40 protein-coding genes and 1 riboswitch (2 of these 41 running past the window's edge) are annotated in these 57,671 nt (G+C 71.1%); of the genes, 8 read left to right on the forward strand and 32 right to left on the reverse strand.

What is annotated here, in order from left to right:
* The 4 genes from DSM112329_RS24375 to DSM112329_RS24390 all read right to left on the reverse strand — a co-directional run.
* A protein-coding gene (locus DSM112329_RS24375) for a hypothetical protein (protein WP_354699163.1) crosses the window boundary here: on the reverse strand, positions 1 to 1,776 show its 5' portion. Its footprint begins 114 nt before the window's first position; 1,776 of the gene's 1,890 nt are visible here — the first part of the coding sequence; it begins with the start codon at positions 1,774 to 1,776; its stop codon lies beyond the left edge, outside the window.
* A 108-nt stretch (positions 1,777 to 1,884) separates the two neighbouring features.
* Positions 1,885 to 2,637, reverse strand: a complete 753-nt coding sequence (locus DSM112329_RS24380) for a MerR family transcriptional regulator (protein WP_354699164.1) — start codon at positions 2,635 to 2,637, stop codon at positions 1,885 to 1,887.
* Positions 2,638 to 2,676: 39 nt separating this feature from the next.
* Positions 2,677 to 2,979: a hypothetical protein gene (locus tag DSM112329_RS24385; RefSeq protein WP_354699165.1), complete on the reverse strand. Its 303-nt coding sequence runs from the start codon at positions 2,977 to 2,979 to the stop codon at positions 2,677 to 2,679.
* A gap of 77 nt (positions 2,980 to 3,056) precedes the next feature.
* The gene (locus DSM112329_RS24390) at positions 3,057 to 3,542 is read right to left on the reverse strand and encodes a hypothetical protein (protein ID WP_354699166.1); all 486 of its coding nucleotides are present in this window, start codon (positions 3,540 to 3,542) and stop codon (positions 3,057 to 3,059) included.
* Positions 3,543 to 3,698: 156 nt separating this feature from the next.
* On the opposite strand from DSM112329_RS24390, the gene DSM112329_RS24395 reads away from it, so the two are divergent.
* The gene (locus DSM112329_RS24395) at positions 3,699 to 4,133 is read left to right on the forward strand and encodes an organic hydroperoxide resistance protein (RefSeq protein WP_354699167.1); all 435 of its coding nucleotides are present in this window, start codon (positions 3,699 to 3,701) and stop codon (positions 4,131 to 4,133) included.
* 65 nt (positions 4,134 to 4,198) lie between these two features.
* Here the strand turns inward: DSM112329_RS24395 and DSM112329_RS24400 are convergent, their stop codons facing one another.
* Both DSM112329_RS24400 and DSM112329_RS24405 read right to left on the reverse strand, forming a co-directional pair.
* Positions 4,199 to 5,056: a sigma-70 family RNA polymerase sigma factor gene (locus tag DSM112329_RS24400; protein ID WP_354699168.1), complete on the reverse strand. Its 858-nt coding sequence runs from the start codon at positions 5,054 to 5,056 to the stop codon at positions 4,199 to 4,201.
* Between the two features lie 186 nt (positions 5,057 to 5,242).
* The gene (locus DSM112329_RS24405) at positions 5,243 to 6,460 is read right to left on the reverse strand and encodes a helix-turn-helix domain-containing protein (protein WP_354699169.1); all 1,218 of its coding nucleotides are present in this window, start codon (positions 6,458 to 6,460) and stop codon (positions 5,243 to 5,245) included.
* 84 nt (positions 6,461 to 6,544) lie between these two features.
* On the opposite strand from DSM112329_RS24405, the gene DSM112329_RS24410 reads away from it, so the two are divergent.
* Both DSM112329_RS24410 and DSM112329_RS24415 read left to right on the forward strand, forming a co-directional pair.
* The gene (locus DSM112329_RS24410) at positions 6,545 to 7,471 is read left to right on the forward strand and encodes an acyl-CoA desaturase (RefSeq protein WP_354699170.1); all 927 of its coding nucleotides are present in this window, start codon (positions 6,545 to 6,547) and stop codon (positions 7,469 to 7,471) included.
* 154 nt (positions 7,472 to 7,625) lie between these two features.
* Entirely contained in the window at positions 7,626 to 10,106 is a 2,481-nt protein-coding gene (locus DSM112329_RS24415) for a hypothetical protein (RefSeq protein WP_354699171.1), read from the forward strand.
* 38 nt (positions 10,107 to 10,144) lie between these two features.
* Here DSM112329_RS24415 and DSM112329_RS24420 read toward each other — a convergent pair whose 3' ends face one another.
* Together DSM112329_RS24420 and DSM112329_RS24425 are read right to left on the reverse strand one after the other, a co-directional pair.
* Entirely contained in the window at positions 10,145 to 10,525 is a 381-nt protein-coding gene (locus tag DSM112329_RS24420) for a hypothetical protein (RefSeq protein ID WP_354699172.1), read from the reverse strand.
* Positions 10,526 to 10,631: 106 nt separating this feature from the next.
* On the reverse strand, positions 10,632 to 11,321 hold the full coding sequence (locus tag DSM112329_RS24425; protein ID WP_354699173.1) for a transglycosylase family protein: 690 nt from the start codon (positions 11,319 to 11,321) through the stop codon (positions 10,632 to 10,634).
* A 7-nt stretch (positions 11,322 to 11,328) separates the two neighbouring features.
* Positions 11,329 to 11,487, reverse strand: a riboswitch (cyclic di-AMP (ydaO/yuaA leader).
* Between the two features lie 149 nt (positions 11,488 to 11,636).
* Here DSM112329_RS24425 and lon point away from each other — a divergent pair.
* Positions 11,637 to 13,982 carry an endopeptidase La gene (gene lon / locus DSM112329_RS24430; RefSeq protein WP_354699174.1) on the forward strand — a complete coding sequence of 782 codons (2,346 nt, stop codon included), beginning with the start codon at positions 11,637 to 11,639 and terminating at the stop codon, positions 13,980 to 13,982.
* A gap of 541 nt (positions 13,983 to 14,523) precedes the next feature.
* On the opposite strand, the gene DSM112329_RS24435 is transcribed toward lon, so the two are convergent.
* From DSM112329_RS24435 to DSM112329_RS24445, 3 genes are all read right to left on the reverse strand, one after another.
* Positions 14,524 to 15,465: a COX15/CtaA family protein gene (locus DSM112329_RS24435; protein WP_354699175.1), complete on the reverse strand. Its 942-nt coding sequence runs from the start codon at positions 15,463 to 15,465 to the stop codon at positions 14,524 to 14,526.
* Positions 15,466 to 15,588: 123 nt separating this feature from the next.
* Complete coding sequence (locus tag DSM112329_RS24440) at positions 15,589 to 16,974, reverse strand: sigma-70 family RNA polymerase sigma factor (RefSeq protein WP_354699176.1); 1,386 nt, start codon at positions 16,972 to 16,974, stop codon at positions 15,589 to 15,591.
* A 161-nt stretch (positions 16,975 to 17,135) separates the two neighbouring features.
* Complete coding sequence (locus tag DSM112329_RS24445; protein WP_354699177.1) at positions 17,136 to 19,406, reverse strand: hypothetical protein; 2,271 nt, start codon at positions 19,404 to 19,406, stop codon at positions 17,136 to 17,138.
* 241 nt (positions 19,407 to 19,647) lie between these two features.
* Between DSM112329_RS24445 and DSM112329_RS24450 the strand changes: the two genes are divergently transcribed.
* Positions 19,648 to 22,080, forward strand: coding sequence for a glycosyltransferase (locus tag DSM112329_RS24450; protein ID WP_354699178.1), 2,433 nt, complete (start codon positions 19,648 to 19,650; stop codon positions 22,078 to 22,080).
* Here DSM112329_RS24450 and DSM112329_RS24455 read toward each other — a convergent pair.
* Positions 22,077 to 23,735 (reverse strand): hypothetical protein, encoded by a 1,659-nt coding sequence (locus DSM112329_RS24455; RefSeq protein WP_354699179.1) that lies wholly within the window; start codon positions 23,733 to 23,735, stop codon positions 22,077 to 22,079. The two genes, DSM112329_RS24450 and DSM112329_RS24455, sit on opposite strands and share 4 nt — an antisense overlap.
* A 183-nt stretch (positions 23,736 to 23,918) precedes the next feature.
* Here DSM112329_RS24455 and DSM112329_RS24460 point away from each other — a divergent pair, with 183 nt between their 5' ends.
* Complete coding sequence (locus DSM112329_RS24460) at positions 23,919 to 24,962, forward strand: lysylphosphatidylglycerol synthase transmembrane domain-containing protein (protein ID WP_354699180.1); 1,044 nt, start codon at positions 23,919 to 23,921, stop codon at positions 24,960 to 24,962.
* A gap of 4 nt (positions 24,963 to 24,966) precedes the next feature.
* Positions 24,967 to 26,790, forward strand: a complete 1,824-nt coding sequence (locus DSM112329_RS24465; RefSeq protein WP_354699181.1) for a hypothetical protein — start codon at positions 24,967 to 24,969, stop codon at positions 26,788 to 26,790.
* Here the strand turns inward: DSM112329_RS24465 and DSM112329_RS24470 are convergent.
* The 20 genes from DSM112329_RS24470 to DSM112329_RS24565 form a co-directional block, all read right to left on the reverse strand.
* On the reverse strand, positions 26,787 to 27,677 hold the full coding sequence (locus DSM112329_RS24470) for a glycosyltransferase family 2 protein (RefSeq protein ID WP_354699182.1): 891 nt from the start codon (positions 27,675 to 27,677) through the stop codon (positions 26,787 to 26,789). The two genes, DSM112329_RS24465 and DSM112329_RS24470, sit on opposite strands and share 4 nt — an antisense overlap.
* Positions 27,653 to 28,729 (reverse strand): NAD-dependent epimerase/dehydratase family protein, encoded by a 1,077-nt coding sequence (locus DSM112329_RS24475; RefSeq protein ID WP_354699183.1) that lies wholly within the window; start codon positions 28,727 to 28,729, stop codon positions 27,653 to 27,655. The genes DSM112329_RS24470 and DSM112329_RS24475 overlap by 25 nt, the downstream gene beginning before the upstream one ends.
* Positions 28,730 to 28,756: 27 nt before the next feature.
* On the reverse strand, positions 28,757 to 29,800 hold the full coding sequence (locus DSM112329_RS24480) for an NAD-dependent epimerase/dehydratase family protein (protein WP_354699184.1): 1,044 nt from the start codon (positions 29,798 to 29,800) through the stop codon (positions 28,757 to 28,759).
* Between the two features lie 38 nt (positions 29,801 to 29,838).
* Entirely contained in the window at positions 29,839 to 31,503 is a 1,665-nt protein-coding gene (locus tag DSM112329_RS24485; protein ID WP_354699185.1) for a hypothetical protein, read from the reverse strand.
* Between the two features lie 175 nt (positions 31,504 to 31,678).
* A complete protein-coding gene (locus tag DSM112329_RS24490; RefSeq protein WP_354699186.1) occupies positions 31,679 to 33,073 on the reverse strand; it encodes a hypothetical protein in 1,395 nt (464 codons plus the stop codon).
* A 146-nt stretch (positions 33,074 to 33,219) separates the two neighbouring features.
* Positions 33,220 to 34,620: a hypothetical protein gene (locus tag DSM112329_RS24495; RefSeq protein WP_354699187.1), complete on the reverse strand. Its 1,401-nt coding sequence runs from the start codon at positions 34,618 to 34,620 to the stop codon at positions 33,220 to 33,222.
* Between the two features lie 170 nt (positions 34,621 to 34,790).
* The gene (locus DSM112329_RS24500; RefSeq protein ID WP_354699188.1) at positions 34,791 to 36,197 is read right to left on the reverse strand and encodes a hypothetical protein; all 1,407 of its coding nucleotides are present in this window, start codon (positions 36,195 to 36,197) and stop codon (positions 34,791 to 34,793) included.
* 96 nt (positions 36,198 to 36,293) lie between these two features.
* The gene (locus tag DSM112329_RS24505) at positions 36,294 to 37,709 is read right to left on the reverse strand and encodes a hypothetical protein (protein ID WP_354699189.1); all 1,416 of its coding nucleotides are present in this window, start codon (positions 37,707 to 37,709) and stop codon (positions 36,294 to 36,296) included.
* Between the two features lie 154 nt (positions 37,710 to 37,863).
* Positions 37,864 to 39,279 carry a hypothetical protein gene (locus tag DSM112329_RS24510; RefSeq protein ID WP_354699190.1) on the reverse strand — a complete coding sequence of 472 codons (1,416 nt, stop codon included), beginning with the start codon at positions 39,277 to 39,279 and terminating at the stop codon, positions 37,864 to 37,866.
* A gap of 137 nt (positions 39,280 to 39,416) precedes the next feature.
* Positions 39,417 to 40,820: a hypothetical protein gene (locus DSM112329_RS24515; RefSeq protein WP_354699191.1), complete on the reverse strand. Its 1,404-nt coding sequence runs from the start codon at positions 40,818 to 40,820 to the stop codon at positions 39,417 to 39,419.
* Between the two features lie 158 nt (positions 40,821 to 40,978).
* A complete protein-coding gene (locus tag DSM112329_RS24520; protein WP_354699192.1) occupies positions 40,979 to 42,394 on the reverse strand; it encodes a hypothetical protein in 1,416 nt (471 codons plus the stop codon).
* Positions 42,395 to 42,543: 149 nt separating this feature from the next.
* On the reverse strand, positions 42,544 to 43,956 hold the full coding sequence (locus tag DSM112329_RS24525) for a hypothetical protein (protein ID WP_354699193.1): 1,413 nt from the start codon (positions 43,954 to 43,956) through the stop codon (positions 42,544 to 42,546).
* A 166-nt stretch (positions 43,957 to 44,122) separates the two neighbouring features.
* Entirely contained in the window at positions 44,123 to 45,532 is a 1,410-nt protein-coding gene (locus DSM112329_RS24530; RefSeq protein WP_354699194.1) for a hypothetical protein, read from the reverse strand.
* A gap of 169 nt (positions 45,533 to 45,701) precedes the next feature.
* Complete coding sequence (locus DSM112329_RS24535) at positions 45,702 to 47,117, reverse strand: hypothetical protein (RefSeq protein WP_354699195.1); 1,416 nt, start codon at positions 47,115 to 47,117, stop codon at positions 45,702 to 45,704.
* A gap of 177 nt (positions 47,118 to 47,294) precedes the next feature.
* A complete protein-coding gene (locus DSM112329_RS24540; RefSeq protein WP_354699196.1) occupies positions 47,295 to 48,701 on the reverse strand; it encodes a hypothetical protein in 1,407 nt (468 codons plus the stop codon).
* Between the two features lie 144 nt (positions 48,702 to 48,845).
* A complete protein-coding gene (locus DSM112329_RS24545) occupies positions 48,846 to 50,252 on the reverse strand; it encodes a hypothetical protein (protein ID WP_354699197.1) in 1,407 nt (468 codons plus the stop codon).
* Between the two features lie 166 nt (positions 50,253 to 50,418).
* Positions 50,419 to 51,831: a hypothetical protein gene (locus DSM112329_RS24550; RefSeq protein ID WP_354699198.1), complete on the reverse strand. Its 1,413-nt coding sequence runs from the start codon at positions 51,829 to 51,831 to the stop codon at positions 50,419 to 50,421.
* 194 nt (positions 51,832 to 52,025) lie between these two features.
* Entirely contained in the window at positions 52,026 to 53,438 is a 1,413-nt protein-coding gene (locus tag DSM112329_RS24555; protein WP_354699199.1) for a hypothetical protein, read from the reverse strand.
* Between the two features lie 127 nt (positions 53,439 to 53,565).
* Positions 53,566 to 53,940, reverse strand: a complete 375-nt coding sequence (locus tag DSM112329_RS24560) for a hypothetical protein (RefSeq protein ID WP_354699200.1) — start codon at positions 53,938 to 53,940, stop codon at positions 53,566 to 53,568.
* A 150-nt stretch (positions 53,941 to 54,090) separates the two neighbouring features.
* Entirely contained in the window at positions 54,091 to 55,506 is a 1,416-nt protein-coding gene (locus DSM112329_RS24565) for a hypothetical protein (protein ID WP_354699201.1), read from the reverse strand.
* A gap of 496 nt (positions 55,507 to 56,002) precedes the next feature.
* On the opposite strand from DSM112329_RS24565, the gene DSM112329_RS24570 reads away from it, so the two are divergent.
* Positions 56,003 to 57,671 carry the 5' portion of a delta-60 repeat domain-containing protein gene (locus DSM112329_RS24570; protein WP_354699202.1) on the forward strand. 128 nt of this gene lie beyond the right edge of the window, so only the first 1,669 of its 1,797 coding nucleotides appear in the window; its start codon is at positions 56,003 to 56,005; the stop codon falls past the right edge of the window.

Below are 57,671 nucleotides of genomic sequence, written 5' to 3' on the forward strand. Positions count from 1 at the left end.
CCAGCCCAGCAGACCGAGGATCGCGGCGACGAAGGCGAGCACGATCAGCCCGCTGAGCCCCCACAGCCACCCGGGCGTGTCGGTCTTGCGCTCGCGCTGGAGGATCGACCGCTCGCTCTGCAGCGGCCGGGTGAACTGCGGCGTGGCGCTGATCTCGGGCGTCGGGATCGCCGCGTCCGCCGGCAGGTACACGGGGATCGACGCCATCACGGTCCCGCGGTGCAGCCGCAGCGATGACTTCCAGCCCCCGCTGACCGGCAGCGCCTCGGTCGTCCGGTAGACGCCGTCGGCGATCCGCTTCATCGGTGCCTGGACAAGCTTGTCGTCGCCCTGCCAGGCCATGCCGTCGAGCCAGTCCGCGTCGTCGGCAACATCGGCCGGGGTGAAGCGCACGGTCGCGTTCGCGTACCGGACGCCGTCCTTAACGAAGGCCTGCTCGAGCGTCACCGCACCGCGGCCGTCGGGGACGGTGGTATGCGCGAGCGCCCCGATCGTCGCCGCCAGCACGAGGATCGACGCCACCGCCGCGCCCCACTGCCGCGGCGCGCCGACGACGTCGTTGCGCAGCCGCAGCCCGCCGCCGATGAACGCGCCGAGCGTCCCGCCCGTCAGTCCGCCGATCAGGCCGACCAGGATGGCTCCAGGCAGCACGTGGGTCGGCCAGGCGATCGGCATCGCGATCTGCGACCAGCCCGCCTCCGCGAGCATGCCCACGGTGCCGATCAGCGCACCGGCCAGCGCGCCGAAGGCGTACGGCTTGCGGCTCGGCGAAACGGCGAACGCCGCCGCCTCGACGACGAGCGCCTCGGCGACGTAGAGCGGCATGTGCGTCGCGGAGTGCCCGGTGATCGGGCCGACCCAGATCGCCAGCAGTCCCCGGACCACGAAGAAGAACGCGACGGCGCCGAGCGCGGCACCGCGGCCGGCGACCGTCCGCGCGGCGACCATCGTCAGCGCAGCCGCCGCGGCGATCAGCAGCGGCTCGTACAGCAGCCGGAACTGGGGCACGCCGTAGTCGAACTCGCCCTGGAAGATCGACAGGCCGATCAACAGCCCGCCGAACGCGCTGACCTGCCGCAGCGCGCGCATCCGCGCCGCCGTCATGAACGCCAGCGGACCCGCGACCACGTCCGAACCGGATTCCCCGGGGGACAGGCGCGCCTCCGACAGCAGCACGAGGATCGCGACGAGCGTCAGCGCCGCGCCGCCGAGCATCATCAGGTGGGTCGGGCCCCACAGCGTCACGTCCTGGCCGAACAGCCGGTGGCTGACGTCGTCCAGCGGGAAGCCGATGAGCGCGAAGAACGCGCACGCGATCAGCAGGACGCCGCCGACCGGCGCGTGCCAGTCGCGGGTGATGCGGATCGCGGCCGGACCGGGCTTCTCCTCGGGCAGGACGACGGCCAGCCAGCCCGCTGCCGCGATGCCGAACAGCCCGGCGAGGATGAAGTAGTGCGACGGGTTTGCGAGCGGACCGGGGTCGCGGCCGTTGTCGATGTGGATCGAGACGTCCCAGTAGAAGCCGAACGCGGCGACGATCAGGGAGCCGGCGGCGAACCCGGCGGGCAGAGCCGCCCAGCGGGGCAGGCCGCTGATCTTCGCGGCCCAGCCGGCGAACTGCCCGAGGACCTTGACCCGTCCCTGTCGGTGACCGAGACCGAGGACGAGGAGCGCGAGGGTGAGGACACCGCCGACAAGGCTCGCGCCGATGACCTGGGCGAGCTCGGCGCCGCCGGCGGGCGGCGCAGCTTCAGCTGCCGCGAGGAGGGTGGACATGCCGCGAATGTAACATCGGTCGATGTCACATACAACGGTGGTTCGCCGGGTGTGATCGCCCTCACACGCGCACGCCACAGACTGTCCCGCAGCGACCCGCAGCCGGCCTCAGCGGCGCCGTTTTCCGCCCTTGTGCGTCATGCGCTCGAGCTCCCGGCCGAGCTCGCGCTCGACGACTTCGGTCATGGCGATCTGGAAGGTCGCTAGGAGCGACTGCGACGCCAGCGGGCGCAGTCGCTCGAGCGCGGCGGAGACCTCGCCCCAGTGCTCGTCCGGCGTGCCGTCCTCGGCGAACGGTTGCCACACGGCCTCGATGAACAGCTGGGCGAACGTCTTCGCGACGCTGTCCGCGTGGCGGCGCATCTTGGTGAGCAGCTCCATCGCGCGCTCGGCGGGAATGCCGAGCTCGACGAGGTCGCCGCCTGCCGCGGCAAGGATCGGGCTGATCTCCTCGAAGCGACCCTCGTCGTCCAGCCGACGCAGCAGGCCGAGCTCCGTCGCCCGCTGCAGCAGCTTTGGGTCGGTGCTCTGGAAGCGCTCCGCGAGCTCCTCCTTGGTGACGATCCGCGGCTCCTCCTCGACGAACGGCGTGCGGATGGTGCGGGTGAACCGCAGCACCGCGCCGGACTGTCCCGCCGCGCCCTCGAGCAGCTTGCGGATCAGGTCCAGGTTGTACCCGTCCCCCTGCAGTTCGCGGATCAGCTCGATCCGCGTGAGGTGGTCGGCGCCGTAGAACCCGGTCCGTCCGCGGACCTCGGGCGGCGGCAGCAGCCCCCGCGCCTGGTGCGCGCGGATGTTGCGGACCGTCATGCCCGTCTGCTGCGCGAGCTGGTCGATCGTCAGCTGCTCCTCGTCGGCCATCCACCGCGCACACTATCGGCGCGGCCCGCACGGCCTGGGTCAAACCCAGGACTCAGGGGCTTCCTCGAAGGCCTGGTGCAGGCGCTCGTCCTGCTCGCCGTGCCAGACGGTCCAGCGGACCCGCCCCGACCGCAGCACGCGTTCCATGATGAAGATGCGGGCGTCCGGGACGGTGGACCGCAGCGTGCGGGCCTGGTCGCGGGCGGCGCGCTCGGTGCCGAAGGCGCACGCGGCGACCACGACCTCGCCGTCCGCGCAGCGCGCGAGGGCGCAGTACGCCGGCGAGCCTGCGTCGTCGAGCAGCGATCGTGCACCGGCGATCAGCTCGTCGGCGCCTTCCATGGCAATGCTCGTGGGGTGCAGCACGCCCCGGTCATCGGCCGGGGCGTGCTGCGGTTGAGCCCCGAGCGGCGGCCGGGCTACGGGGCGGTCGGCGCGGTGGCGTCGCAGGCGGCGAGCGCCTGCTCGCGTGCGGAGCCGGACGGCACGTTGGCCTCGACGATCTTGGTGCAGACCTCCTTGGTGGCCTTCTGCACGGCGGCGGAGTCACCGGTCGCGGCGGCCTCGGCGGCCTTGTCGCAGACCTTCTTCAGGTCGGTCTTCAGGCTGGCGTCGAGCGTCGGCTGTGCATCGATGCTGGACTTGCAGGACTCCACGGCGGCCTTGACGGCGGCCTCGGCCTCCTTCGGGATCTCGGTCGTCCCGGTGGCGGTGGTCGGGGTGCTGGTCGTCTCGGCGGGCGTGCTGGTCGCGGTGGTCGGCGTGGTCTCGGTGCTCGCCGTGGTGGCGACGCTGGCCGCCGGCGTCGAGGTGGAGCCCGAGCCGTTGTCGTCGTCGCCACAACCGGCGGCGACGAGGCTCGTGGCCAGCAGTGCGGCGACGAAGATGGAGCGTGCGTTCTTCATGGGGTGGTGCCCTCCCGGGGCGTCAGTTCTATGACCGTTGGATCGAATGCCCGCCTAGCGTAAACGCGCCCAGCCGCGACGACGGTCTCGTTTGAGTGTCATGAGCCAGATGACGCATCCAGGCCACGACGGGGCGCGCCGTTCTAGGGTGGCCGCATGAACGTCCTCTACACCGCAAAGGCCCGGGCGACGGGCGGTCGCGACGGCCGCGCCACAAGCCTCAGCGGCCACCCCGACCTGGCACTGAAGCCGCCGGCCGCCATGGGCGGGCCTGCCGACCAGGGCGAGGCGACGAACCCGGAGGAGCTGTTCGCCCTTGGGTACGGCGCGTGCTTCCTGAGCGCGCTGTCGCTGATCGCGCGCCAGCAGAAGATCTCCGCCAAGCACTTCGCGATCGACACCGCAGTGTCGATCGGCAGCGACGACAAGGGCGGCTTCGGGCTCGCGGTCGAGCTCCACGGCGACATGCCGGACGTCGAGCGCGAGAAGGCCGCCGAGCTGATGCGCACCGCGCACACGGTCTGTCCCTACTCGAAGGCGACGCAGGGCAACATCGAGGTCCGCCTGTTCCTGGACGGCGAGGAGCTTTAAAAGACGAAGGGCCCGCAACCTGCCGGGCCCCTCGCACTGCTTTCACTTCGACGTCTCAGACGCTGCTACGCGACCTCGCGGAGGGCAGCCAGCTGCGGCAGGACCGACAGCTTGGCCAGCGCGCGATCCTCGATCGACGCTGCCTGTCGCGGCGTGACGCCGAGGCGTCGTGCCGTCTGGGCGGGCGTCTGCGGGGGCTCGCCGGCGGTGCCGTAGCGCAGGTTGATGACCTTGCGCTCCTCGTCGGGCAGCGTGTCGATGGCACGCTGCACCTCGATCGACGCCAGGGCCGTGTGCACCTCCTCCTCGGGCGCGGGGCCCTCGGCGGAGATGAAGTGGCCCAGCTCGCCACCGTCGGACTCATCGCCGACGGGGCTGTTGAGGCTGGCGGGGGTGCGGTCGACCTCGCGGATCTGCTCGACCTCGTCGAACGTCAGGCCGGTGGCCATGGCGATCTCCTCGAGGGTCGGCTCGCGTTCGAGCTGAACGGCGAGGTCACCGGCGGCACGCGCGACCTTGCGGGCACGCTGCGCCACGTTCGCGGGGAGGCGAACGGTACGGGCACTGTTGTCCAGCCCACGCTGGATGCTCTGACGGATCCAGAGCGTCGCGTAGGTGGAGAAACGGAAGCCCTTGCGCCAATCGAACTTCTCCGCGGCCCGGATGAGCCCGATCATTCCCTCCTGCACCAGGTCGGTCATGGGGAGACCGTGTCCGATGTAGCGACGCGCGATGGACACCACGAGGCGCAGGTTGGAGTTGATGAGCATCTCCTTGGCCTGGAGGTCGCCACGCTCGATGCGCTTGGCGAGCTCGAGCTCCTGGGCGGGCTTGAGCAGCTCGTAGCTGCCCGCGTCCCGGAGGAGGAGGTCAAGGGAGTCCGAGGTCAGTTCGGGCGTGATGGGGGTGGGCTTGCGGGGCAATGCGCTCCTTACGGGAGATAACCAACTCTTGCTGTAGGGATTCTACGCCGTTGTCGTTGACTTTGCAACTACCTGCTCCGGCTACCGTTGGGTGGACGGCTTTCGGGGCTGGCTGACAGCGGGTTCGAGTCCTTGGCGGTAGGTCGGTGGTGTGTGCCCTTCTATGACGGCTGCGAACCACACGTGTTACGGGATCACCGCTGGCGTGCCGGGCTGCTCCGACGTGACTCGCAAGGCGAGGGCGAGTTCGAATCTGTGGTCGGGATCATCCAGGCCCTCCCCGAAGCGCTCATAAAGACGGGCGACGCGGTAGCGCACGGTCTGCGGGTGGACCTCGAGGAGCTGGGCGATCTGCTGGATCCGGCCCGGGTTGTCGAGCCATGCCCGCAGCGTCTGGACGGTCCGCCCGCGGGCCGCGCCGGTGAGTCCCTCGAGGGGACGCAGGACGCGTGCGGCCAGGTCGGTCGCGAGGGACGCGTCCCCGCCGCCGTGCAGCAACAGCGTGAGCAGGTGGTCGTCGGCCCGGACTGGAAGCGGTGCGACGACGCGGCCTTCGAGCACCAGCCGCAGGGTTGCGTGCGCACGGGCGCTCGAGTGGCGTGCCCGTCCGGGCGGGACCTCGGGGCCGAGCGCCGCCGCGGCCCCCGGCGGTAGGTTCGCGGCCAGCTGGGTGAGGCGGCCGGGCGCTTCGGGGTCGGGGACGAACGCGAGCACACGGCCGCCGTCAGCCTCGGCGATGACGTCCAGGCCGAGGCGCGAGGCGAGGCGGTCGGCGTCGTGCTCGCCGTCGATCACCAGTGCGGCCAGGCCGGCCGGGACGGTCCAGTCGGCGTCCCGGGCCAGGTCGACGAGCGCGTCGGGGTCGACCTCGTCGCGGTCCAGCGCGCGTACGAGCGCCCGCCGCCGGCGCGCCCGCTCGGAGGCGCTGCGGGCCTGCTCCTGGCTGAAGCCGTCGACCGACTCGGCGCTGATCGCGTCGATGTAGCTGAAGATCTCGCCCGCGAGCGCGTAGAGGTGCCGCGGCTCCTCGCCGGCCGCCTCGGCGACCCGGACGAAGCGCTCCCACGCCAGGCGCGCCCCGAGCCGGTACGCGCTGAGCAAGGCGTCGAGGCTGCGGCCGGCTTGCTGCTCGCCGCGACCGAGCTCGACGTAGATGGTCGCGCGCGGGTCACGGTCAGCGCGGCTGTCCACGCCCCCGGCCTCGATCAGGTCGACGAACCGCTCGAGCGCACGCTGCACCCCGCGGTTGAGCGCCTTGCCGAACGGCCCCTCGAGGGGACGGGCGTACTCGGGGATCTCCTCGCCGATGGCGCGGATCGTGTCCTCGGCCAGGCCGGGCAGCGCCGGCCGCAGCGTCAGCGCAAGCCGCGCCGGCAGCGCGTCAGTGCCAGCTCCGGGACTCATTTGTCACCAAGCTCTAAATATCGCGCGCACACCCCCATACCTTTGCACGAAACGCCCGTCCCGTTTGCGGGCAGACTTCCAGTCATGACTCGCGCTCAACGCATCACGAACATCGTGGCGGTCGTCCTGCCGTTCGCCGCCTTCGCCGTCGCCGTCGTCGTCTTCTGGAACGAGGCCATCGGCTGGCGGGACATCGGCATCATGGTGTCGATCTACGTGGTCGCCGCGCTCGGCATCACGATCGGCTACCACCGGATGCTCACGCACCGCGCCTTCCAGACGAAGCCGTGGCTCGCGTATACGTTCGCCGTGATGGGCTCGATGGGCGTCCAGGGCCCGGTCATCAACTGGGTCGCCGACCACCGCAAGCATCACGCCCACACCGACGAGGAGGGCGACCCGCACTCCCCGCACGTCGGTCCCGCGACCGAGGGCGTCCTCGGTCCCATCAAGGGCCTGTACCACGCACACATCGGCTGGCTGTTCACCGAGCAGGGCCGCGCGAATCGCCGCAAGTACGCCCCGGACCTGATGGAGGACATGGGGATGCGCTGGATCAGCCGCAACTTCCACTGGATCGCGCTCGGCTCGCTCGCCCTCCCCGCGGTGCTCGGCTTCGTGCTGAGCGGCTTCACGCTCAAGGGCGCGCTCACCGCGTTCCTGTGGGGCGGCCTCGTGCGCGTCTTCTTCCTGCACCACGTCACCTGGTCGATCAACTCGATCTGCCACTTCTTCGGAACGCGCCGCTTCGCGACCGAGGACCACTCGACCAACGTCATGCCGCTCGCGCTGCTGTCGATGGGCGAGGCGTTCCACCACAACCACCACGCCTTCCCGCGGTCGGCCCAGGCCGGCCTGAGCCGGACCGAGAAGCTGATGGACCCGTCGATGTGGGTCATCAACACCCTCGAGCGCCTCGGCCTCGTGTGGAACGTCGTGCGCATCACGCCGGAGCGCCAGGCGCAGAAGCAGGCCGAGGCTGCGGCCGAGCGCGTCGCGCAGCCCGCCTGACGGACGGACGGACGGCGGCGGCGGACGGACGGACGGACGGACGGACGACCGTCCAGGTCGGCGGGTGCCGGCTCAAGCGGATCTGGGGTAGGCCGATCAGCGGGGTAGTACGGAGGGCTCCCTCGGCCCTCCGCCACCCCAAAGGACCCACCCCATGCCCAGCCGTTCTCCCCGGCAGGTCGCAGCCGCTGCGACCGCCGTGATCGTCCTCGGCGGCACGCTGAGCGCCACCAGCATGGCCGCGCAGGCGGCCGCCGCGCAGCCCCCGGCCGCCCCCGAGCGCAGCGTCGTGCACCGCGGTCTCCTCGATCCGCTGCTGGACCTGCTGCTGACGCCGATCCTGAACTCGCTGCTGACGTCCACGACGTTGGAGATCCAGGCCCTGGTCGCGCCGCTGACGGCGTCCGAGACCGGATCGCTCCTCACCGCCGCCAACTCCGCGCAGCTGCCGCCGCTGCTCGCCGCGCTCAGCGGCAGCCAGCTCACCGGGGCCCTGGGAACCCTTCCCGCCGCGGACGTCGGGGACTTGCTCGCACCGGCGACCGGCTCGCAGCTCACCGCGCTGCTCGGCGGCCTGACCGGCGCGGTCACCGCACCCCTCGCCACCCTGACTTCCGCGGAGCTCGGCGGGCTCCTCGGCGTGGCCGACGCCGCGCAGTTCACGGCTCTCCTGGGCGGGCTCGACGGCGGCCAGCTCACGGCGGCCTTCCCGCTGATGGCCGCCGGCGACCTCGGCGACCTGCTCGCCTTCGCGGACACGGGCCAGCTCACGACCCTCCTGGGCAGCCTGACCGGCGGACAGCTCACCGGCGCGCTCGGCACCCTGACCGCGGGGGAGACCGGCGACCTGCTGGGCATCGCGAGCGCCGGCCAGCTCACGACACTGCTCGGGACCCTCACTGGCGGCCAGCTCACCGGGGCGCTCGGCACGCTCAGCTCTGGCGAGATCGGCGGCCTCTTGTCCACGGCCACCGGCACACCGCTGGCGACCCTCCTGGGCAGCCTCAGCACCGGCCAGCTCACCGGCGCCGCCGGAACGCTGCCGGCCGCGAACGTCGGCAGCCTCCTGACCTCGGTCAGCTCCGCGCAGCGCTCGTCGCTCTTCAGCGGGCTGACCAGCGGCCAGCTCACGGCCGCGCTCGCCACGCTGTCGCCGTCCGGCCTCGCCGGCTTGCTCGACCTTGCGGACACGGGACAGCTGACCGTCCTGCTCGGCACGCTGACCGGCGGCCAGCTCACGGGCGCCCTCGGTGCCCTGCCCGCCGCCGATCTCGGCGACCTGCTCACCCTCGCCGGCACCAGCCAGCTCACCGTCCTCCTCGGCACCCTCACCAGCGGCCAGCTCACCGACGCGCTCGCCAGCCTGCCGTCCACCGGTCTCGGCGACCTGCTCGCCGACGCCGGCACCAGCCAGCTCACCGTCCTCCTCGGCACCCTCACGAGCGGTCAGCTCACCGGGGCACTCGGCACCCTGCCCGCCGCCGACCTCGGCGACCTGCTCACCCTCGCCGGCACCAGCCAGCTCACCACGCTGCTCGGCACGCTCTCCACCGGCCAGCTCACGGGCGCGCTCGGCGCCCTGCCGGCCGCCGGATTGGCAGGCCTGCTGACCGGCGCCGAGTCCGGGCAGCGCAGCAGCCTCCTCGCGGCAGCGACAGGCGGCCAGCTGGCGGGCGCCCTGGCCACACTGCCCGCCGGCGACATCACGACCCTCGTCGGCCAGCTCACCCCGGTGCAGGTCTCGAGCCTGCTCGGCGGCAGCGGCGGCACCGGCAGCGTCATCACTGGCCTGCTGGGCGGGGCCACGGGGATCGCCGGTTCGTCCACGCCGTCCGCGTCCGCCATCGACGGCCTGCTCGGCAAGCTGACCGCGCTGTTGAACGGCGGCCTCCCGGGCGACGCCGGCCAGGTCACCGGGCTCGCCTCCCTGCTGGAGGCGGTCAACGGCCTGCTGGCGATCACCGGGCTGGACCTGGGCGTCCTCGACGGCCTGCTCACCGCCGCATCCGGCGTCCTGGTGAGCACCCCCGCGACCAGCCCGGTCGGGGCCCCGCTGCAGCAGCTCGTCACCAGGACACAGGTGATCCTGGGTCGGTCCGTCACACCCGGCACCACCACCCCGGGCACGACGACCCCGGGCACCACGATCCCCGGCACCACGACGCCAGGGACGACAAAGCCGACCACGACCACCCCCGGCACCACCAAGCCGGTCACCACCGGCACCGTCAAGCCCGGCACCGGCACCACCGCGGGCATCGTCGGCGGCGTCCTGAAGCCCGGCACTTCCGCCGGCGGCCCAGCCGCGCAGACCAAGGCCTACCGGGCCACCATCCAGTCCGCCACCCTGGCCAAGCAGCGAAAGACCGCGAAGCTCAAGCTGCGCTGCGCTGCAAACGCGCCCACCAGCTGCCTGATCCAGATCACCGGGAGGCTCGCCGGCCAGAAGGCGACGACGACGCGCGTCATCATGATCCCGCGCGGCATCACCAACACGATCACCGTGAAGCTGACCAGCGCGGCCACGAAGCGGCTGAAGGCGAAGGGCGGGTCGATCCGCTTCTCGGTCGCCACCGCGCAGTCGTCCCTGGGCGCCGTGTCGAAGACCGTCAAGGCGAAGCGCGGGACGCGGTAGGCGAGCGCCAGGCCCGAACCGGCTCCTGCCCGGCAGCTTCAGCATCCGCTGCCGGGACCTTCCTCGATCGCCTCCACGAGCCCGCGGAACTCCTCCAGCACGCGGCGGACGAGCGGCAGCGACGGCCGCCACTCGATCCGCTGCAGGCACGCGTCGACGGCGTCCAGATCGAGGATGCCCTGCTCGTACGCCCGCGCGAACATCCCGCGCAGCTCGTCGGGGGTGGCATCCTCCGCACAGTCGACGAGCGTCCGCGCCACCGAGGTGACGGGGATCCCGCGGTGCACGGTGACGTCGTCCGGGTGGAACTCCGGGACGTAGTGGAAGACCACCCCCGGGGGCGGCTCGCGACGATCGCGCGGATCGTGCGAGCTGCCGGGAATCGAGACGTGGATGAGCTCGGTGCGTTCGTCGTACATGGCCTCCATGCTCGCCCCGCCCACTGCGACGCGGCAACGACGCTCCTGTCACGACTTTGCGCCGGGATCGCTCTGGCCCCGGCGCAGACCAACGAACGTGTCCGGCTCAGCCGGCGCCGACCTTCTTCGAGCACGCCGGCCACGCCGACGGGCCGCGCTCGGCCATGAGGCGCTCGGCGCGCCGGTCCTGCTCGTCCTCCGGGGCCGCGGCCGGATCGCCCTTGCCGCCGACCGACTTCCACGTCGCGCGGTCGAACTGGTACTTGCCGCGGTAACGGCCGGACTTCGAGACGAGCGTCGGGTCGCCGCCCGACTCGCACAGCGCAATCGCCTCGAGCAGCGACGAGGCGTCCTGCGAGATCGCCGCCTTGCTCGCGGACGCCTTCACCGCCTTCTTCGCGCTGCGCGCGTCGATGCCGAGCGCGGCCAGCGTCTGCGGTCCGATCACCCCGTCGACCGTCAGCCCCTCCTTACGCTGGAAGGAGCGCACGGCCTTGCGCGTCACCGGGCCCATCACGCCGTCAGCCGGGATGCCGAGCGCCGACTGCACGGCGGCGACCGTCGACTTCGCGACCGCGGCGGGCTTGCGCGGCGAGCCGGTGTCCGCGGACGCGCCGACGGCCAGGAGCGACGCAGTCAGCAGCGCGCACGTGAGCGAACGCCGGCCACGGCCGGTCCGACGGCGGCGGACGGCGGCGGCAGCGCGACGCGCGCGTGAAGCGCGCAGCGAACGCCGATACGGCGTGGGGTCATGGGCCGCAAAAGGCGGCACGGGTACGTCGAACTCGTTGGGCACGGTGGGGTCCTCCGTCGTCTCGGCGCCTACGGGGTTAGCTGACGGGCTCGCGCTGAAACTGCGCTACGCCGTCGTGATGACGGCGATTCGCCCCCGGACCGATGCTCGATCCACTGGGTCCCCCGCTCGCCGTCCCTAGTGGACGACGACTCGGCGTGGTTGTGCAGGGGCGCATGTTATGGCAACGGCACCCGGAAGGCGACACGACCCGCTGCCGTCCCCCCACTCCAGAAGAAGATCTATGCTTGACGGACTGAGATCAGTTGCTACTGTTGCATCCGCAACGGTTGAAGTCGACAAAGGAACTGCACCATCATGCCTGTCACGTACCTCCTGATCCCGCTCGACGACACCGTCGTGCTCCCCACGATGGACATCACCCTCCCGGTCGATGTCGGCGACGCCGAGCGCGTCGTGCTCGTCCCCCGCCACGAGGGCGAGTACGCCTCCGTCGGCACCATCGCCACCGTCATCGAGTCCGTCCGCCTGCCCGGCGGCGGCCGCGGCGCGTCCCTGTCCGGCGAGTCGCGCGGCCTCATCGGCGCCGCCCAGACCGGTGCGGACGGCAAGCTGCACGTGCAGGTCACCGAGGCGCCCGACGAGGTCCCGGTCGACGGCCGCACGCGCGAGCTCGAGCGCGAGTACCGCGGCGTGGTCGAGGAGCTCCTCGAGCTGCGCGGCGACGACGGCCGCGTCGCCGGCTGGGTCCGCGCCATCCGCGAGCCCGGCGCCCTCGCCGACACCACCGGCTACGCGCCGGACCTGACCTTCGAGCAGAAGGTCCGCATCCTGGAGACGGTCGACGTGACCGAGCGCCTCGCGCTCGCCGTCGAGATGCAGAAGGAGCGCCTCACCGCGCTGCAGATCCGGCGCAAGATCCGCGACGACGTCGAGTCCGGCGCCAACAAGCAGCAGCGCGAGTACCTGCTGCGCCAGCAGCTCGCCTCGATCCGGCGCGAGCTCGGCGAGGACAACGACTCCGCCGGCGAGGACTACCGCACGAAGATCGCCGAGGCCGACATGCCCGAGGCCGTCCGCGAGCAGGCCGAGCGCGAGCTCGAGCGTCTGGAGCGGTCCGGCGAGGGCGGCCAGGAGGGGCAGATGATCCGCACCTACCTGGACTGGCTCGTCTCGGTCCCGTGGGGCGTCACCTCCGACGAGACCCTCGACCCCGTCAAGACGCGCGAGGTGCTGGACGCCGACCACGCCGGCCTGGACGACGTCAAGGATCGGATCGTCGAGTACGTCGCGGTCAAGAAGCTGCGCAGCGAGCGCGGCCTCGGCGACGGTGAGGACGCGCGCAAGGCCGGCGCGATCCTGACGCTGATCGGTCCCCCCGGTACCGGCAAGACGTCGATCGGCGAGTCGATCGCCCGCGCGATGGACCGCGAGTTCGTCCGCATCTCCCTCGGCGGCATTCGCGACGAGGCCGAGATCCGCGGCCACCGCCGCACCTACATCGGCGCCCTCCCGGGCCGGCTGGTGCGCGCGCTCCGCGACGCGAAGACGATGAACCCGGTGATCCTGCTCGACGAGGTCGACAAGGTCGGCGCCGACTGGCGCGGCGACCCGTCGTCCGCGCTCCTGGAGGTCCTGGACCCCGCGCAGAACTCGACGTTCCGCGACCACTACCTGGACGTGGAGCTCGACCTGTCCGACGTCGTCTTCATCGCGACCGCCAACCAGTACGACACGATCCCCGGCCCGCTGCTGGACCGCATGGAGGTCATCTCCTTCGACGGCTACACCGTCGCGGAGAAGGTCGCCATCGCCCGCGACTACCTGTTCCCGCGGCAGCGCCAGCGCAACGGCCTGCTCGAGGACGAGGTGACCGTGGACGACGGCATCCTGCGCACCATCGTCACCGAGTACACGCGTGAGGCGGGCGTCCGCTCGCTGGAGCGCCAGCTCGGGACCGTCCTGCGCAAGACCGCGACGAAGGTCGCCTCACGGCCCGCCCCGGCTGACCCGGTCGCCGACGGGGAGGACGCTGTGGCGCCGGAGGCCGTGGTCATCGACCTCGACCTGGTCCGCGAGGCCCTCGGGCGCCAGAAGGTCTACCAGGAGGCGGCGGCCCGCACCGCGGTGCCCGGCGTCGCCACCGGTCTGGCCGTCACGGGGACGGGCGGCGACGTCCTGTTCGTCGAGGCGACCGCGATGGACGGCAAGGGCACCGGCGGGCTGACCCTCACCGGCCAGCTCGGCGACGTGATGAAGGAGTCCGCGCAGATCGCCCTGACGTACGTGCGGGCGCACCGGGAGCAGCTCGGCATCCCCGCCGACGCGTTCCAGGACCGTGAGTTCCACGTCCACGTCCCCGCGGGCGCGATCCCGAAGGATGGCCCCAGTGCCGGCGTCACGATGATCACGGCGCTCGCGTCGCTGCTGTCCGGGCGGCCGGTGAAGCACACCGTCGGCATGACGGGCGAGGTCACGCTGCAGGGCCGGGTCCTGCCGATCGGCGGCCTGAAGCAGAAGGTGCTCGCGGCGCACGCGGCCGGACTGACCGACGTGGTCATGCCCGAGCGCAACCGCGGCGACCTGGACGACGTCCCGCAGGAGGTGCGCGACGTCATGACGTTCCACCCCGCGATGACGATCGCCGAGGTCCTGGACGTGGCCCTCGAGCCCGTCCGCAAGGCAGACCCTGTGACCGCCTGACGGGTGGTCCGCTACGGCCGGTGCGATCACGCACCGGCCGTAGGTTTTTCTCCGTGATTGCGGGGTAGGGACGGAGGTTTTCCCTTTCCGTCCGACGGTGCTCCTAGTGTCGGCGATCACAAGGTGTCCCCGCGGTCGACCTCCATCTACGCCAGTTCCCTGACTCGCCGTGACAAGCGGTGGCGGGCACGCCACAAGCGGTGCTTCGTCGTCGGGTCGGTCAGCCGCGCTGGGGTCTGCCTCGCCGGGTTCGTCGTGGTGGCCGCGGCGCTCGCTGAGCGCCTGGTCCTATAGCCGCCTCGCGGATCGTGGGTGACTCGGGGCGATTCCGCGGAATCGCTCTGCGGGCGGCAGGTCAAGCCGCTGCCGGGTCAGCTGGTACCCGAACGCGCGATTCCTCGGAATCGCTGCGGGGCGTCGTCGACTATGGGCGAGTCGATCAGCGGGCGATTCCGAAGATCGTGGCGAGGGACGCGGACGCGCTGCGCCGGGCCGCTCCGCCGGTGGTCGGGCGATTCCGCGGAATCGCGGCCGCGGGTGTTCAGCCCGCGGTCGCGGGCGCGGGATGCGCTTCGTCGCGGGGACGCAGCGGTCCGGCTGCCGCCCTGAGGTGGACGAAGCCGACCCATGTCAGCGTCGCGAGGGCGACGTGGAGCCAGACCATCTCGGCGGGGAGCTCGAGCTGGTACTGCGCGATGCCGAGCACACCCTGGGAGGCGAGCAGGGCCAGGACAAGCACGAGCGTGCGCGTCAGCTCGGCGTTGTCCGTCTTGCGCACGCGCCACCACGCATAGAGCGTGCCAAGGCCGAGCGCGGTCACCACGTAGCCGTGGATGTGGATGATGCGGCTGAGGGTGTCCAGGCCCCAGAAGTCGAAGCGGCCGACGAACTCGCCCGTGCCCGACGCGCCGGCGTGCGGTCCGGCGGCGGTGGAGATCGTCCCCAGCACGATCGCGACGCCGGCCAGGACCATCAGGCCTCGGATCAGGTACACGGTCGAGCGGTCGGAGCGGACCACGTGCGCGGCGCCGACCGGCTGCTTGGACCGCCACCAGAGGTCGAACGCCCAGATCAGCAGGATCGAGGAGACGATGTAGTGCGACATGACCCAGCCGGGCGCGAGCTGGAAGCGGACCGAGAGGCCGCCGATGATCGCCTGCACCAGGACCCCGAACGGCAGCGACCAGCCCAGGTAGCGCAGGTCGCGGCGCTGCGGGACGACCAGGTACGCGCCGAGCGCTGCCGCGATCACGCCGGCCGACACGAGGAACGTGAGGACCCGGTTGCCGAACTCGATCACGCCGTGGGTGGTCAGCGAGGAGTGGACCGAGGTCTCGGTGCACTTCGGCCACGTCGGGCAGCCGAGGCCCGACCCGGTGAGCCGGACCGCCGCGCCCGTGAACACGATGAAGATCAGCAGCGCGAGCGCGATCTTGGTGAACTGCTCGTAGCGCTCGGGGGTGATGGGGTAGCGGTCGCGCATGTCTGCCGCCGAAGGATGCCGGACTCGGCCCGTCGACGACGCGCCCAGACCCGGGAGGGCGAGAAACGGTTCCGGGGCAACCGTTTCGTTCGCCGGGTCGCAGCGGAGCGGAGAAGCCGCGTCTCAGGGGCCGAACTCGCGCTTGGTCTGCGCCACCGCCCCGCCGGACTCGCTGGTGCCACCTCCCCCGGCCGAGGGCGCGAACTCGCGCTTCGTGATCGTGGTCTGCGCGGGGACGGCCGGCGGGGCCATGAACTCGCGGGCCTGCGGCGCGGCCGCCGCCGGGGCGGAACGGGGCGCGAACTCACCGGTGGTGGCCGGCTGTCGCGTGCCGAACTCGCCGCCGGCTGCCGCACGGCGACGCGCGGCCGCAGCGGCCTCGCGCTTGCGGGCCGCCGCCGCCTTGGCCTTTGCGACCTGGGCGCGCCGTGCCCGGGCGGCGTCGGCGGCGACCGCGCGACGCTGCGCCCGTTCCGCGCCACCCATGCTGCGGAGCGTGGCGGCGTTCAGCGAGACCGGCACCGTCTGAACGACTGGCGCCGGGGACGACACCGGCGCCGTCTTGCGGGTTTCCACGCGGCGTTTGCCGGCGTCGCTGTCGTCCTGCTTGGCGTGGTGGCCGAACGGGCGCGTCAGCGGCTCGGGCACGCCGTCGACCGCGCAGTAGATCCCGCCACCGCCGGTGCAAGCCGCGGCCACGATCGCGACCGTCTTCGTCGCCGAGCCGCCGACGGGCGTCGGGTCGCCCACACGGATGATCACGGCGCGCGTCCAGTCGGCCACGGTCTCGAGCGCGGTGTGCGCCCGCGTGAGCAGCCGGGATGGGTCGCCCTCGGCCACGGTCACCAACGGAATCGGCGAGATCATCGCGAGGCCGTGGCTGGCCGCGGCGAGGTGGCGGATCGTCTCGCTGCACTCGGTGCAGGTCTCCGCGTGAGCGGTCGCCATGACCGAGCTGTCGAAACCGGAGCCGCCGGCGGCAGCGAGCAGCGCCGAGGCGTGGTCGGCGCAGGGCCGCGTCCCCGCTCGCTCGGCGACGGCGGCCACGAAGGCGGCGACCGCGGGGCGCTTGCGCCGGTAGAGCGTCGGACGCGAGATGCCGAGTCGTGCCGCGAGCTGCTTTTGGTCGGTGCGGGCGAGCTCGGCCCGGACGAGCTCGAGCTCCAGCGGCTCGAGGTCCTCGATGACCGCGTTCACCGACCGGATCATCACCAGCACGTCGGCCATCTCGGCGCGCTGCTCGAAGCGGTCGGCGACGTCCCCGCCGATCGGCCCGAGCTGGATCAGCGTCGTCTCCTCGACGGTCGCCTCGCGGTTCGCGCGGTCGTAGTTGCGGATCGCCAGGTTCACCACGCACTTCTTCGCGTAGGTGAACGGGTCGTCGATCGGGTTGCCGTCGTCGATGCGCTTGGTCACCGCGAGCAGGACGTCGTGGACGACGTCGTCCGCCAGGCCGCGGTCCCGCAGCGTCGCGAACTGCGGGGCGCGGGCGACCAGCGTCGTGAGCATGGCGTGGAGCTCGAGGACGAACTCCTCCGTCACTTCTGTGGTCGGCCCCGCGGGCCGCTCGCCGGCGTACGTCGCCGTCCCCGGGCGTGGTCCACGACGCGCCGAGGCGACCGCGTGGGGACGCGGTCGCCTCGACTGCTCCTGGTCTCGCCAGGACGGCACTACGGCCGGACCCGCACGTCGAGATGCCGGCTGAAGCCCGACGCGTACGTGGTCCGGTTGCGCGGCAGCACGAGGACGCGGAAGCGATAGGTCGTCGGCCGTGTCGTCTTCGTGAACCGGTGGACGGCACTGAACCGGCCACCCCGTGCCCGGGAGGTGGCGGGCTTCGCAAACGTGTACCACGACCGCCCGAGCCGGACCTGGATGCGGACGGTGACGCCGCTCGTAGGGATCGTCCCGAGCACGCGGCCGGTGAACCGCAGCCGCCCGCCGTTGCGCAGCCGCCGCGCGGAGACCTGGAACGTCGCGTCCTGCCGGACCCGGAGCGCAAGCACGTTGCTGCCCCGGTTGGCGTTACTGCCGCCGTGCGGGAAGTAGACGACCCGGATGTCCCGGTTGCGTCCGCCGGCGGCGATCGGAAGCGTGAAGCCACCGTCCGCCCCCGTGACCGCCGAGCGGTCGAGCTTCCATGCCGAGCTCGACGCGCCGAGCGGGCGCTGGACCAGGTAGACGCGCGCCGTCCCGATCCCGCGACCGGCCGGTGTCTGCAGCGTGCCCCGGAGTCGCAGCTTCTGGGAGTACGCGGCGACCGCGCGGGTGCTTGAGCGTGCCGTGGTGCCCGTGCCGATGACGAACTTGACGGCGAGCAGCGCGTCGTCGCTGACCGGGACGCCGTTTCCGATGGCGGCCGAGATGGGGTTCCGGAGGGACCCGATGCTGTTGAGGTCCGTCGGGACGAGCGCCCCGGCACCGTTGCCGGATCCGCCGCTGCCGCCGTTCGCGCCGCCCGCCCCGTTACCACCGGCCCCGCCGCTGCCACTACCCCCGCCGGCGCCGTCGCCGCCGGTCCCTGCGGTGGTGCCGCCGGTTGTCGTCGAGGTCGTCGTGGTTGTCGTCGTGGGTGTGGTCGGCGTCGTGGGGGTGGTCGGGGTTGTCGGCGTGGTGGGTGTCGTCGGGGTGGTCGGCGTCGTGGGAGTCGTCGGTGTCGTCGGGTCAGTCGGAGTCGTCGGCGTCGTGGGGTCCGTCGGCGTGGTCGGCGTGCGCGGACCGACGGTCGCGCCGTCGGCGAACGGACCGGCCGTGAAGCTCGAGTCGCGGATCGTAGTGCCGCCACCATCCACGGCCGTGAACCGACAGATCAGTTTTTTGCCCTGGTCGGCCGCCGTAATGAGGTACGTCGCCGCGGTCGCGCCGCTGATGACCTCCTGCCCGGAGCCGTCCGCGTTCGCGCGGACCCAGGCGAAGCTCGTGGAGGCCGGGCTCCCGGCCACCGTCGCGGCGCAGGTGAGCGTCTCGCCCTCGCGGGCCGTGCCGGTGACATTGACGGCGGAGACGTCGGGGCCGGTGTTGTCGACCTTGATCGTCCAGGACTGCTCGACCTTGTTCGAGTCGGTGGCGTCCCGAACTTCCAGACGAACCTGGTGGTTTCCGTCCGGGAGCGTCGCGGTGTCGAGCGTGATGGTCCCTGTCGCGCCGGTGAGCTTGCAGGGGACCGCGTCGTAGAACGGCGCGGCGCAGGTTCCGCTGTTGGCGTCGACCACGCCCTCCTTCACGAGGGTGCCCGCGACGTAGAGGTAGTGCTTGTAGACGCCGCCCCCGCCATCTGCAGCGGTGTACGTGAGCGACCGCTCAGGGGCCAGAGTGTCGGTGCTCGTAAGGCTGCCGGTGGGTTGAGCGGTGAAGGTCGGCGGGACGCTGTCGTCGAGGGTGGTTGTGACCTCTCGCAGGCGGTACGTCGTGTCGCCTCCGGCGGGACACACGTCCGCGGTGTCGCAGTACGCGCCGAACCGAATGAGATTGACCCCACCGAAGGTGAGCGAGATTGGCTCCTCAGCGCGCACCCGGCAACCACCCGACGCCTGGCAGATGTCGCGGGGGTTGCTGTCGGCCATCAACTGCGCGGCAGCGTTGCCGAAATAGAAGGGGCCGGCCTCCGCCGCGCGCCTAGCGCTGAGCCTCGTGATGGTGGTGTCGTTCGGGGCCTTGAACTCGAAGACCGCGTAGTCACCGCGCAGATGTTGTCCGTCACCGAGCGTGCCGCCGAAGGTGGCTCCGGAAGCGCAGTTGATCGCGGTTCTGGCCCCGTCCCCGAAGTAGTCAGATTTCCAGTTGTTGATCGATGGTCGCGCCGTGTCCCAGCACGCCCGCACCCCGTATGGCGCGGCCTCCGCAGGCGCCACCGCGACCTGCGGCAGCACGATCGCCGCCACCAGGACCAACCCCACCCGTGCGCCCGAGCCCCAGCGCGCCGTCCGCTCCTTGCGAGTCACCGCTCCATCCCCCTTGCCGTGTGTGAACGTTCTTCCGTTCCATCCGCCAGCAGGAAATGTGTGTCAGCCGGTCCTTCCCCACCCATCCCGGCCCCGCAGCCCCCGCCGCCATGCCCGTCGCCCAGCGCCTGTCCGATGACAAACCTAGACTCGCCGGCCCTTTCCGCGCAAGTCCCCGACGAGACCTGACGCGAACCCGCGCGCCGGCCTGCGCAAGCCCCCTGGACTACCCTTCAGTCCAATGGCGCTCACGGTTCTCAGCGGCGGACAACGGCTCGACGGGCCGGACGGCTCGGTCGCCGTCGTCATCCCGCTGTACAACCAGCACGAGCTGTTCACGCAGTGCCTCACGAGCGTGCTCGCGCACACGCCGGCCGACGTCGCGATCCTCGTCGCCGACGACGCCTCCCCGGACACCGCGAGCCAGACCTGGGTCCAGGAGCTCGCCGACGGCGGACACCTGCATCACGACGTCTACTGGCTGCGCGCGGAGACGAACTCGGGCTTCGTCGGCAACTGCAACAGCGCCTTCGCCGCCACCGGCCGGGCCGACGTCATCCTCCTCAACAGCGACTGCGTTGTCGCCGCGGGCTGGGTCGAGGGACTGCGCGGCGCCCTCGCCAGCGACGGCTCGCTCGCGACCGCGACGGCCCTCACCAACCACGGGTCGATCGTCTCCGTCCCCGTCCGCAACACCCCCGTGGCCGCGCTGCCGCAGCACATCCCGTTCGACAAGGCCGCCCGCGAGGTCATGGACCAGTCGCGCCGGCTGTACCCGCGCCTGCCCACCGCGATCGGGCACTGCGTCCTGGTGCGGCGATCGGCGCTCGATCTCGTCGGCCCGTTCGACGAGGCGTTCGCCCCCGGCTATGGCGAGGAGGTCGACTTCAGCCAGCGCTGCATCGCCGCCGGCCTGCAGCACGTACTGGCGGACGACGTCCTCGTCCTGCACCAGGGCGGCGGGACGTTCGGCGCGGGCGGCGCATCGAAGGAGCGCACGGCCACGCAGATCGCGCACGAGAAGCTCATCAACATCCGCTACCCGGCCTACCGGGACGCCGTCCGCGAGGCCGAGTCCGGTGTCGCCAACCCGCTCGCCCGCTCGCTGGCGATCGCGAGCGCGGCGATCCTCGGGCCGCGCGTCACCGTCGACGTCCGCTGCCTCGGGCCGTACCTCACCGGGACGCAGGTCCACGCGCTGGAGCTCGTCCACGCCCTCTGGCGGACGCAGGGCATCCAGCTGCGGCTGTTCCTCCCGGACGAGGTCGGCGCCTACGCGCAGCCGGTCATCGACTCGATGGTCGGCATCGAGACGCTGCGCGAGAGCGACGTCGGCGACGGGACGCGCAAGGACCCGATCGTCCACCGCCCGTTCCAGCTGAGCTCGTTGCGAGACCTGAGCCTGCTGGACTCGCTCGGCGAGCGGCTCGTCGTCACCCATCAGGACCTGATCGCCTACCGCAACCCGCAGTACTTCGACAGCCCCGCGCACTGGGAGCACTACCGCGCGCTGACGGCCGAGGCGCTTGCGACCGCGACGATGACGCTGTTCTTCAGCCAGCACGCGGCGGACGACGCCGAGGCGGAGAACCTCGTCCCGGCGAACCGCATCCGCGTCGCGCACCTGGGCGTCGACCATCAGCTCGACGGGCTGCAGATCGCCCCGCGCACGCCGCCGTTCGCCGATCGCCTGGCCGATGCCCCGTTCCTGCTCTGCGTGGGGACGAGCTTCAAGCACAAGAACCGCGTGTTCGCGATCAAGCTGCTCGAGGCGCTGCGCGAGAAGCACGGCTGGAACGGGCGCCTGGTCTTCTGCGGCGCGCACGTGGTCCGCGGATCCTCCGCTGGCCTGGAGGCGGAGTACCTGGCCTCGCGCCCGGAGCTCAACGACGCTGTGCTGGACGTGTCCGCGGTCGACGAGAGCGAGAAGCGCTGGCTCTTCGCCAACACCGCGGCCGTGGTCTACCCGACGACCTACGAAGGCTTCGGCCTGGTCCCCTTCGAGGCCGCCGCGTCCGGCGTCCCGTGCATCTTCGCCCACGTGTCGTCGCTCATGGAGCTCCTGCCGGCCGAGCTTGCGACGATCACGCCGTGGGACCCGTCGCAGACCGCCGCGCGCGTCCTGCCGCTGCTGGCCGAGGGCCACGCCCGCGCACAGCACGTCGAAGCGCTGCGCGGGACGGCCGCCGGGCTCACATGGGACCAGACGGCGGCAAAGACGCTCGCCGCCTACCGCGACGCGCTGGCCTTCCCGGACCGCGACCTCGCCCGCGTGCACCGTCAGCGGATCCCGGACGCGCGGTACTGGGGTCTGCGGCACGCGATCGGAGGGACGGGGATGTCCCTTGTCGGTCCGCCCGATCCTCTGCTGCCCGAGGCGACGCAGCGCGCGCTCGCGGCGCTGGCGAAGCGGCCGAAGACCCGCGGGCTGCTGCTCAAGCTCCTCGGCCTGCTGGCGGGGGCAGGCGGTAAGACGAACGGCTCGAGCGCGACGCCGGCCGCAGGGATCCCGGCCGGGTCACCCAGCGTCGGAACGCCGAACGGCGCGACCACCCAGGTCGCGCCGCCTCCGGAAGCCCCGGACCTCGACCCAGCCCCGGCCGATCCGGATGGGATCGAGGGGCTGGACGAGGTTGCTGCCGACCCGCGGGAGTTCCGCAAGCTCACCCGTTAGACGACCGGCTTGCTGTAGTTGCTGTAGGCGACGTCGTCACCGAGGTTGTTGGAGGCCGTGACCTTCAGGCGGATCATCGCACCCTTGGCGTTCGTCGTCGGCGTGTAGGTCGACGATGTGGCGCCTGAGATGTTGAAGCACGAGATCTGCGCGAGAAGGCCGATCTTGGTGCAGACCTGCCACTGGTACGCGAAGCTGACGCCCTGGCCAGAGACGCCGCCCGGTAGGGAGAACAGCGCCTGACCCACCGTCGCGTACGTCGGGATCGTCGGCTTGCTGAAGAACACCGGGGCACCGGGGACCGGGACCTTGATGCGGGCGGAGTCGGCCTCGAGCGGCTCTGGCGTCATGTTCGTGCCCTTGACCCAGGCGTGCAGCGTATGGCCGGTGTCGGCGGCGGTGACCGTCGTGGTGTTGCCGGTCTTCTGCGTCTCGCACTCCTCAGGCTTGTCCTTCTTGCAGCGCTTCCAGCTGGCGACCGTGAGGATCGGCGACGTGCCCTTGAAGTGCGCCTTCGGGTTGACCGTCAGGACGTCCCCGACCTGGGCAGTGCCGCCGGGGCCGGTCGGGCCGGTCACCTTCGGCGTGTCGATCAGCGCGACCGGCTCGAGCGTCAGCGTCGCCAGGCCGGCGTTCGTCCCCGCGTAGACGTGGAGCGGGTCCGCCGCGGACATGCCGAGCGCGCGCACGACGTCGTTGGGCAGGCCCGTCTTGGTGAGCTGGTACCAGGCGAGGCCGAGGTTCGGCGAGACCCACACGCCCTTTTCCGTGCCGGCGAACATGGCCCGCGGAAGCGCCGGGTGGACCATGAAGCTGCGCACGTGGTAGTCCCCGATCTCGGTGTCGCCGTAGCCGTTGGCCCGGTGGAACGTGAGGCCTCCGTCGCCCGAGCGGTAGATGCCGTCGCTGGAGCTCGCGGCCCAGACCCGGCTTGGGTTGGTCGGCTCGACGTAGACCTTCAGGATCTGCACCTTGGTGCCGTTGCCGTCGACGACGCCCTGCGGTGAGAACGACCAGGTCGCGCCGCCGTCGGTGGACCGGGCCAGGCCGCCATCGGTGCCGGCGAAGAGGACGCTGGCGCCGGGGGCGCCGTGGACGGAGAAGACGGTGTTGCTCTTGAGGCCGGCCGAGTAGTCCTTGAAGACACCGTTGACACCGACGCGCACGCCCTTGCCGACGATGCCGACCACGGTCCGCGTGCCGTCGACCCAGATGGAGTCGATGTTCGCCGCGCCGAGCTCGCCCTTGCTGGCCTCGGGTGACTGGAAGAGCCAGTCCGACCCGGCCTGCGACAGCTTCCAGAGGCCGCCCTTGCCGCCGCGGGCCGCCAGCAGGCTGGTGCCGGAGTGCGCGACGTCGTTGACCGAGGTCGTGGCCGAGACGTCGGCATCGGCACGGGACTTGAAAGTGGTCGCGCCACCCGAAGCACCCGTCAGGACGCCGTAGCCGTCGGTCGCGACGGCGACGTCCGACGCCGCGGCGTCGATCGCGTTGATCTTCGCCTCCTGCATGCCGGCCGGGGCCTGCCAGGCCGTCCACGTCGAGTTCCCGGCGTGCGCCGGGGCAGCGCCGAGCGAGGCGCAGGCCATAGCGGCGGCAGCCACGGCGAGGATGCCGCTGCGGTTCGGTGTGGTCGCGGTCCAGAAGGAGTTCATGGACAGCAACCTACGTTTGGCCCTGGGCTCGATCCGTGCGCTGGCGCACGTTGGAATGGTGCGCTGCAGCACAGATCCCCGAGTCGCTCGACGCCGACGTCCACGCTGCGCTCCCGGCGATCGGAGGGGAGCCTCCAACAGACCGCAGATCCCTGTCTGACACGCCCTCGGTACCTTTTGACGATGCCGACCGAGACCGAGCCGCTCGCGCAGCCACCGGTCGACGAGTCGTCCGACCCAGACGGTCGCGTCGGCGGCGACTCGCGACTGCGCACCGCCGCGGGGATCGTGGTCTCGGTCGTCGCTGTCGGCGGGGTGGTCTGGTGGGCGTCGCGCCAGCCCGCCCCGAAGTTCCCGTCCAGCGCGAGCAACCTCGCGCTCATCGCTGCAGCAGTCAGCGTGTACGCGGTGGCCACGCTCGTCCGCGGCTGGCGCTGGGACCAGGTGCTGCGCGCGATGCGGGTCAAGCACGACAGCGGCGACTCGTACGCGCTCACGACGGTCGGCTACATGGGCAACACCGTCCTCCCGGCCCGGGGCGGTGAGGTGCTGCGGATCTTCCTGATGGCCGAACGCTCGCACGCGCGCCGCACCGAGATCCTCGGATCGATCGTGACGGAGCGCCTCCTCGACGTCGGCGCGCTCGTCGTCATCTTCTCTGCCGTCACGCTGATCGGCGTCGACGGCGCGCCCGGCGGTGCGCTCGCGGGCGCAGGTGCGGCAGCCGGCGTCATCGCGGCCATCGGCGGCGCGTACGGCTACCTGTACGCGCGCCGCGCGGGCAAGCTCGAGGCGTTCGCCGAGAAGGTGCGGCCGGTAGCGCGTGCCTCTCGGATACTGCTGACCCCGGTGGGCGTCAAGCTCGGGGTCGCGACGCTTGCGGTGTGGGTCGCCGAGGGCGCGATCCTCTGGCTCGTCATGCAGTCCCTCGACGTCCCGATCGCCCTGCCGGAGGGCCAGGCCGTCGTCGTGCTCGCGAGCCTCAGCGCGCTGATCCCGGCCGGCCCCGGCTACGTCGGGACCTACGACGCGGCAGCTCTCTTCGCTCTGCACCGGATCGGCGTCCAAGGCGGCCAGGCGGTGAGCGCCGTCGTGCTGTTCCGGTTCGTGGTGTTCGTCCCGCTGACCGCTGTCGGGCTCCTGGTGATGATCACGCGCTACGGCGGTCTGCGCGCCGCGCTCCGGCGCGAGCACCAAGCCGATCGCCCGCTCGAACAAGGAGCCTGACCACGTGCGTCGCTCGCTGCCTGGAGCCCCCTGGCTCCCCATCGTCGTACTTATCGGCGGCCTCCTCACCTGGGCCTGGACGAAGGACAGCTACTTCTTCGCCGACGACTGGCTGAACTTCGGCCAAGCCCAGGAGTACGGCATGGGGATCGACTACCTGAAGCTCGGATACGCCGGACACTTCGCTCCAGGGCACCGCATCATGGACTGGACGCTGCTGAACTGGTTCGACCTGAGCTGGAACGTCTACCTGCTCTACATGGCCGTTTGCTACATCGCGAGCGTGTGGGCCCTCGCGGTGCTCTTCCGCGAGCTCGACGTGCCGCCGTTCGTTGCTGCGGTCTGCACCGGCATCTTCGCGCTCTCCCCGGTATGGGTCCGGCTGATCCAGTGGGAGGCATCGTCGGCGCACGTCGTCCCGGCAACCGCGGGCACCCTCATCTCACTCGCGGCTGCCGTCGCCTGGATGAACCGCCCTCGGCCGTGGCTGGTCGTCCTGAGCACGCTCGGCATGGCCTTCGGGCTGCTGTTCTACGAGAAGCCCGTCCTGATCGTGGGCTACGTCGTCCTGCTGAGGTGGGTCAAGCTCCCGAAGCTCGATGTCGGATCGGTTCTGGCCGCCGCCCGTCGGGACCTTCCATTGCTGGCCGCGCTCGGTGGCGTGGCCGCTGTGTACACCGTGCTCGTCGTCACGGGGGGGTACAGCAACACCAGCACGCACGCGTCGCTGGACCAGTGGTCGCACTACATCTGGCGGAGCTGGGTGAGCGGGACCATCACGCTGATCATCGGACAGGGCTCACCCACGTACGCGCCCGACATCCCGGTGGTGCTGCGGGTGCTTGCGCAACTCGTGTTCTTCGGCCTGATCGCCTGGTCTGTCCGACGCGCTCGTGTCGCGTGGCGGGCGTGGGCCTTCTTCCTCATCGTCTGGGTCGTCAACGTCGGTCTGGTCGGCATTGGTCGCCTGGCCGGCTTCGGGTCGGGCATCGGCCTCGACCCGCGGTACTACGCCGAGATGGGCTACCTGCTGCCGATCGCGGTCGCGCTGGCCTTTGCTACCCGGAGGGACGGCGCGAAGACCGACGCGGAGGAACGCGGCGACAGCGACCCGTTTCTCCCGCGGCGCACCGGTCCACGGGTTGCTGCGGGCCTGCTCGCAGCGTTGTTCGTCGCCTCCGCGGTCAATGCGTTCGAGCGGCTCGACGACCACTGGGAAGGCCGCGAGGCACGGATCTGGGTCGACAACCTGCGTGAGACGTCACCCGCCTACCGCGACCGAGGGGGCTACCTGTCGGTCTACGACGCGGGCCTACCCAGCGAGGTCATCGGAATCAATACCGAGCCGTACAACCTGCGCTCGCTCATCATCCCGATGCTCGTCGACGCCGGCACCATATTCGACGGGGGCGGCGAGAAGCCGGCCGAGATCCTCAAGGACGGGACCGTGCGCTCGTCCTATTACTCGCGTCGGACCAGCGGCGACATCGGGGAGGCGACAGTCCTTTCCGGTGACGTCCGCCGGACCCGCCGACAGATCTGCGCGACCACGCCGGCGGACGTGCGCTTCCCCGCGCGGCTGACGATCGAGGCGGGTGACGTCCTCCGCGCCTCGGTGAACGGAACCAACCAGGCCACGCCGCGTGCCCTCGAGATCCGCGTGGACCGCGGGCGCGGCATCCCGGCGCAGTTCGAGCAGTTCGTGACCGTGCGCCGCCGTCAGCAGTCGAGCGGCACGATCATCGCCAACGGACCGATCCGTGCCTTTGCCGTCCGCGTGCCAGCCGGGACCTGTCTGCGCGGGGCGGAGATCGGCCACACGACCTAGGCGTTTCCTTCGTCCTCGGGAACAACGAGCACGTCGTCACCTGCCCCTTCGCCTCCGGCCGCCCGTGCCCCCGGGCGTCCGGCGCGCCAGCGATGTGTCACGCCGCTTGCGCCGGAGCGGTAGTCGCCCCGGCTCAGGTGGTGCTCGAGGAAGACCATCAGCACGACGTAGGCGTAGCGCGAGCCCATCTCCTGCAGCTTCAGCTTGCTCTCACCGGCCTGGCGGTTGCGCCAGGTGATCGGCGTGATCGCGTAGGAGTGGCCGCGGACGACGGCCTTCAGGGGGATCTCGACGGTCAGGTTGAAGTGCGGGCTCAGCAGCGGCTGGATGGTCTCGATGACCTCGCGCCGGTAGGCCTTGAAGGCGTTCGTCGTGTCGTTGTACCCGTGGCCGAACAGCGCCCGGATCCCCAGGTTCACGATGCGGTTCATGTACAGCTTGGTCGACGGGTAGTCGTGCGTCGACCCGCCCGCCATGAACCGCGAGCCGAACGCGCAGTCGTAGCCCGCCTGCAGCAGCCGGTAGTAGGCGACCAGGTCATTCGGGCTGTCGGATAGGTCGGCCATCATGATCGCGACGGCGTCGCCCTCGAAGACGTCCAGGCCGGCCCGGACCGCGAAGCCGAAGCCACCCGGCAGCGGCGAGAGGTGGTACCGCACCCGCGGGTCCGCCGCCTCGAGCGCCTTGATGATGCGCGCCGTGTCGTCCTTGGAGTTGTCGTCCACGCAGACGATCTCGTGGTCCCCGATGCCCTCGGCGTCCAGGGTCTGCTGGATCGCGGTGACGGTCTGCGCGATCGACCCCTCCTCGTTGTAGGCGGGGATGACGACCGACAGCTTCATGTCCGCCAGCGGGCTCACTCCTAGCCGGCCGCGGCGGCGGTCCACGCCTCGACGTTGAAGTCGTAGCTCTCCTGCAGCACCTCGTCGATGCCGTACGTCAGCGACCACTCGGGGTAGTCGGCCTCGAAGGCACCGAGGTCGCTGACCCACCAGCGGTGGTCGCCGATCCGCGCGTCGGGGGACAGCGAGTAGTCCAGCTCCTTGCCGGAGATCGCCTGGCACTTCTCGATCGCCTCGAGCATGGAGACGTTCGACGCCCGGCCGCCGCCGAGGTTGTAGACCGCCGACTTCTTCGGCGCCTTGTGGAACGCATGGAAGGCGGTGACGACGTCGTGGCAGTGGATGTTGTCCCGAACCTGCTTGCCGTCGTAGCCGAAGATCGTGTACGGCTGGCCGGTCACGGTGCAGCGCATCAGGTAGGCGAGGAAGCCGTGCAGCTGCGCGCCGGCGTGCTGCGGACCGGTGAGGCAGCCGCCGCGGAAGCAGACCGTCGGCATGTCGAAATAGCGGCCGTACTCCTGCACGAGCAGGTCGGCGGCGACCTTGGAGACGCCGAACAGCGAGTGCGTGCAGGTGTCGATCGGCATCGTCAGGTCCACGCCGCCGTACCACTCGTGGTCCTCGGGCAGCTCGAGCCGCATGTCGGTCTCGATCAGCGGCAGGAAGTTCGGGCGGTCGCCGTAGACCTTGTTCGTCGACGTGAAGGCGAACGTCGCGTCCGGCGTGTGGTTGCGCGCGGCCTGCAGCAGGTTCAGCGTGCCGTTGGCGTTGACGGTGAAGTCGGTCTGCGGGTCGCTCGCGGCCCAGTCGTGCGACGGCTGCGCCGCGGTGTGAACGATCAGCTCGATGTCCTTCGCGTTGTCGGCGAAGACCTTCGCGACCCCGTCCGCGTCGCGGATGTCGAGGTCCAGCCCACGGAAGCCCTCGACCTCGGCCTTGAGCTTCTCGGTGGTCGGCGTGGTGGTCGCCTCCGGGCCGAAGAACTGCGCGCGCATGTCGTTGTCCAGCCCGATGACGTCGAAGCCCTGCTGCGCGAAGTAGCGGACGGACTCCGAGCCGATGAGGCCCCCGGATCCGGTGACGATGGCGATAGGCATGAGAGGAGGAGGTCCCTTCGGTCGGGTTCAGCCCAGGGCGCTCAGCACGAGCGCCTCGTTGGCGGCGATCCACGCGGAGATGTCCGCGAGGACGGTCTGGGGGGGTCGGGACGGGCGCCAGTCGGTGTGCGCGTACAGCGCCGCGCAGTCCGACAGGTAGATGCGCACGTCCCCGGGACGCGTCTCGCCGGCGGAGGTGACGGCGACCGTGGTGCCGGTGATCTGCGCGCAGAGCTCGGTCGTCTCGCGGAGCGACAGGCTGCCCGCGCGGCCACCGCCGACGTTGAACGTCGTGCCCGCCCAGTGCGCCGGGTCGGACAGCTGCAGGTCGACCAGCTCGGTGAGGTCGTCCACGTGCAGCAGGTCCCGCACCTGCTTGCCCGTCCCGCCGTAGCCGATGTACTTCAGGGCCTTGCCCTGGTGATGGCTCAGCAGCCAGTGCGTGAAGACGCCCTGGTCGACCTTGCCCATCTGCCACGGTCCGGCGATGACGCCGCAGCGGTTCACGGTCGTCGGGATGCCGTAGGTCTCGGCGTACTCCGTGATCAGCAGTTCGGAGGCGAGCTTCGTCGCGCCGTACAGCGTGCGCGAGCCGGCGAGCGGGAAGTCCTCGGCTACCCCATCGCTGTCGACGAGCTCGAAGCGGGTCTCGGCCTCGGTGTGCTCCATCGCTTCGAGCGCGGCGACCGGGTACACGCGGCTGGTCGACAGGAAGATCAGCTGGGCGTCGTGCTTGGCCGCGAGCTCGAGGCACCGGTAGGCGCCCATCAGGTTCGTGTCGACGACGTAGTCGGTCGGGCCGCCGACGGCCGCCATGACGGACGGCTCGGCACTGCACTCGACCAGCGCGTCGATCTTGCCGACCCGCTCGAGGTCGTCTGAGTGCCGCACGTCGGCGTGGACGAACTCCACTCCGGCCGCCTTCAGGCGCGGCAGGTTCAGCTCGGAGCCCCGGCGGAAGAGGTTGTCGCAGGCGAGGACGTCCCAATCCGGGTGCAGCGTCGCGAGCGCGACCGAGAGGCTGGACCCGATGAAGCCGGCTCCGCCGGTGATCAGGACGCGCTTAGACATCGTCAGCAAGACAGGGCATCGGGAGACGCCGCGGCGGGCTACGGGCCCGCGCGGCAGACCTTCAGGTTACCGGCGGACGCGAACTGCAGATGCCACGGGGCGGTCGAGACGTCGCTGCGGGTGTCGAGGCGGACGGTCCCCCCGGCGGGAATCTCGGCGATGGGCTCGGTCCCGAAGGCGGACGCGAAGCGGCGTGCGAGGACGCCGGTGGGGCCCTGAGCCGTAATGAGCAGATCTGCGCCATCGGGCAGGCGGACGTCCAGCCGGGTGTCCGGGCTCTGCGCGCGGGTGACCAGACATGCGCCCCGGTCGCGCACGGTCCCTCCCGTGACCGCGTCGTCGATCGGCGGCGCGCCGCGCGGCGTCGGGGGTTCCGCCGCTGGGGCGAACGCGATGCTGCCGGTGAGCTTCATGACGTCGTCGGCGGCCAGGCCCTGCGCCTGCGGGACCTTCAGCAGCTGCGCGGGCGTGAGCCCGATGCGACCGAACGACTCCTCGGCGTAAAGGGTGCGGCCGGCCGTGAGCTGCGGCGAGTTCACCGGGGAGAACTGCAGGTCGAGCGGGACGCGGTCCCGGCCGACCAGCTCCAGCGCACCGAGGCGCGCGCGCATGTCCTTGGCCTGGAAGCGCAGGAAGCCGCTGATGCCGTCGATGGTGTTGGCGTTCCCGACGGCGGCAAACACCAGCACGAGGCCAAGCACGGCGGCCGCCTGCAGCCGGGGGACGACGCGACCCCGCAGGAGCTCGCAGACGAGCAGGACCAGGAGGATCGCGCCGCAGTAGATGTATCGAGGAGCCTCCGGTTCGTTGTTCTGCGCGCGGCTGAGCCCCGTCAGGACCCACAACGCTGCCGGGGCGGCCGCCAGGGCCACGAGCCGCGGAGTCAGCCGATCGGCGCGCCAGATCCGAGCACCGACGATTGCTGTCAGGCCGACGAGCAGGAGCCGGCCCCACTCGAGCGAGAGCCCGACGATGCCGCCGGCAGCCGCGGCCCCCGAGTCGGCTGCATACGACGGGGTGACGCCCAGGTTCTCGCGCTTCATCTGACCCTCGCCGTAGCCGAGGTACCACGTGCCGTAGAGCACCAGCGGCGCGGCGAGCACCCACCAGCGCTCCTTGCGCCGAGGATGGAGCGCAAGCTCGACGGCGGCGGCGATGGCGAAGGCGGCGCCCACCGAGGCAGAGCCCAGGGACAGCGCGAGCAGGACGGCGGCCGCGATGTCGCCGCGGACCGACTCGCGCTCGAGGGCGAGCAGCGCGCCCAGGCCGAACAGGACACCGACGAGGAACCCGATCTGGAAAGCCCAGAGCAGGTCGTCGCCTGCAGACCCCAAGACGGCGACGAAGCCGGCAGCGAAGGCACCGCCAACCGTCCCGACCCGTCCGCGCGCGAGCAGGAACACCAACAAGACGCATCCGAGGTGCAGCGACAGCAGGACGGTGCGGAAGACCCAGTAGTCGTCGAGCCCGGCAACCTGCAGCAACGCCTTGTACATCAGGACCGGCACGACGGAGAGGTGGCCGTTGTGCGGTCCCAGGAGGGAGTCGGCGCTCATGCCACGGCGCCGCGTGATCCAGTCCCACTCGTCGAAGAACGGGCTGGTGCCCTGCCCGGCGTGCAGGAGGTAGTACGCGACGACGATCAGGAGGAGCACGAGGCCCGCGACGGCGGCGCGGGCTGCTCTGGTGTCTTCGTGAGGCATAGGCGGAGCAGCCCTGCGGCAGCCGGACCAGGATACGGACCCTCCCGGCTGCGCGCACACGCGGGCGCCGCAGGTCACCGGCGAACAGCGTCGAGCTCCGCGAGCGACGGCGGCTCGAGGCGCCGGGAGCGGGCGCGGCGCCGCCGCCCCCCGCAGGGGACGGCGGCGCCGGCGCTCAGCGGCCGAGCTGCTGGTCGATGTTCCCGAGGTTGCTGGGCTCGGTGGCGAGCACGGCGTTCGGGAGCAGCCTCACCGCGCGAGCGTTGCCGACCGCGGTCGTGTTGTAGAGCAGGTTCACCCGGCTCGGGCCCGGGATGCCCTGGGCCTGCGGCGTCGCCGTGGGCGTCCCGCCGATCGCCGTGCCGTCGTCCGCCAGCAAGACGAAGTTCGCCGCCGTGACCGAGCCCGCGAGGATCCGGCTGTCGAGCGTGACCACGACGTTCGCCCCGCTGAACGTCGCCTGGACCGCGTCGGGCGCCGCGGTGTAGCCGGTCGCCTTCGCGCCCGTGTTGCCGCCGACCGGCGCGCCCTGTAGAGCGTTCGGCGTCCCGTCGGCCTGCGCCAGCACCGCGCCGAAGTCGACGCCTGCCTGTACGAGGTACTCCGTGTACTGGTCGGTCGGGAACTGCGCCTGCACCTTCGTGCCGTCGCCGACGACGGTCGCCGCCGTGGCCGTCACCGGGGTAAAGGTGTCCGGGGTGTAGGCCGTGAAGAACGCAATGTTCGGGTCCGTCACGCGCTTGTCGAACGTGTACGTGATCGCGTCGGCGCCCGTGAGCTCCGCGGACAGCAGGATCGGCGCCTGCGAGTCCTGGTTCTGGGTGCCGACCTTCACCGACTGCTGCGGTGAGGCGAACGGGAAGTTGATCGACTGCGCGGACCCGGAGACCCCGACCGACTTGACGCCGGCGACCGGCGTGCCCGGGCCGAACTCGACGTCGACGACGTTGTCGTCCGCGGTCGCCGTCACGCCCGTCACGGCGCTGCCGTCCGCCTTCACCGCGTACACGGTGTTCGGGTTGAAGGTCGCCTCGTTCACGTCCTGGTCGAACGTCAGCGTGATGAGGTTCAGCCCGCCGCCGGTGGCGACGGCGCTGACGAGGTCCGGCCCGGAGGTGTGCCCGCGGGTGCCGGTCTCACCTGCGGCGCCGGTGACCTTGATGCTGTCGCCGAGGTTCGTGGCGCCGAGCGTCCCCTGGGTGCTGACGGCGCCGTCGACGACCCTGCCGTACGTGAGCGGGTCGGTGTCGGGGGTGCCGCCCGCGTAGGTGACGCGCACCGAGCTGCCGGACACCGTCGCCGACGTGCCCGCGTATTCGACGAGACCGGCGAACGAGTACTCGCCGACGAGGAAGTCGCCGCCGTTGCACGTGCAGTTGATCGTGCGGTCGTACGTGAACGTGATCGCGGTGCCGGAGGTCGTGACGGACACGAGGTTCGGGCGGTCGGTGAGCGCCGGCACCTTGCCGCCGCCGAGCGCGGCCCACGCCGACCCCGCCGAGCCGAGCACGGCGACGGCCGCGACCGCGGTGGTGACGAGCGCCGTGCGCCCGCGAGAACGACGAGACATTGGGGTGGAGCCTCCGAGACGGTTGAGGTGACGTACCACGGAGAACCGTACCGGCCGCGAAGGCGGCACTTCAACGCTGCAAGGGCGACGGCGCCGCGGTCATCCCGCGACGCCGTCGATCCGCTTTCCGATGCTTCAGGGGCCGGTCAGCGGCCGAGCTGCTGATCGATGTTGTCGATGTTCGTCGTCGACTCGACCGTGCCGGGCAGGATGCGGATGGCCCGCGCGTTCGCGACCGCGGTCGTGTTGTACAGCAGGTTCACACGGCTCGGGCCGGGCACGCCGTTGGCCTGCGGCGTCGCGGTCGGCACGCCGCCGATGACCGTGCCGTCGTCGGCGATGAGCTGGAACCCGGCCGCGACGACGGTGGTGGTGTCGATCCGGCTGTCGAGCGTCACCACGACGTTCGCGCCGGAGTACGACGCCTGCACCGCGTCCGGCCCGGTGGTGAACCCGGTCGCCTTCGCGCCCGCGTTGCCGCCGATGGGCACGCCGCCGAGGCGCGAGGGCGTGTTGTCCGCCTGGGCGAGCACCGCGCCGTCGTCGGCCGCCGCGCTCACCAGGTACTCGGTGAACTGATCGGCGAAGAACTGCGCCTGTACCTGCTTGCCGTTCCCGACGACCGACGCCGCGGAGGCGCTCGCGTTCGTGACGTCTGCGCTGTAGATGACGAACGCGTTCGGGTCGGGGTTCGAGACGGCCTTGTCGAAGGTGTACAGCACCGTGTCGGAGCTCGTGAGCTCGGCCGAGACGAGGAGCGGTGCCTGCGAGTCCTGGTTCTGGGTGCCCACCTGCACGGAGCGGACGGGACTCTCGAAGCCGTAGTCGACCTCGTCGGCCGCGTTCTCCGTCACGACCACCTGCTTGGCACCGGCGACCGGTGCGGTGTTGGGGAACTCGACCTCGGCGACGTTGTCGTCGACCGACGCGGTCACGCCGGTCGCGATCGAGCCGTCGGCTTTGGTGATGATGACCTCGGTCGGGTCGAACGTTCCGTCGTCGACCTCCTGGTCGAACGTCAGCGACAGGAAGTTCGAGCCGCCGCCGGTCGCGACCGCGCTGACGAGGTCGGGGCCGACCGTGTGCCCGCGCGTGCCCGACTCGCCCTCGGCGCCCGTGATCCGCACGCTGTCACCCAGGTTCGTCGCGCCGAGCGAGCCCTGCGTGTTGACGGCGTCGTCCGCGACCCGGCCGTACGTCGCCACGTCCGTGTCCGGGTTCCCGCCGGCGAACGTCACGCGGACGGAGCTGCCGGACACCGTCGCGTTCGCCCCGGGCGTCTCTGCGCTGCCCTCGCCCGCGTAGCCGCCGACGAAGAACTCCGCGCCGACGCAGCCGCCGGGGCAGCCGATCGTGCGGTCGTACGTGAACGTCACGGCCGTCGCGGACGGCGTCACGGACACGAGGTTCGGCCGGTCGGTCAGCGCGGGGACCTTGCCGCCGCCGAGGGCGGCATGGGCCGAGCCGGTGCCGACGAGCGAGCCGGCGGCGACGGCGACAATCGCGGTGCCGCGTAGCGCGGCGCGCCCGCGAGAACGATGAGACATGTGGGGAAGGACCTCCGAGACGACAGCAGGAAGCGGCCCATCCTTGCGGGTCGAGGGTGAACGCGCCACCTATTTGCGTCATACGACACATCTCGAACCAGGACGACGAACGGCACCGCAGGAGGTCGCGGCGCCGCCCGGCCCAGCTTACAGCTGGAGCGCGTGGTCGATCAGCGACCGAGCTGCTGATCGATGTTCTGGATCGCCGTGGTCCCGGTCACGGTGCCCGGCAGGAGCCGGAGCGCGCGGGCGTTGGCGACCGCCGTCGTGTTGTAGAGCAGGTTCACCCGGCTCGGCCCGGGGATGCCCTGCGCCTGCGGCGTCGCCGTCGGCACGCCGCCGATGACGGTCCCGTCGTCGGCGAGCAGCTGGAAGCCGGCCGGGCTCAGCGCCGCGCCCGTGAGGATCCGGCTGTCGAGCGTCACGACGACGTTCGCGCCCGAGTACGTCGCCTGGACCGCGTCCGGACCGGTCGTGAAGCCCGTCGCCTTCGCGCCGGCGTTGCCGCCGATCGGCACGCCGCCGGGCGCCGACGGCGTGGTGTCCGCCTGGGCCTGGACCGCGCCCGGGGCGGTGGTCGTGCTCACCAGGTACTCGGTGAACTGGTCCGCGGAGAACTGCGCCTGCACCTGCTTGCCATCACCGACGACCGAGGCGGACGACGCGGGCTCGTTGCGGACGTCCGCGCTGTAGATGCGGAAGCCGATCGGGTTCGGCGTGGTGACCGCCTTGTCGAACGTGTACAGCACGGTGTCGGCGCTCGTGATCTCGGCCGACTTCAGCAGCGGGGCCTGCGAGTCCTGGTTCTGGGTCCCGACCTGCACCGACCGGACCGGGCTGAAGAAGCCGTAGTCGGGTTCCGTGGCGGTGTCCTGGGTCACAAAGACCTGCTTGGCGCCGGCCACGGGGGACGTGTTCGGGAACTCCACCTCGGCGACGTTGTCGTCGACCGACGCCGTGCCGGCCGTGCCGGCGACCGTGTCGCCGTTGGCCTTCGTGATGAAGACCTGGACCGGGTCGAACGTCGCCGGGTCGATGTCCTGGTCGAACGTCAGCGTGATGAAGTTCGAGCCGCCACCGGTCGCCACCGCGCTGACGAGGTCGGGGCCGACCGTGTGGCCGCGCGTGCCGCTCTCACCCTCGGCGCCGGTGAGCCGGACGCTGTCGCCCAGGTTCGTCGCGCCGAGCGACCCCTGAGTGTTGACGGCGTCGTCCGCGACCCGGCCGTATGTCGCTACGTCCGTGTCGGGGTTTCCGCCGGTGAACGTCACGCGGACGGAGCTGCCGGACACCGTCGCGTTCGCCCCGGGCGTCTCTGCGCTGCCCTCACCCGCGTAGCCGCCGACGAAGAACTCGGTGCCGTCACAGCCGCCGGGGCAGCCGATGGTCCGGTCGTAGGTGAACGTCACGGCCGTCGCGGACGGAGTGACAGAAACGAGGTTCGGCCGGTCGGTCAGGGCCGGGGCCTTGCCGCCGCCGAGCGCCGCGTTCGCGGTCGCTGCCGATCCGAGGGAGACGACGGCCACGGCGGAGACCGCGGCGAGCTGGAGCGCGGTGCGCCCCGGGAAGCAATGCATGGTGGTGAGACCTTCCGGGTGAGAGGAGCGGAGAACGAGCGACGGCGCCGCGGGATCCGCGGCGCCGTCGCCCTGCTGCGATGCGTGAGGCGTCGTTCAGCGGCCGAGCTGCTGGTCGACGTTCGGGAAGCCGGCCGACGAGAGCACAGAGCCGGGGAGGATCCGGAGCGCTCGCGCGTTGCCGACTGCGGTCGTGTTGTAGAGCAGGTTCACGCGGCTCGGGCCGGGGATCCCCTGGGCCTGAGGCGTCGCCGTCGGGACGCCGCCGATGTTGGTGCCGTCGTCGGCGAGCAGGTCGAATCCGTCTGCGACCAGGACGCCGGTGAACAGCCGGCTGTCGAGCGTCACGACGACGTTGGCCCCGGAGTAGTCGGCCTGCACGGCGTCCGGGCCTGTGGTGAACCCAGTGGCCTTGGCACCCGCGTTACCGCCGACGGGCACGCCACCGGTCGCCGACGGCGTGCTGTCCGCCTGGGCCAGCACCGCGCCTGCGTCCGCGGACGCGCTGACCAAGTACTCGGTGAGCTGGTCGACCGGGAACTGCACCTGGACCTGCTTGCCGTCGCCGACGATCGTCGCTGAGCCGGCGCTGACCGGGACGGTGTCCGCGGTCCAGACGAAGAAGTCGGCCGGGTCGGGCGTCGTGACGGCCTTGTCGAAGGTGTAGAGGAACGTGTCCGCACCGGTGATCTCCGCCGACTTCAGCAGCGGGGCCTGCGAGTCCTGGTTCTGCGTGCCGACCTGCACCGAGCGGGTCGGGGTGCCGAACGGCCGGTCCACGGCCAGCGCGGCCCCGGGCACGACGTGGATCTGCTTCGCGCCTGCGACCGGCGTGCCGGCCGGGAACTCGACGTCCGCAGTGTTGTCGTCGATGGAGACCGTGCCGTCGATACCGGGGACGGTCGTGCCGTCGGCCTTCGTGAGGAAGACGTCGGTGCCGTCGAAGTCGGCGGCGTCGTCGTCGATCTCCTGGTCGAAGGTCAGCGTCACGAAGTTCGAGCCGCCGCCGGTCGCGACAGCGCTGACGAGGTCGGGACCGACGGTGTGGCCGCGCGTGCCGGATTCCCCCTCGGAGCCCGTGATGCGGACGCTGTCGCCGAGGTTCGTCGCTCCGAGCGAGCCCTGCGTGTTGACTGCGTTGTCGTCGACGCGGCCGTACGTGAAGGCGTCCGTGTCCGGGTTGCCGCCCGTGAAGGTCACGCGCACGGCGTTCCCGGAGACCGTGGCGTTGTCAGCCTCGATCTCGAGGCCGGGAATCGTGGTGTACCCGCCGATCTGGAACTCGGCCGGGTCGCAGACGCCGCCCTGGCAGTTGATCGTCCGGTCGTAGGTGAACGTGACGGACGTCGCCGACGTCGTGACCGAGACCAGGTTGGGCCGGTCGGTGAGCGCTGGGACCTTGCCGCCGCCGAGGGCGGCCTGGGCCGTGCCGGCGGACGCGAGCGAGGCGAGGGCGGCGGCCGAGACCGCGGCCGTGCGGAGCGCAGTGCGCCCGCGAAGACGATGAGACATGTGGTGGAGGAACCCCCGAGACGGTGACTGAACGCCCCGGAACCTACTCTCGGCAGCGCGGGCCCGCACTCCGAACCCGTCCACCCTGTGCGACACGGAACGGGCCGCGCAAAGCGCGACCCGTTCAACTGCTTAGCGGTCTATCAGGAGTCGGTCAGCGACCGAGCTGCTGGTCGACGTTCGGGCCGCCGGCCGTCGAGATGACCGTCGCGGGCTGCAGCCGGAGTGCCCGGGCGTTGCCCACGGCGGTCGTGTTGTACAGCAGGTTCACGCGGCTCGGACCGGGCACGCCCTGCGCCTGCGGCGTCGCGGTCGGCGTCCCGCCGATGACCGTGCCGTCGTCGGCGAGCAGCTGGAAGCCGGCCGGCGTCACCAGACCGGGAACGATCCGGCCGTCGAGCGTCACGGCGACGTTCGCGCCGGAGTACGTCGTCTGGACCGCCTCGGGCCCGGTCGTGTAGCCCGTCGCCTTGGCGCCGGCGTTGCCGCCGGTCGGGACACCGCTGGCCGTCGACGGCGTACCGTCCGCCTGTGCGAGCACCGCGCCGGGAGCGACGGACGCACCCACGAGGTACTCCGTGATCTGGTCGGTCGGGAACTGCACCTGGACCTGCTTGCCGTCACCGACCACGGTGGCCGTCGACCCGGGGATGGGGACGGCGATCGGGAACGGAAGGTCGACGGCGAAGCTACCGGCAGCCGGGTTCGTGACGGCCTTGTCGAACGTGAACAGGATCGCGTCCGCGCCCGTCAGCTCGGCCGAAACCAGCATCGGCGCCTGTGAATCCTGGTTCTGCGTCCCGACCCTCACCGACCGCAGCGTGTTCGGGAAGGCGAGGTCCACCGACTGCGCCGCGGCGGCAGCGATGGCGACCTGCTTGGCACCGGCCACCGGGACGCCCGCCGCGAACTCCACGTCCGCGACGTTGTCGTCGACCGACGCCGTCCCTGCGAGACCGGACACGACCGAGCCGTCCGCCCGGGTGATCGACACCGCGGTCGGATCGAACGTCGCGTCGTCGATCTCCTGGTCGAACGTCAGCGTGATGAAGTTCGAACCGCCACCCGTCGCGACGGCGCTGATGAGGTCGGGGCCGTTCGTGTGGCCGCGCGTGCCGCTCTCATCCTCGGAGCCGGTGATGCGGACGCTGTCGCCGAGGTTCGTCGCGCCGAGGGTGCCTTGCGTGTTGACCGCGTCGTTGTCGACCCGACCGTACGTGAAGGCGTCGGTGTCGGGGTTTCCGCCGAGGAACGTCGCCCGGACCGAGCTGCCCGAGACCGTGACGGCGTTCGCGACCAGCTCGATCGGCGCGAGGAAGCTGCCGTAGGTCCCGATCTGGAACTCGGCCGGGTTGCAGGTCCCGCCCTCGCAGTTGATCGTCCGGTCGTAGTTGAACGAGACCGACGTCCCGGTGGTGGTCACCGAGACGAGGTTGGGCCGGTCCGTGAGCGCCGGGATCTTGCCCCCGCCCATAGCGGCCTGCGCGGATCCCGCACCGAGCCCCGACGCGATGACCGCGGCCGAGACCGCGCTGACGTGAAGCGCGGTGCGCCCCAAAAGACGTGACATGACTACCAACCCCCCGGCCGAAGTACGATGGGCGCAATCTACCGGCTGCCAGCCGAGCGCGCCAGCTTGCACGTCGACTTTCGATGTATCAGCCCGAACGACTAACGGCCCAGTTGCGGGTGCTTCAGCCGATGGGATCAGCGACCGAGCTGCTGATCGACGTTCACGATCGTGCCGATCGACCGCACGGCGCCGGGCAGCAGCCGGATCGCCCGGGCATTTGCCACTGCGGTCGTGTTGTAGAGCAGGTTGACCCGGCTCGGACCGGGCACACCCTGCGCCTGCGGTGTCGCCGTCGGCGTCCCGCCGATGACCGTCCCGTCATCGGCGAGCAGCTGGAAGCTCGCCGCGGTCACCGGGAGGCCGATGCGACTGTCCAGCGTCACGACGACGTTCGCGCCGGAGTAGTCGGCCTGCACCGCATCAGGTGCGGTCGTGAACCCGGTTGCCTTCGCCCCGGCGTTTCCGCCCAGCGGCGCCCCGCCCGCGGCCCCGGGCGTGTTGTCGGCCTGGGCACGGACGGCGCCGAGGTTCACCGCGGCGCTGACGAGGTACTCGGCAAACCGGTCCACCAGGAACTGCACCTGGACCTGCTTGCCGTCGCCGACGATGGTCGCCGAGGTCGCGATGACCGGCGACGTGTCAGCGACGTACACGGCGAAGTCGCTGGGGCTCGGCGACACGACGGCCTTGTCGAACGTGTACAGGACGGTGTCGGCGCCGACGAGCTCCGCGGACCTCAGGAGGGGCGCCTGCGAGTCCTGGTTCTGCGTGCCGACCTGCACCGAGCGAACCGGGTTTCCGGCCGGGATGTCGATCGCGCGCGCCGCGCCGTTGACGACCGCCACCTGCTTCGCGCCTGCCACCGGCGTGCCCGCCGGGAACTCGACATCGGCCGTGACCCCGTCGATCGAGACCGTCGAGTCGATCCCGGGGACCGCTGTCCCGTCGGCCTTGGTCAACCTGACCTGAGCCCCATTGAACCTCGCGGGGTCGTCGTCGATGTCCTGGTCGAACGTCAGCGTGATGAAGTTCGAGCCGCCGCCGGTGGCGACGGCGCTCACAAGGTCGGGACCGACGGTGTGACCGCGCGTGCCGGACTCGCCTGTGGCGCCGGTGATCTTCACGCTGTCACCGATGTTCGTCGCGCCGAGCGAACCCTGGGTGCTCACCGCGTCGCTGTCGACGCGCCCGTAGGTCATCGCGTCCGTGTCCGGGTTGCCGCCGGCGAACGTCACCCGGACAGCGTTGCCCGAGACGGTAGCCCCGGCCCCCGTGATCTCGAGGCCCGGGAAGGCGGAATAGCCGCCGAGGTGAAACTCGGTCGCAGCGCACGTCCCGCCCTCGCAGTTGATCGTGCGGTCGTAGGTGAACGTGACCGCCGTGGCAGACGGGCTCACCGAGACGAGGTTCGGCCGGTCGGTCAGGGCCGGCACCTTGCCGCCACCGAGGGCGGCCTGGGCCGTGCCGGCCGACGTGAGCGACATGACGGCGACCGACACAGCTACGAGCGCAGCGCGCCCCTTTGGACGATCGGGCATGTGCGGTTCTCCTCCGAGGGCGGACTGGGCTGCGCAAACCTAGTGCCGGGAACGCTTCCGCGCGATCGCTTTGTGACGAACGACCCAGAACGACCGGCGGCGCCGCAGGACTTCGCGGCGCCGTCGGTCCGGCTTCGGATGTCGCCGTCAGGCGTCGATCAGCGACCCAACTGCTGATCGATGTTGTCCTTGCCCGGGAACAGCGACTCAACGGCCCCGTTGAGGAGGCGGATCCCCCGGGCGTTGGCCACGGCGGTCGTGTTGTACAGCAGGTTGATCCGGCTCGGACCGGGGACGCCCTGCGCCTGCGGCGTCGCCGTCGGCGTCCCGCCGATGATCGTGCCGTCGTCGGCGAGCAGCTGGAAGTTCGCCGGCGTGATGAACACGGGGTTGACATCGATACGGCTGTCGAGCGTCACCACGACGTTCGCGCCCGAGTAGGTCGCCTGGACCGCGTCGGGGGCGTCCGTGAACCCGGTCGCCTTCGCACCGGCGTTGCCGCCGATCGGGACACCGGCGAGCACGCTCGGCGTGTTGTCCGCTTGCGCGGTGGCGGCGCCCGCGTTCACGTGCGCGCTGACCAGGTACTCGGTGTACTGATCGAAGTCGAACTGCACCTGGACCTGCTTGCCGTCGCCGACCACGGTCGCCGACAGGCCGGCGACCCTCGTCGTGTCCGAGACCACGGCGAAGAACTGCCCGGGGGTGGCTGCGCCGATCGCCTTGTCGAAGGTGTAGAGGACGGTGTCCGCGCCGGCGAGCTCGGCCGACTTCAGGATCGGGGCCTGCGAGTCCTGGTTCTGCGTGCCGACCTGCACCGAAAGGGTCGGGCTCGGCGTCCCGAAGTCGTCCGACTCCGCCGTGCCGGTCGAGACCGTCACGAGCTTCGCGCCGGTGACCGGATCGGTGTTCAGGAACTCGACGTCGGCCGTGTTGTCGTCGATCGACACCGTCGCGTCGATGCCGCCGACCTGCGTGCCGTCGGCCTTCGTGATGAGGACCTGCGTGCCGTCGAAGTCGTTCGGGTCATCGGAGATGTCCTGGTCGAACGTCAGCGTGATGAAGTTCGAGCCGCCGCCGGTCGCGACCGCGCTCACGAGGTCCGGACCCGTGGTGTGACCCCGCGTGCCCGACTCGCCCTCGGCGCCCGTGACCCGGACGCTGTCGCTCAGGTTCGTCGCGCCGAGCGACCCCTGCGTGTTGACCGCGTTGTCCTCGACCAGGCCGAACGTCAGCTGATCGGTGTCCGGGTTGCCGCCGGCGAACACCACGCGGACCGAGTTGCCCGACACCGTCGCGCTCTGACCCTGGACCGTGTCGTCGACGTCGTAGCCGCCGACGTTGAACTCGGTGGCGTCGCAGCCGCCCGGGCAGCCGATGGTGCGGTCGTAGGTGAACGTGATCGCCGTCGCCGACGGCGTCACCGAGACGAGGTTCGGGCGATCGGTCAGGGCGGGCACCTTGCCGCCGCCGAGCGCGGCCTGCGCCGAGCCGGCGGTCGCCAGCGAGGCGAGGGCGACGACCGAGACCGCCGCACTTCGGAGCGCTGTGCGCCCCTGGAAACCATGAGACATGAAGGGAGAAGTCCTTTGAGACGTGGATTAATCACCGCGAACCCTACCGGCCGCTCGGCAGATCCACCGTCCCCTGCTCTGGAAAGCACGACGGCGCCGCAGGACTTCGCGGCGCCGCCGGGACGACTACTGATACTCCAGGATGTCGATCAGCGGCCGAGCTGCTGGTCGACGTTCGGGAGCGCGAGGCCGGAGGCCTGGACCGCGTTCGGGAGCAGGCGGATCGCCCGCGCGTTGCCGACCGCCGTCGTGTTGTACAGCAGGTTCACGCGGCTCGGACCCGGGACGCCCTGCGCCTGCGGGGTCGCCGTCGGCGTGCCGCCGATGGCGGTGCCGTCGTCGGCCAGCAGGTCGAAGTTCGCCGCGGTGACCGCTGCGGTGTTGATCCGCGAGTCGAGCGTCACGACGACGTTCGCGCCCGAGTACGACGCCTGGACGGCGTCCGGGCCCGAGGTGAACCCGGTCGCCTTCGCGCCGGCGTTGCCGCCGATGGGCACCCCGCCGTAGACGGTCGGCGTGCCGTCCGCCTGCGCCGTGACGGAGGTCGGGACGACCGCTGCGCTGACCAGGTACTCCGTGTACTGGTCCACGGGGAACTGGGCCTGGACCTGCTTGCCGTCGCCGACGATCGTCGCCGACGACGACGCGACCGCGGCGAATGAGTCCGACAGGTACGCGTAGAACTGGTTCGCCCCGGGCGACGCGACCGCCTTGTCGAACGTGAACAGGATCGTGTCCGCGCCCGTGAGCTCCGCCGACCGCAGGATCGGGGCCTGCGAGTCCTGGTTCTGCGTGCCGACCTGCACCGACCGGATCGGGCTGGTGAACGGGAAGTCGACGGCCCTCGCGGCGCCCAGCACGAACACCTGCTTGGCACCGGCCACCGGGGAGGACGCGGGGAACTCGACGTCCGCCGTGTTGTCGTCGATCGACACCGTCGCATCGTTACCGGCGACGACCGAGCCGTCGGCCTTCACGATGAAGACCTGGGTGCCGTCGAAGTCGGCCGCGTCGTCGTCGATCTCCTGGTCGAACGTCAGCGTGATGAAGTTCGAGCCGCCGCCGGTGGCGACTGCGCTCACGAGATCTGGAGCGACGGTGTGGCCACGCGTGCCGGACTCGCCTTCGGCGCCCGTGATCTTGACGCTGTCACCGAGGTTCGTCGCTCCGAGCGAGCCCTGGGTGTTGACCGCGTCGCTCAGCACGGTGCCGTACGTCAAGGCGTCGGTGTCGGGGTTGCCGCCGGTGAACGTCACCCGCACCGAGTTGCCCGAGACCGTGGCGGCGTTGCCGGGGACCTGGAACGCGACGCTGTAACCGCCGACGAGGAACTCGGCGGGGTTGCAGGCGCCGCCTGCGCAGTCGATCGTGCGGTCGTAGGTGAACGTGATCGCCGTGGCCGACGGGGTGACGGAGACCAGGTTCGGCCGATCGGTCAGGGCCGGGATCTTGCCGCCGCCGAGGGCGGCGTGCGCCGACCCGGCCGAGGCCAGCGAGGCTAGGGCGACAGCCGAGACGGCCGCCGTACGGAGCGCCGTGCGCCCGCGGGAGTGGTGAGACATGCGATGAGCCCTTCGGAGACGTTGATGTGCTGGGCAGGCTACGCCGCTGCGAGCAGATCTGGGAACCACTCTGGTCTCAACTGAGTCGCAATCGGGAAAAGGCGACGGCGCCGCAGGACTTCGCGGCGCCGCCGGGTACGACTGAAAAGCGGGTTACAGCGCTGCGCTAGCGACCCAGCTGCTGCGGGATGTTGGGCAGACCCAGACCCGGCGAGACGACGGCGGCGCCCTGGAGCAGGATCGCCCGTGCGTTGCCGACCGCGGTGGTGTTGTACAGCAGGTTCACCCGGCTCGGCCCCGGCACGCCCTGTGCCTGCGCCGTGGCCGTCGGCGTGCCGCCGATGACCGTGCCGTCGTCTGCGAGCAGATCGAAGTCGGTCGCGTCGACCGCAGCCGGGTTGACGCGGCTGTCGAGCGTCACGACGACGTTGGCACCGGAGTACGACGCCTGCACGGCGTCCGGCCCGGACGTGAAGCCCGTCGCCTTCGCGCCGGCGTTGCCGCCGAGCGGGACGCCACCGATCGCCGACGGCGTGTTGTCGGCCTGCGCGACCACAGCACCCGGGCCGGCCACGCCGCTCACCACATACTCGGTGAACTGATCGATGTTGAACTGCGCTTGGACCTGTTTGCCGTCGCCCACGATCGTGGCCGACGATGCCGGGTAGGCAGCCGTGTCCGCCAGGATCACCTGGAACTGGGCGAACTGCGGCGTCGACACGGCCTTGTCGAAGGTGTAGAGCACCGTGTCTGCACCGGTGAGCTCTGCCGACTTCAGCAGCGGCGCCTGCGTGTCCTGGTTCTGCGTGCCGACCTGCACCGACCGGAACGGGGACGGGATGTTGAAATCGACGAGGCGCGCGGCGCCGGGGGTCACGTAGACCTGCTTGGCGCTCGTCACCGGCGTGCCGATCGGGAACTCGACGTCGGCCGTGTTGTCGTCGACCGAGGCGGTGCCGGCAAGGCCGGCGACCGGCGCACCGGTCGCGTTCGTCACGAAGACGTCGGTCGGGTCGAAGAGCGCACCGTCGGCGATCTCCTGGTCGAACGTCAGCGTGATGAAGTTCGAGCCACCGCCGGTCGCCACGGCGCTGACGAGATCGGGGCCGATCGTGTGTCCGCGGGTTCCGGACTCACCCTCGGCGCCCGTGATCTTCACGCTGTCGACGAGGTTCGTCGCGCCGAGGGATCCCTGCGTCGCAACCGCTCCCGTGGCGACGAGGCCGATCGTCATCGCGTCCAGATCCGGGTTGCCGCCCGCGAACGTCACCCGCACCGCGTTCCCGGAGACGGTCGCGGCGCTGGCCGGTGTGACCGTCACGACGCTGTAGCCGCCGACGAAGAAGTTGCCGGCCGGTGCCGCGCACCCGGGGCAATCGATGGTGCGGTCGTAGGTGAACGTGACGGACGTCGCGGACGTCGTCACCGAGACGAGGTTCGGCCGGTCGGTCAGCGCCGGCACCTTGCCGCCGCCGAGGGCGGCCTGCGCCGAGCCGGCGGACACCAGCGAAGCGAGCGCAACGGCGGAGACCGCCGCGGTGCGGAGCGCCGCGCGCCCCCGAGAACGATGAGACATTGGAGATGGAGCCTTCCGAGACGTGGATGTACCGAGCCGAACCGTACCGGTCGACGTGGCACCCAGGCACAAATCGTCGACAGCTACCGCAGCCGGCTCGGGACGCACGACGGCGCCGCAGGACTTCGCGGCGCCGTCGGTCCGGTCGGGTGTGGCGGTCAGACGTCGATCAGCGGCCGAGCTGCTGCTCGATGTTCTGCGCGTTGGTGAGCGACGACACGGCGTTCTGCTGGATGCGGATCGCCCGCGCGTTGCCGACCGAGGTGGTGTTGTAGAGCAGGTTGACCCGGCTCGGGCCCGGGACGCCTTGCGCCTGCGGCGTGGCCGTCGGCGTGCCGCCGATCTCGGTCCCGTCATCGGCGATCAGGTCGAAGTTCGCCGCGGTGATGCTCGCCGCGGCGGTGTTGATGCGGCTGTCGAACGTCACGACGACGTTCGCGCCCGAGTAGTCGGCCTGCACCGCGTCCGGGGCCGTGGTGAACCCGGTCGCCTTCGCGCCCGCGTTGCCGCCGACCGGGACCCCGGCGAACGTGTTCAGCGTGTTGTCCGCCTGCGCGCGCGCGGCGCCCGGGAAGACAGCGGCGCTGACCAGGTACTCCGTGATCTGGTCGACCGGGAACTGCGCCTGGACCTGCTTGCCGTCGCCTACGATCGTCGCCGACGTGGACGTGGAGAAGGTCGTGTCCGCCGCGAACACGTAGAAGCCGGCAGGGGTCGGGGTCGAGACGGCCTTGTCGAACGTGAACAGGATCGTGTCCGCGCCCGTGAGCTCGGCCGACTTCAGGACGGGGGCCTGCGAGTCCTGGTTCTGGGTTCCGACCTGCACCGAGCGGACCGGGCTTGGGTTGCCGAAGTCCTCGGAACGCGCCGCGTTGTAGTTGACAGACACGAGCTTGGCGCCGGCGACCGGGGTCCCGGCCGGGAACTCGACATCGGCGGTGTTGTCGTCGATCGAGACCGTCGCGTCGATACCCTGGACGAGCGTGCCGTCGGCCCGCGTGAGGTACACCTCGTTGCCGAGGAAGTTGGCCGCGGCGTCGTCGATGTCCTGGTCGAACGTCAGCGTGATGAAGTTCGAGCCACCACCGGTGGCGACCGCGCTCACGAGGTCCGGGCCGGTGGTGTGGCCGCGGGTGCCCGACTCGCCTTCGGAGCCGGTGATCCGGACGCTGTCACCCAGGTTCGTCGCGCCGAGCGACCCCTGCGTGTTGACCGCGTCGCCGTCGACACGTCCGTACGTGAGGACGTCGGTGTCGGGGTTGCCGCCCGTGAACGTGACCCGGACCGAGGATCCGGACACCGTCGCCGCGTTGCCGACGATCTCCTGGTTCGCGGTGTAGCCGCCGACCTGGAACTCGGCGGGGTTGCACGCGCCGCCCTGGCAGTCGATCGTGCGGTCGTACGTGAAGGTGATCGCGGTGGCCGACGGCGTGACCGAGACGAGGTTCGGCCGGTCGGTCAGGGCCGGGGCCTTGCCGCCACCCAGGGCGGCCTGGGCCGAGCCGGCCGTGGCCAGCGAGGCGAGCGCGACGGCCGAGACCGCCGCGGTGCGGAGCGCGGCGCGCCCCTGGAAACGATGAGACATGGGGAAGAGAGTCCTCCGAGACGTAGATGTACTGTGCCGAACCGTACCTGTCGGCACGGCACTCGCGCGTCCACGGATACCCGGCGAACACTGGGGTTACGCCTCAGCCGGACGCACGACGGCGCCGCAGGACATCGCGGCGCCGTCTGACCGGTTAGCGGTCCTTCGATGCGCCGATCAGCGGCCCAGCTGCTGGTCGACGTTCGGGAACCCGAGGACGGGCGATGCGACCGCGGCCGGCAGGAGCCGGACCGCCCGCGCGTTGCCGACCGCGGTGGTGTTGTAGAGCAGGTTGACGCGGCTCGGGCCCGGGACGCCCTGCGCCTGCGGCGTGGCCGTCGGCGTGCCGCCGATCTCGGTCCCGTCGTCGGCGAGCAGGTCGAAGTTCGCCGCGTTGACCGCGCCCGGGTTGATCCGGCTGTCGAGCGTCACGACGACGTTCGCGCCGGAGTAGGTCGCCTGCACCGCGTCCGGGCTCGAGGTGAAGCCGGTCGCCTTCGCGCCGGCGTTGCCGCCGATCGGCACGCCCGCGTACGGTGCCGCGGTCCCGTCTGCCTGCGCGACCACCGAGCCCGGGGCCACGGCGGCGCTCACCAGGTACTCGGTGAACTGGTCGACGGGGAACTGCGCCTGCACGTGCTTGCCGTCGCCGACGATGGTCGCGGAGCCGGCGGGGTACGGGACGGTGTCGGCGAGGTAGACGAAGAACGCGCCCGGAGTCGGCGTCGCGACGGTCTTGTCGAACGTGAAGAGCACCGTGTCCGCGCTGGTGATCTCGGCCGACTTCAGGATCGGCGCCTGGGAGTCCTGGTTCTGCGTGCCGACCTGCACCGACCGGATCGGGCTGAAGACCGCGAAGTCGGGGTTCTTCGCGGCGTTCAGGACGTAGACCTGCTTCGCGCCGGCGACCGGCGAGCCCGGCGGGAACTGGACGTCTGCGGTGTTGCCGTCGACCGACGCCGTCGGGTCGAGGCCGGCCGTCGTGGTGCCGTCCGCCTTGACCATGAAGACCTGCGCGCCGTTGAAGTCGGCGGCGTCGTCGTCGATGTCCTGGTCGAACGTGAGGGTGATGAAGTTCGATCCCCCACCGGTGGCGACCGCGCTCACGAGGTCCGGGCCGATCGTGTGGCCGCGCGTGCCCGACTCGCCCTGAGCGCCGGCGATCCGGACGCTGTCACCGAGGTTCGTCGCGCCCAGGGATCCTTGGGTGTTGACGGCGTTGCCGAGCACCGTGCCGTACGTCAGGGCGTCCGTGTCGGGATTGCCGCCGGCGAACGTCACCCGCACCGAGTTACCCGAGACCGTCGCGGCCGTGCCGGCGACCTGCGTGAAGACGCTGTAGCCACCGACGATGAACTCGGCGCCGTTGCAGCCGCCGGGGCAGTCGATCGTGCGGTCGTACGTGAAGGTGACCGCGGTCGCCGACGGCGTGACAGAGACGAGGTTCGGCCGGTCGGTGAGGGCCGGGACCTTGCCGCCGCCCATCGCGGCCTGGGCCGAGCCGGCCGAGGCCAGCGCGGCGAGTGCGACGGCCGAGACCGCCGCAGTGCGGAGCGCAGCGCGCCCCCGAGAGCGTTGAGACATGACTGTGGCGCGTCCTTCCGAGACGTGGATGTGGCGCAAGACCGTACCGGCAACACCGCCGACGCGCCAGCCTCGGGAACGACGAACGGCGCCGCAGGACATCGCGGCGCCGTCGCGTCGGTCAGGTGGTGCTTCAGGCTGCGATCAGCGGCCCAGCTGCTGATCGATGTTCGGGAACCCGAGGACCGGCGTGGCGACGGCGCCCGGCAGCAGCCGGATCGCCCGCGCGTTGCCGACCGCGGTGGTGTTGTAGAGCAGGTTCACCCGGCTCGGGCCGGGCACGCCCTGTGCCTGCGCCGTGGCCGTCGGCGTGCCGCCGATGACCGTGCCGTCGTCGGCGAGCAGGTCGAAGTCGGTCGCGTCGACCGACCCGGGGTTGACGCGGCTGTCGAGCGTCACGACGACGTTGGCGCCGGAGTACGACGCCTGCACCGCGTCCGGGCTCGAGGTGAAGCCGGTCGCCTTTGCGCCGGCGTTGCCGCCGATCGGGACGCCACCATACGGGGAAGGCGTGCCGTCGGCCTGCGCCACGACGGAGCCCGGGATCACCGCAGCGCCCACGAGGTACTCGGTGAACTGATCGACGTTGAACTGGGCCTGGACCTGCTTACCGTCGCCGACGATGGTCGCCGAGGTGGATGGGTAGGCGACCGTGTCGGAGAGATAGGCGAAGAACACCGTCGGGCCCGGGGTCGCGACGGCCTTGTCGAACGTGTAGAGCACCGTGTCCGCGCCCGTGAGCTCGGCCGACTTCAGGATCGGCGCCTGCGAGTCCTGGTTCTGCGTGCCGACCTGCACCGACCGCACCGGGCTGAAGATCGGGAAGTCGACCGCCTTGGCGGCGTTCAGCACGTAGACCTGCTTCGCGCCCGCGACGGGCGTGCCGGCCGGGAACTCGACGTCCGCCGTGTTGTCGTCGATCGACGCCGTGGCGTCGATGCCGGGGACCGTCGTGCCGTCCGCCTTGACGATGAAGACCTGCGCCCCGTCGAAGTCACCTGCGTCGTCGTCGATCTCCTGATCGAACGTCAGGGTGAGGAAGTTCGAGCCGCCGCCGGTCGCGACCGCGCTCACGAGGTCCGGGCCGATCGTGTGGCCGCGGGTGCCCGACTCGCCTTCGGCGCCCGTGATGCGGACGCTGTCACCCAGGTTCGTCGCGCCGAGCGACCCCTGCGTGTTGACCGCGTTGTCCAGCACCGTGCCGAACGTCATCGCGTCCGTGTCGGGGTTGCCACCAGCGAACGTGACGCGCACCGAGCTGCCGGAGACCGTTGCGGCCGTTCCCGCAACCTGCGTGAAGAAGCTGTAGCCACCGACGAGGAACTCCGCGCCGTTGCAGCCTCCGGGGCAGTCGATCGTGCGGTCGTATGTGAACGTGACCGACGTCGCCGACGGCGTGACGGACACAAGGTTCGGGCGGTCGGTGAGCGCCGGGACCTTGCCGCCGCCGAGCGCGGCCTGGGCCGAGCCGGCCGTGGCCAGCGAGGCGAGGGCGACGGCCGCGACGGCGGCCGTGCGGAGCGCGGTGCGCCCCTGGATGTTGCGAGACATGACTGTCGGATCCTCCGAGACGTAGATGTGGCGCCGAACCTATCGGTATCGCGGACGCGCCACACCCCGAATGCGTCAAATCACCGCGCGATTCCTGGGGAACGCGCGACGGCGCCGCAGGACTTCGCGGCGCCGCCGGACCTCTCAGATGTGCGTCAGAGGGCGGTCAGCGGCCGAGCTGCTGATCGACGTTCGCCGCGAGGTTCGTCGGCGAGATGACCGCTCCGGGGAGCAGCCGGACCGCGCGGGCGTTCCCGACCGCGGTCGTGTTGTACAGCAGGTTCACGCGGCTCGGGCCCGGGACGCCCTGCGCCTGCGGCGTCGCGGTCGGCGTGCCGCCGAGCGCAGTGCCGTCGTCCGCGAGCAGGTCGAAGTTCGCCGGGGTGATCGCGGCCGGGTTCAGCCTGCCGTCGAGCGTGACGACGACGTTCGCGCCGGAGTAGGTGGCCTGCACCGCATCCGGGGCCGACGTGTAGCCGGTCGCCTTCGCGCCGGCGTTGCCACCGATCGGGACGCCGGCGAGCACGGTCGCGGTGCCGTCGGCCTGCGCCACGACAGCGCCCGGGACGACGTAGGCGCTCACGAGGTACTCGGTGAACTGGTCGACCGCCGCCTGCACCTGGACCTGCTTGCCGTCACCGACGATCGTCGCCGACCCGGCCCCGAACGGGATCCCCTCGGATGTGACCACGAAGAAGTTGCCCGCCGTCGGGGTGGACACCGCCTTGTCGAACGTGAACAGGATCGTGTCGGCGCCCGTGATCTCCGCCGACTTCAGGATCGGAGCCTGCGAGTCCTGGTTCTGCGTCCCGACCTGCACCGAGCGGACCGGGCTGCCGAAGAACGCGAAGTCGGCGGCGATCGCCGTGCCGAAGTTCACCGTGACGAGCTTCGCGCCGGTGACCGGCGTGCCGGCCGGGAACTCGACGTCCGCCGTGTTGTCGTCGATCGACACCGTGCCGTCGATGCCGGCGACCGTCGTGCCGTCCGCCTTTGTCAGCAGCACCTGGGTGCCGTCGAAGTCGCCCGCGTCGTCGTCGATCTCCTGATCGAACGTCAGCGTGATGAAGTTCGAGCCGCCACCGGTCGCGACCGCACTGACGAGATCAGGGGCGATCGTGTGACCCCGCGTGCCCGACTCGCCCTCGGCACCGGTGATCTTGACGCTGTCACCCAGGTTCGTCGCACCGAGCGACCCCTGCGTGTTGACGGCGTCGTCGTCGACCCGGCCGTACGTCAGCGAGTCGATGTCCGGGTTGCCGCCGGTGAAGGTGACGCGGACCGAGTTACCGGAGACCGTCGCCGCGGCACCCGCGACCTCGAAGTTCGCGTAGTAGCTGCCGACCTGGAACTCGCCGCCGACGCAGCCGCCGGGGCAGTCGATCGTCCGGTCGTAGGTGAAGGTGACGGCGGTCGCCGAGGGCGTGACCGACACGAGGTTCGGCCGATCGGTCAGGGCCGGGACCTTCCCGCCGCCGAGGGCGGCCTGCGCCGAGCCGGCCGTGGCCAGCGAGGCGAGGGCGACGGTCGCCACCGCCGCGGTTCGGAGCGCGGAGCGCCCCTTGAAGTGCTGAGACATGGTGTTGTGATTCCTCCGAGAAGAGTGTGTACCTCGGGGAACCGTACCCGCAGCCCCGCCGACGCGCCACCTTTTCGAGGCGCGAAGCCGTCGCATCCGGGTCTCAGCCAGAACGCAGAACGGCGCCGCGAGTGCTCGCGACGCCGTCTGTGTGAAGCGTGTCCCGGCGGTCAGCCGGGACTGCGTGACTCGATCTAGCGGCCGAGCTGCTGATCGACGTTGGGCACGTTGATCGGCGAGGTCACGGCGCCCGGGAGCAGACGGATCGCCCGCGCGTTGCCAACGGCCGTCGTGTTGTACAGCAGGTTCACGCGGCTCGGGCCCGGGACGCCCTGCGCCTGCGGCGTGGCCGTCGGCGTGCCACCGAGGGCCGTGCCGTCGTCCGCGAGCAGGTCGAAGTTCGCCGCGGTGATCGCCGCCGTGTTGAGGCGCCCGTCGAGCGTCACGACGACGTTCGCGCCGGAGTAGGTGGCCTGCACCGCGTCCGGGGCCGACGTGTAGCCGGTCGCCTTCGCGCCGGCGTTGCCACCGATCGCGACACCGCCGAGCACCGACGCCGTGCCGTCGGCCTGCGCCACGACCGCGCCCGGGTTGGCGTACGCGCTGACGAGGTACTCGGTGAACTGGTCGACCGCGGCCTGGACCTGGACCTGCTTGCCGTCACCGACGATCGTCGCCGACCCGGCCGGGACCGGGACGCCCTCGGAGGTGACGACGGCGAAGTTGCCGGCCACCGGGGTCGCCACGGCCTTGTCGAACGTGTACAGCACCGTGTCGGCGCCGGTGAGCTCGGCCGACTTCAGCAGCGGGGCCTGCGAGTCCTGGTTCTGCGTCCCGACCTGGACCGACCGCGGGGGGCTGCCGAACGGGAACGCGAAGTCCACGGCCTGGGCCGCGCCGAAGTTCACCGAGACCTGCTTTGCGCCCGTGACGGGCGTGCCCGCCGGGAACTCGACGTCCGCGGTGTTGTCGTCGATCGACACCGTGGCGTCGATGCCGGGGACCGTCGTCCCGGCCGCCGTCGTCAGGAGGACCGACGCGCCGTTGAACAGCGCCGGATCGTCGTCGATCTCTTGATCGAACGTCAGCGTGAGGAAGTTCGAGCCGCCGCCGGTCGCGACCGCGCTCACCAGATCGGGGGCGATCGTGTGGCCGCGCGTGCCCGACTCGCCCTCGGCGCCCGTGATCTTGACGCTGTCACCCAGGTTCGTCGCACCGAGCGACCCCTGCGTGTTGACGGCGTCGTCGTCGACGCGGCCGTAGGTCATCGAGTCGATGTCCGGGTTGCCACCGGCGAAGGTGACGCGAACCGAGTTGCCGGAGACCGTCGCGGAGTTGCCGGCGACCTCGAAGTTGGCGAAGTAACTACCGACCTGGAACTCGGCGCCCACGCAGCCGCCGGGGCAGTCGATGGTGCGGTCGTACGTGAAGGTGACGGCGGTCGCCGACGGCGTGACCGACACGAGGTTCGGGCGATCGGTCAAGGCGGGGACCTTGCCGCCGCCGAGCGCCGCGTTCGCCGACGAGGCGCCCGCGAGCGAGGCGAGGGCCACGGCCGAGACCGCAGCGCTCCGCAGCGCGAGGCGCTGCTTGGAAGCGAGATGCATGTAGGGAGACTCCTCTGGGGGGTGACTGTTCGCCCCGGAATCTAGCGGCCGCGCGCCTCGCCCGCGCCGCCGCGGGCGGGAAACGGACGAACGGCGGTCCGGATTCAGACCGGCGTCGCCAGAACCCCTATTTCTGTTCGGTGATCTGCCACTTTCCGCCCGACTTGACCATCGTCGTGGTCAGCTTGCCGAGCCCCGCCTCGATGATCGCGGTGGCCTTGTCGTCCTTGACGGTGACCCGCGTGACCTTCGCGTCCGTGACGGCCTTCGGGTTGCCGGCGCCCTTGCGGCAGGTCTCGCGGCCGCCGTACAGCTTCAGGAGCTTCGGGGCGAAGTGGTCGCAGAGCGTGCGAGCGTCCTTGATGCCGTCGTCCGCGATCTTGCGGACCGCGGCCTCGTCGCCGGAGGCGGAGCTGCCGCCGTTGTCGTCGCCGCCACCGCAGCCGGCGGCCGTGAAGGCCAGGGCAGCGGTCGCCGCGAGCAGCATGGATCGTCTGAGCATCGGTGGTCCGTTCATCGCGTTGGACGTTAAACGACGACGGCACCGCAGTGATCTGCGGTGCCGTCGGATGAAGCTACGAGCTGAAGCGTCTCAGCTCATGCGATCCCGGTCGCTACGCGTGGTGCGCGGCGACCGAGTCGCGGGAAACGTCTAGCGGCCGAGCTGCTGGACGATGTTCGGGTAGTTGCCGACCGACGTCGAGAGCACGGCACCGGGGAGCAGCTGCACGGCGCGGGCGTTGCCGACCGCGGTCGTGTTGTACAGCAGGTTCACGCGGCTGGGACCGGGGACACCCTGCGCCTGCGGCGTCGCCGTCGGCGTGCCGCCGATGACGGTGCCGTCGTCGGCCAGCAGGTCGAAGCTGCCGGCCGTGACGGCCGGAGCGATCCGGCTGTCGAGTGTCACAACGACGTTGGCACCGGAGAACGTGGCCTGCACGGCGTCGGGCGCCGAGGTGTATCCGGTCGCCTTCGCGCCGGCGTTGCCACCGATCGGGACGCCGCCCGGGGCGGAGACTGCGGTCGGATCGGCCTGCGAGCGGACCGCGGTCGAAACCGTAGCCGCGCTGACGAGGTGCTCAGTGAACTGATCCGTCGGGAACTGCGCCTGCACCAGCTTGCCGTCGCCCACGATCGTGGCCGACGTCGCCATGATCGCGATGTCGTCCGCCGTGATGACGTAGAAGTTGGCGGGGATCGGCGTCGCGACGGCCTTGTCGAACGTGTACGTCACCGTGTCCGCACCGGTGAGCTCAGCCGAGGCCAGGAGCGGGGCCTGCGAGTCCTGGTTCTGGGTGCCGACCTGGACCGAACGCAGCGGAGTGTCGAAACCGAAGTCGTCGGACTCGCCGGTCGGGGTGTCGACGTAAACCGACTTGGCGCCGGTAACGGGGGTGCCGGCCGGGAACTCGACGTCAACGACGTTGTCGTCGATCGAGATGGTGGCGTCGATACCCGCCTGGGTGGTCCCGTCCGCCTTCACGATGAACACCTGGGCGCCGTCGAAGGTCGCCGGATCATCGTTGAGGTCCTGGTCGAACGTCAGCGTCAGGAAGTTCGAGCCGCCACCGGTGGCCACCGCGCTCACGAGGTCGGGACCGACGGTGTGGCCGCGCGTGCCGCTCTCGCCCTCGGCGCCGGTGACCCGGACGCTGTCAGCGAGGTTGTTGGCACCGAGCGTGCCCTGCGTACGGACAGTGCCATCGGCGACGCGGCCGAACGTGATCGAGTCCTCGTCCGGGTTGCCGCCGGCGAAGGTCACGCGGACTGAGCTGCCCGACACGGTTGCGGAGGTGCCACCGACGGCCGTGATCGCGCTGTAGCCACCGACGGCGAAGTTACCCGGGGTGCAGTTGGCGGCGACACAGTCGATCGTGCGGTCGTACGTGAAGGTGATGGCGGTGGCCGACGGCGTGACCGACACGAGGTTCGGGCGGTCCGTGAGTGCGGGCACCTTGCCGCCGCCGAGGGCGGCGTTCGCCGAGCTGGCACCGGCCAGCGAGGCGATGGCTACAGCCGAAACCGCAGCAGTGCGGAGCGCATAGCGCCCCGTGAGATTGCGAGACATGTGGTGGGAGTCCCTCCGAGAGAAATGACTGATGAGCTGAATGTACCTGAAGCCGGAGTGGTGCAGGGGTGACCCCGCGCCGACTAGCGCAGCCCGTAGAACATCGACGTCTCGGACGGCAGGCCTGCGGCATTAGATAGACCGGGGAGTGGGTTGTCAAGCGCGGGAGAGCGCCTGCAGGCCCTTTTGGGCACGCGATCCGGAGGGTCCGTCCGGAGGCATTCTCGGCCCGATAACGACGGGATTTACTACCTTTTCGGGTGACCTGACACGGTGTCATTCAGACCGCCGACGCGCCACCCCCGGGGCGGCGCCCAAGCACGGTCTGTAGTAGCACAGACTGAGGTTCAGGATGGCGAACTGCGGCAAATGAGGCAACGCGGCCGCCGCCGCAACTCCGCCTGCCCAGAATCGTTCCATCGTCGAAGGTCCTCACCCCGGCGTAGCGATCGATTAGGGTCACGCGCGCCAACAACCACCTGTACTGGAGTTCTGCATGCCTCGCCACGCCCGCCGCCGCACCGCCGCGCTGGCCGTCGCCGGCGCCGCCGCCCTGAGCGGTGCCGCCGACGCCAGCGCCGCCTCCCTCGGCGCCCTCGACACCGCGTTCGGCGGTGGTGTCGTCCAGCTGCCGGCCGGCACGCAGCTGCACGCAGGCGCGGTGCAGACGGACGGCAAGCTCGTCGTCACCGGCTTCACCGGGAAGACCGAGGACCCGCGGCTGCTCGTCGCCCGCCTCACCCCCACCGGGACGCTCGACACGACCTTCGGCAACGGCGGCTCGGCCGCCGTCCCGCTGCCCTCGGGCGCGATCGGCGCGGCCGGCGACGCGGTCGCGATCCAGGCCGACGGCAAGATCCTGGTCGCCGGCGACGCCCTCGGCGACTCCGGCGCCGACGGCATGCTCGTCACGCGGCTGAACGCGGATGGCACCCCGGACGGCGGCTTCGGCAGCGGCGGGTCCGCCGTCATCGAGCGCGGGACGGGCGGCCAGGGCGAGGCGAACGCCGTCGCCGTGCGCGCGGACGGCACGATCGTCGTCGCCGGCGCCGCGATCGGCAGCGAGAAGGGCGTCCCCACCGGCGCCATCGGGCAGCTGAAGGCCGACGGGTCGTCCGGGGGCTCCACCCGCCACCTGGACATCGGCGAGTCGACGATCCGCAGCATCGCGCTGCAGGGCGACGGCAAGATCGCCTACGCCGGCAGCCGCAAACCCGGCCAGGAGATCATCACGATCGTCGGCCGCGCGAACGCCGACGGTACGAAGGACTCCTCGTTCGGCGACGGCGGCCTGCGCCAGACGAACTTCGCCCGCAATGGCGGCGCCTCCTCGGCCTTCCGCGGCGTGGCCGTCCAGCCCGACGGCAAGATCGTCGCCACCGGCTACGCCTTCAACGGCAGTGGAGCCGGCATCGACAAGATCGTCTTCCGCGTCGACACCGCCGGCAACCCGGACGGCGCCTTCGGCCCGTCGGGCGTCTGCTACTTCAACGCGTCCGCCTCGCAGAACATCAACTCGCAGATCCCCGCCGGCGGTGCCGGCGTCGCGATCGCCGACGGGCACATCTACACGGGCGGTGGATTCGACCAGTCGGGCCTCGGGGCGCTCGCCATCGGCGCCCAGTCGGACAACGGCTCGGCCGACGCCGCGTTCGGCAACGCCGGCCAGACCATCACGCCGCTCAACGACTACTCGCCGCCGGTCTACGGATCGGGCGTCGCGCTCGGCAACGACGGCATCTACGTCATCGGCTCCGCCGGCAACCTGGGCGGCTCCAAGGCCCAGGGCGTCATCGCCCGCTACGGCGCCTACGCGCTCAAGGCCGACCCCGGGCCTGGTCCCGGCCCGGCCAACCCCCCGATCCCGCCCACCGAGCCCATCAAGCCGGTGACGCCGACGACCGCGAAGCTCTCGAAGGCGTCCCTGTCGCCGTCGAAGATCAGCGCCTCGTCGAAGGTCGCGTCCAGGAACCGCACGAAGCTCAGCTACACGCTTTCCGCCGCGGGCTCCGTCCGACTGATCGTCGAGCAGAAGCTGCAGGGCCGCCGGGTCGGCAGCAAGTGCGTGAAGACCACCAAGGTCAACACGAAGAAGAAGAAGTGCACGTACTACGCGGCCGTCGGCTCGAGCAAGACGCTGAAGGGCAAGAAGGGCAGCAACACGC

This window comes from Paraconexibacter sp. AEG42_29 (assembly GCF_040581415.1).
GTDB lineage: Bacteria > Actinomycetota > Thermoleophilia > Solirubrobacterales > Solirubrobacteraceae > Paraconexibacter.

Bases quoted from the DNA above. Each gene is read 5' to 3' on its own strand.
- DSM112329_RS24495 (WP_354699187.1), bottom strand. From the start codon at position 34,620: ATGTCTCATCGTTCTCGCGGGCGCGCCGCGCTACGCGGCACCGCGATT.
- DSM112329_RS24475 (WP_354699183.1), bottom strand. From the start codon at position 28,729: ATGCCTATCGCCATCGTCACCGGATCCGGGGGCCTCATCGGCTCGGAG.
- DSM112329_RS24460 (WP_354699180.1), top strand. From the start codon at position 23,919: ATGCCGACCGAGACCGAGCCGCTCGCGCAGCCACCGGTCGACGAGTCG.
- DSM112329_RS24500 (WP_354699188.1), bottom strand. From the start codon at position 36,197: ATGCATTGCTTCCCGGGGCGCACCGCGCTCCAGCTCGCCGCGGTCTCC.
- DSM112329_RS24455 (WP_354699179.1), bottom strand. From the start codon at position 23,735: ATGAACTCCTTCTGGACCGCGACCACACCGAACCGCAGCGGCATCCTC.
- DSM112329_RS24405 (WP_354699169.1), bottom strand. From the start codon at position 6,460: ATGAGTCCCGGAGCTGGCACTGACGCGCTGCCGGCGCGGCTTGCGCTG.
- DSM112329_RS24410 (WP_354699170.1), top strand. From the start codon at position 6,545: ATGACTCGCGCTCAACGCATCACGAACATCGTGGCGGTCGTCCTGCCG.
- DSM112329_RS24535 (WP_354699195.1), bottom strand. From the start codon at position 47,117: ATGTCTCATCGTTTCCAGGGGCGCGCCGCGCTCCGCACCGCGGCGGTC.
- DSM112329_RS24560 (WP_354699200.1), bottom strand. From the start codon at position 53,940: ATGCTCAGACGATCCATGCTGCTCGCGGCGACCGCTGCCCTGGCCTTC.
- DSM112329_RS24530 (WP_354699194.1), bottom strand. From the start codon at position 45,532: ATGTCTCATCGTTCTCGGGGGCGCGCGGCGCTCCGCACCGCGGCGGTC.
- DSM112329_RS24440 (WP_354699176.1), bottom strand. From the start codon at position 16,974: ATGCTCACGACGCTGGTCGCCCGCGCCCCGCAGTTCGCGACGCTGCGG.
- lon (WP_354699174.1), top strand. From the start codon at position 11,637: ATGCCTGTCACGTACCTCCTGATCCCGCTCGACGACACCGTCGTGCTC.
- DSM112329_RS24545 (WP_354699197.1), bottom strand. From the start codon at position 50,252: ATGTCTCGCAACATCCAGGGGCGCACCGCGCTCCGCACGGCCGCCGTC.
- DSM112329_RS24380 (WP_354699164.1), bottom strand. From the start codon at position 2,637: ATGGCCGACGAGGAGCAGCTGACGATCGACCAGCTCGCGCAGCAGACG.
- DSM112329_RS24395 (WP_354699167.1), top strand. From the start codon at position 3,699: ATGAACGTCCTCTACACCGCAAAGGCCCGGGCGACGGGCGGTCGCGAC.
- DSM112329_RS24385 (WP_354699165.1), bottom strand. From the start codon at position 2,979: ATGGAAGGCGCCGACGAGCTGATCGCCGGTGCACGATCGCTGCTCGAC.
- DSM112329_RS24510 (WP_354699190.1), bottom strand. From the start codon at position 39,279: ATGTCACGTCTTTTGGGGCGCACCGCGCTTCACGTCAGCGCGGTCTCG.
- DSM112329_RS24390 (WP_354699166.1), bottom strand. From the start codon at position 3,542: ATGAAGAACGCACGCTCCATCTTCGTCGCCGCACTGCTGGCCACGAGC.
- DSM112329_RS24540 (WP_354699196.1), bottom strand. From the start codon at position 48,701: ATGTCTCAACGCTCTCGGGGGCGCGCTGCGCTCCGCACTGCGGCGGTC.
- DSM112329_RS24515 (WP_354699191.1), bottom strand. From the start codon at position 40,820: ATGCCCGATCGTCCAAAGGGGCGCGCTGCGCTCGTAGCTGTGTCGGTC.
- DSM112329_RS24505 (WP_354699189.1), bottom strand. From the start codon at position 37,709: ATGTCTCATCGTCTTCGCGGGCGCACTGCGCTCCGCACGGCCGCGGTC.
- DSM112329_RS24415 (WP_354699171.1), top strand. From the start codon at position 7,626: ATGCCCAGCCGTTCTCCCCGGCAGGTCGCAGCCGCTGCGACCGCCGTG.
- DSM112329_RS24480 (WP_354699184.1), bottom strand. From the start codon at position 29,800: ATGTCTAAGCGCGTCCTGATCACCGGCGGAGCCGGCTTCATCGGGTCC.
- DSM112329_RS24490 (WP_354699186.1), bottom strand. From the start codon at position 33,073: ATGTCTCGTCGTTCTCGCGGGCGCACGGCGCTCGTCACCACCGCGGTC.
- DSM112329_RS24435 (WP_354699175.1), bottom strand. From the start codon at position 15,465: ATGCGCGACCGCTACCCCATCACCCCCGAGCGCTACGAGCAGTTCACC.
- DSM112329_RS24525 (WP_354699193.1), bottom strand. From the start codon at position 43,956: ATGTCTCACCACTCCCGCGGGCGCACGGCGCTCCGTACGGCGGCCGTC.
- DSM112329_RS24485 (WP_354699185.1), bottom strand. From the start codon at position 31,503: ATGCCTCACGAAGACACCAGAGCAGCCCGCGCCGCCGTCGCGGGCCTC.
- DSM112329_RS24550 (WP_354699198.1), bottom strand. From the start codon at position 51,831: ATGTCTCAGCACTTCAAGGGGCGCTCCGCGCTCCGAACCGCGGCGGTG.
- DSM112329_RS24555 (WP_354699199.1), bottom strand. From the start codon at position 53,438: ATGCATCTCGCTTCCAAGCAGCGCCTCGCGCTGCGGAGCGCTGCGGTC.
- DSM112329_RS24420 (WP_354699172.1), bottom strand. From the start codon at position 10,525: ATGTACGACGAACGCACCGAGCTCATCCACGTCTCGATTCCCGGCAGC.
- DSM112329_RS24450 (WP_354699178.1), top strand. From the start codon at position 19,648: ATGGCGCTCACGGTTCTCAGCGGCGGACAACGGCTCGACGGGCCGGAC.
- DSM112329_RS24565 (WP_354699201.1), bottom strand. From the start codon at position 55,506: ATGTCTCGCAATCTCACGGGGCGCTATGCGCTCCGCACTGCTGCGGTT.
- DSM112329_RS24520 (WP_354699192.1), bottom strand. From the start codon at position 42,394: ATGTCTCATGGTTTCCAGGGGCGCACAGCGCTCCGAAGTGCGGCGGTC.